Origin of the sequence: uncultured Eudoraea sp. (genome assembly GCF_947490415.1) — a bacterium.
Lineage (GTDB): Bacteria > Bacteroidota > Bacteroidia > Flavobacteriales > Flavobacteriaceae > Eudoraea.
The window spans coordinates 1-57,671 of the sequence record NZ_CANLGX010000005.1 but is presented as its reverse complement, the minus strand read 5'-3'; the positions used below and the strand labels follow the sequence as shown (position 1 = coordinate 57,671).

Here is a 57,671-nt window from a genome sequence, read left to right as displayed (position 1 = left end):
CAGGTATATTCCCAAGAGGGTAAATAGCATATTGGTTATCCCTATGCCAATACTACTCAAAAGTGCTGTACTGGCGCCCAGGCCAGCTTCTTCCAATATCCGGGGAGCATAATAAAGAAACGCATTGATCCCTGAGAGTTGATTAAAAAAGGCGATGCAAAAAGCCAGGATCAATGGAAATCTATATTTCATTAAGAAAATGTTTTCCCCTGGAATCGTACCTTCACTTTCCTTTTTTATCTCTTGCATCATGTGTTCTGCATCCAAGCCCGGATTTATAACTGCCAATACTTCTTTGGCCTCATCAACACGAAGTTTAGACAACAACCACCTGGGGCTTTTGGGAATTGTCAATGCGAATACGGTATAAATAGCTGCCGGGATGGCTTCAACGCCTACCATCCAACGCCAGGCATTTTCCCCAATTCCATTTAAAAGGTAGTTTGAAAAAAACGCAATCAGGATACCAAAGACAATATTAAACTGATATAAACCTACAAGTTTGCCTCGATCCTTAGCAGGAGCAATTTCTGAAATGTAGGCGGGTGCTGCGATAGTTGAAGCCCCTACGCCCAATCCACCAATAAATCTAAAAATGGCAAACGTTATGGGATCATTTGACAAAGCAGAGCCCAATGCCGAGATGGTATAAAATATACCTATCCATATAAGGGTTTTCTTTCTGCCGAGTTTATTCGTGGGGATACCGCCTAATAATGCACCAACAACAGTGCCCCAAAGGGCCATTCCTATTACTACTACTCCATGAAACACATCGGATGAATCCCATAATGCCTGAAGAGTTTTGTCAGCACCGGAAATAACAACGGTATCAAAGCCGAATAGAAATCCGGCTAAAGCAGCCGTAATTGACCAAATCCATATTTTTTTCATTTGATTAATACTTGAGAAAATCACAGGTTTCGCCCTGTGTTTTTAGTTATGATAGGCCATCTAATGAATAGGTGTTTAAAAACAGATCACGAATACCTTAAGTTAATTCGCCCTTCGCCTCCTGATCTTTTAAATGCTTTACAAGGTCCAATGCATCCGGAACCACATCACTACAAAGCACTATAAGGGATCCTTTTTCTGCATGAGCCACCGCATGGGTAATCGCATCTTTTTCTGAAGGAATAATGGTTGTTTTTTTGTTTGGATCCTGCTTTTTAATTCCGGCATCCAACATATTAATCAGATCAGTCTCTGATTTACCTCTCAAATTTTTATCCTGTCTGATAATAATCTCATCAAACATTTCTGCGGCTATACTTCCCATCTCATTATTATCTTCTTCCCTGCGGTCCCCTATACCAGCTATGATCCCTACTTTTACTGTAGCTTCTAGGTTATTTGTAAACTTTTGCAAAGCACGCATGCCTGCAGGATTGTGAGCATAGTCCAATAAAATGTCAAAGTTTTTAAACTTAAACAGATTTAAACGCCCTGGAGTACTCGAAGCCGATGGTATAAAGGTCTCTAAGGCCGCTTTCGTATCTTCAATACTAATACCCTGAACGTTGGCTGCGATAATAGCCGGTAGTATATTTTGAATCATAAAAAGAGCCTTCCCACCATAGGTCAATGGAATATTTTCTGCTTTCATTAACCGCATTTTCCACTCACCCCTGCAAAGGGTTACGTAGCCATTCTCATAAATGGCAGTTATTCCGCCTATTCTTTGTAAGGCCTGTATCCTGGGATTGTTTTCATCCATGGAGAACAGCGCAAGATTGCAATTTATGTTTCTGCGCATTTCGTAAACCAAATCGTCATCCGCATTTAGGATGGCATAACCATCGGGTAGCACGGTTTCCGGGATCACCGCCTTAACCCTGGCAAGTTGTTCTATAGTATGGATGCCTTTTAAACCCAAATGATCTGCCGAAACGTTGGTAACTATGGCAACATCACATTTTTTAAAACCCAGGCCGGCTCTTAATAAACCACCTCGTGCACATTCCAGTACAGCAAAATTGACGGTAGGATCCTTTAAAACAAACTCTGCACTTGCAGGGCCCGTACAATCACCTTTCATCAACATCCTATTTTGAATATAAACCCCATCACTTGTGGTATAGCCTACCCTTTGTCCATTCATTTTAGCTATATGGGCTATGAGCCTGCTGGTCGTCGTTTTACCATTAGTTCCGGTAATAGCCACAATGGGAATCCTTCCTGTATCACCTTTTTGAGGAAATAATTTATCTACTACAGGAGCAGCAACGTTTCTTGGTAACCCGCTGGTGGGAGCGAGGTGCATCCTGAAACCAGGCCCTGCATTTACTTCCAAAACTGCACCTCCTGTGTCTGAAAGAGGCTGGCTAATATCACTGGTCATTACGTCGATCCCACAGATATCAAGGTCTATAATCTTTGAAATCCTTTCCGCCATTGATACGTTGGCAGGATGAACGATATCGGTAACATCTTCGGCAGTACCTCCGGTACTTAAATTAGCGGTATCCTTTAAAATTAATCGCTCTCCCTCCTTTAATACTGAGTCTACAGTATAGCCGGCATCGGCGATAATCGTTTTTGTCAGATCGTTTATGGTTATTGCGGTAAGTACTTTCTCATGACCATATCCCCTTCGCGGATCTTTATTCACTTCCTCAACCAATTCCTCTATGGTAGATTTTCCATCACCTACAACATGAGCCGGGGTACGTTTTGCTGCGGCAACGAAATTGTTGTTAATAACTAAAAGACGGTAATCCTCGCCTGTAATATATTTCTCCACTATGACCCTTCTCGATACTTCTTTGGCAACCTTAAAGGCCTCAAGCGCATCCTTATAAGAATTGATATCTACCGTAATTCCTCTGCCGTGATTTCCATCGATTGGTTTAATAACAAGTGGGTATCCCACATAACGGCAAGCATCTTCCAAGCCACTTTCCCTGCTGATGATATCTCCTCTGGGGACTTCAACCTCGGCCTGTTCCAAAAGATATTTAGTGTCTTCCTTATCACATGCCAATTCAACTCCAATACTGCTGGTCTCACTGGTTACGGTGGCCTGTATCCTTTTCTGATTGGCTCCATAACCAAGTTGTACCAGGGAATACTTGTTTAACCGTATCCATGGTATTCCACGGCTTTGGGCTTCCAGAACAATAGACCCAGTACTAGGACCAAGTCGTTCAGATTCCCGAAGTTCGCGCATACGTTGTATGTCTTCTTCAAGATCATAAGGATCACCAGCAATTAATGCTTCACAAATACGAACAGCAGCTTTAGCAGCATATCTTCCTACCGACTCTTCAATGTAAGAGAAAACAACATTGTATACTCCTTTTTCCCCATATCCGCGTGTTCTTCCGAATCCGGTATCCATATCCGCCAGCGTTTGTATTTCCAGGGCAATATGCTCAATTACATGGCCCATCCATGTTCCTTCATCTACGCGCATAAAAAAACCTCCTTCACATCCTTCTGAACATCTGTGAGCGTACATACTTGGAAACATCTCTCGAATACGGTCGGCGAAACCTTCTATTTTGTTGGTTGGCAATTCTTCCATTTCTTCCAAATCCAAGACCATAACAATAAGTCTGTGGCGGCGTATAGACCAGTAATTTGGTCCCCTCATGGCATTTATTTCTCTTATTTTCATGACCTTAGATTTTATGGTTCTTAACCGTGGATTTATGAATCGGCAACTGCCTTAGAACACTATTTCTACCTGTTAATGTGAGTTTGATAAGTTCTTTGTAATTTCATAAATATATGACATTTTTTGTAACAATAGCTGTATTTTTGCAAGCTAGACAGCATAAATTATGGTGGTAAAAGGAACTTTAATTCCCATTGGAGGAAATGAGGATAAAGGGACAGAAACAGGCGAGTCGTTTCACCTGGAATTTATTCAGGAAAGTATCCTCTCCAGAGTGGTAAGTGAGAGTGGGGGTAATGAGGCACAAATTGTTGTTATTCCAACTGCCTCAAGTATTCCAAAAGAGGTAAGTGATAGTTACCTCAAGGCCTTTGACAAATTAGGATGTCGTAAGGTACATATTATGGATATTCGAGATAGGAAAGAGTCTGAAAATCCAAAAAACCTGGAATGGATTGTAAATGCACAATGCGTGATGTTCTCCGGAGGAAACCAATCTAAAATCACTGCAAAAATAGGCAACACTAGGTTACATGAAGTGCTTATAGAACGTTATAGAAAAGACTCGTTGGTGATAGCCGGAACCAGCGCAGGTGCAATGTGCATGTCCAGCGAAATGATTGCAGGTGGCAGCAGTACGGAATCATTTATAAAAGGAGCTGTAAAAATGGATACCGGAATGGGATTCATTTCTAATTTAATCATAGACTCCCATTTTATTCGTAGAGGCCGTTTTGGACGACTTGCGGAAGCCGTGGCTAAACATCCGGACATGATGGGTATTGGTCTAGCGGAAGATACTGGCCTGGTTATTAAAAACAGCAGCACTTTTGAGATCATAGGTTCTGGGATGGTTATTATGTTTGACCCAAGAAAACTAAAACACAATAACGAAAAGATCCTTGAGAAAGGTACACCTATGTCTCTGATAAATCTTAAAACACATGTACTGGCAAATGGGGACCGCTTTAACATGAAAAAAGGTAAAGTAAAGGTATTACCCCTTGACGCTCCTTTTCCAACTTCTTAATTCCTATAAATACTTATTTGATCTGCGCTGTCTGAGGATTTGCAGGCCCTATACATGCCTTCTGTGTTAAAAGGCATTGCAATATTGCCAAGGGCATCTACTGCAATTAAACCGCCATCTCCTCCTAACTTCAGCAAACGTTTTTGGATAAGCACCTCTGCGGCATCCTGAAGTGATAGGTTTTTGTATTCCATCAAGCAGGACAAATCATATGCAACAACCCCTCTGATAAAATATTCACCACTACCCGTACAGGAAACAGCACATGTTTTATTATTGGCATAATTTCCTGCTCCAATCATCGGACTATCACCAACTCTTCCAAATTGTTTGTTGGTCATGCCTCCGGTGGAAGTTGCAGCAGCCAGATTCCCGAAATTATCACAAGCTACAGCGCCAACAGTTCCAAATTTTGCATCCTTTTTCACTGAATGGTCCAGCTTAAAATCTTTGGTACCTTTAATTTCCTGCCATTGCTGGAAGCGAAGTTCATCATAGAAATATTTCTCGTCTTCAAGATGGTATTTCAGTTTCTCTGCAAATTGCATAGCACCTTTAGAAGCAAGGAAAACATGATCGCTTTTTTCCATAACATCCCGAGCCAGGCTAATAGGATTTTTTATACCACTTACCAAAGAAACGGCTCCTGCATTAAGGGTTTTTCCATCCATAATGGAAGCATCCATTTCATGTTTCCCTTCAGAAGTGAATACACTTCCCTTTCCGGCATTAAACAAATGTGAATCTTCAAGTTCTTTAACAGATGCCTCAACTGCTTCTACCGCAGATCTACCGGATTCTAAAAGCAGATACCCCTTGTGTAAGGCACTTTTTAAAACGGCTTTATATAAGCTTTCTTTTTCAGGAGTCATCATTCCCTTGACGAGGGTTCCGGCACCTCCATGGACAGCTAGGGCAATTTTTTTCATGCGCTTGAATAACTCTTAATTACCGATTTCCGATTCTTTTTTTTGCAAAATATTTTTAATAATAATCTTTGCGTGTACACGGGAATTTTCAATAAACCATTTATGAGTTTCCATGCCTCCGCAAATAACCCCTGCAAGGTAAATTCCTGTTATATTGGTTTCCATGGTTTCCGGATTGTAATTTGGAATTTTTTTCTCATCCTTTGATAATTCAATTCCTACAGCCTCCAGAAATTCAAAATTTGGAGTATAACCGGTTAAGGCAAGGACAAAATCATTTTCTAAAATAATTATCCCCTCCGGAGTTTTCAATTCAATTTCTTTTTCCCGTATCTTTTTCACTGAGGCGTTATAGTAGGCTTTAATACTTCCCTCCTCAATTCTGTTCATAATATCAGGGCGAACCCAGTATTTAACTCGCTTGCCTACTTCGGGCCCCCTTATAATAAGAGAGACTTCAGCACCTTTTCGCCAACACTCAAGGGCGGCGTCTATAGCTGAATTACTTGCTCCTATCACGGCCAGTTTTTGACCTGAATAGTAATGAGGGTCCTTGTAATAATGAGACACCTTAGGGAGTTCTTCCCCGGGAACCTCCAGGAGGTTAGGAAGATCATAAAATCCTGTAGCAATTGTAATATTACTGGCTGTATATGTATTTTTATTTGTTATGACTTTAAAATCTTTTATCCCTTTTTCTATGGTCTCAACTTTTTCGAAGAGGTGAATATTCAACTTATTGGAAGTAACAATTCTTCTGTAATATTCCAAAGATTCATTGCGTTTTGGCTTAGCCTCGTTACTTATAAAAGGAATGTCATCTATTTCCAGTCGTTCTGAAGAGGAGAAAAATTGCATGTTTACAGGATAGTTAAATAAGGAATTAACTATAGGACCCTTCTCTACAATCAGGTAGCTCAAACCGTTTTTTTGAGCCTCCAGTCCGCATGCTATTCCTATTGGTCCACCACCAACAATCAAAAGATCAAATCTATCCATATGTTTCCTTAAAGCAGAGGTAAAAATTAGTGAGAATTCAGGTAGGGGCAAAGCTATGTAATTTATTCTTAAACTTATCAAAGAAAGCATGCAAAGCCAATATGGCTAATAAATTATAGGGTATTATTTTAAAGAATCAGAATCTCAGAATTAACCAAAGCAAATAAATTTAAACCACCACTAACATGACTTTTATCATTCTTTTTGTTTTTGATAAAACTGATCTTTATTAAATAATATTTAAATTGAAAGTCATGAATGTCCAGATTCAACTCCCCGTTTCCAATATAATGACCACAAACCTTATAACACTTGATGTAAAAGAAAGTTTAGATAAGGCGGAACATTTATTTAAAAAATATAAAATACGGCATATACCGGTCATTGAAAATGAAAAGATTATTGGGATGATAAGTCTGAACGATATACTCCGAATAAGTTTTGCCGATGGCGCATACAGGGAAGAGGAAAATATTTCTTCATCTATTTATGAAATGTTTACAATAAGGCAATTAATGATAGGAAATCTGGAGACTGTTTCTCCCGATACAACAATTAAAGAAGTTGCAGAATTACTTGTGAAAAGGGAATTTCATTCCTTACCGGTCGTGGAAAAAGGTAAGCTAAAAGGCATGGTAACTACTACAGATTTGATTAAATACCTGCTAAAACAGTGCTAAGCATTGGCAATATTGGCAATATGTGAAATCGTGGCCATTGGATCCTGTGAGTTGAAAACAAAACTTCCCGCAACCAAAACATCTGCGCCAGCCTCTACCAGGGCTTTCGAATTGTCTGCATTTACTCCGCCATCAATTTCTATAAGCGTTTTGGCTTTTTTTTCATTAATTAACGCTTTTAATGCCCTGACTTTTCCATAGGTATTTTCAATAAACTTCTGACCTCCATATCCCGGATTAACGCTCATAACGCAAACCAGGTCTATCTCTGCTATGCTGTCTTCCAGAAGCTTTATATTGGTGTGCGGATTAAGAGCTACTCCTGCTTTCATACCTTCCGCTTTAATGGCTTGTATGGTTCTATTTAAATGTGGACAGGCCTCATAATGCACTGTCAGTATATTGGCTCCCAGGGAGGCAAAAGATTTGATATATCTATCCGGATCAATAATCATAAGATGAACATCGAGCGGCTTGGTTGCATTCCCGGCAATGCTTTTTATTACAGGCATTCCAAAGGAGATATTTGGAACAAAAACCCCGTCCATAACATCAATATGGTGCCAGTCTGCCTGACTTGAATTGACCATTTCAACGTCTCTTTGTAAATTCCCGAAATCGGCCGCAAGTAGTGAAGGTGCTATACGTATGTTGTTCATTGTTTAATGGCTGAAAATATTTGGATACAAAAATAAGTATTCATTATGGTTTTATGCTGAGCCATTATATATAACTTCTATTTTATTCCAGATTCTTATTATTATAAAGTTCATGTGATTCATCACCTCCGCTTAGCAGATAGGCAAAAAGATCCGTAATTTCCTTTTCGTTTAACCTGTTAAGTAAGCCGGAAGGCATTGGTGAAATTGGAGACAACTCCTGTTTTATTACGGAGGATTTGGCCAGTTGAACTGTATATGATGTATTTAAAGGATTTGGCATAATTTTAATAGAATCTTTGGTTTCTGAAAGAATTCTGCCGGCTATTTTTTTGTCATTGTCCAGATGAAAAAGGGTAAAGGCATATTGATCGGAAATGTCATCATTAGGGCTGTATATGGAATACAACAAATCATACCTTCCAAATTTTGTCCTTATCTGGGTTAAGTCTGGTCCGGTAGCCCCTCCTTCACCTCGCATACGATGACACAGGACGCATAGGGCTGCCTGATAAGCCCTTTCGCCATCAGCCAAACTTCCATTGTAATCACTCATTTTATCACCCCAAAGAAACTGGTTGATGGTACTACCGGAATAATTTGCCCCTGGACCAATTGGTTGGGGGAGATTTTCCACAACAGTGTTTGGAGAATAGACGCCGGAAAGTTCTTCAAAATATGCTTTTTCTTCTTTAGGGACATTTGACATGGCCTGAAGCCTTACATTTTCCATGTAAGCTTTAAAACTCATTCCACCTTTAGCACTCAAAACATCATAAAACCAAAGGAAATACTTCTCCCGAAGTTCTTTGTTCCAACCTTCGGTGGCATGGCTTAACAGCATCCCGTAATAGATGGCTTCACTAGGGGGCATTTTTGCAATTACTTCCCTAATTAATGGCCCGTATTGTTCACTTCTTAATGTAGTTTCCTCAGAAAGCATCTGACTGGAGATATTAGTCTTTTCAGCAGTATGTTTTTCTAATAAATCACTAAGAATTTTTACCGTGCCATCTGCATTTAAATAGAGCATAATTTGCGCAAGTTCTCTGTTTATGGCATTGTTTGAACCAGGAAAATAGGGTTTTAACTTATTGATAACCGCTTGTCGAGATTGACTATCCGGTTGCCCCATGCGGATAAAAACAAGGGCATAATTTCTCAAAAGATCTATTTGCCGCTGTTCATCTAGCCCTTCCCAATTGATTTGATTTAATTTTTTCAGAATCTTTCCTTGATCTTTTTTATCTCCCTGTCTTGCCAAGGCAATCCCGGCCTCAATCGTTTTTACTGGTGATTCTTCAGAATAGAACATTGCCTGCCAACTATCCGTAGGAAGATTTTCCAGGGCAATTCGAGATGCATATCTTATAAATCTGTCTTCGTGGTCAAGATTGTCCCATGCTTTGGATATGGCTTCTTCAGGATTAATAGCCGAATAATTTTCTAATTGGTGCCTAAGCTGCCTTAATTCTTTGCCACCGTCATTCGGTTTAATTTCTGATGCCGTAAGTTCTCCGTCATAACTCAATCGATATAAGTGAGAATCCAGGCCTCTCCCCCCGGTTGCGAAATAGAGATTGCCATCAGAACCTGCAATCATATCAGTTAATGGCAAGGGTGTGCCAGATAGAAATTCTTCTCTTGTTGCGGAGTAACTACTTCCCTTAGGTATTAGGTTTGCGTAATAGATGGTTCCAAAACTCCAATCCATAATAAAAAGTCCGTTGTAGTACTTTGAAGGGAATTTTAACTTGGCTCCAGACAATATGGCTGTTGGGGAGCCTTGTTCCAGGTTATGAACAGCCGGCAGATTATCCGGATAATATTCCGGCCATTTGCCAGATCCTGTCCGCCATCCATACTCACTTCCGGGAGTAACATGACATATTCTGGTTGGCCTGTACCAAGGCATTCCGATGTCCCATTCCATATCGGCATCATAAGTAAATAATTCACCGTCCTGGTTAAATGCCAAGTCAAAAGGATTTCTATAGCCGGCAGAAATTAGTTCCCAGTTTTCCCCGCTGGAATCAAATTCAGCTACCCATCCTCCGGGTGCTTTTATTTCATTGGCATGCCCTCGGGCGTCCAGATAGGGTGTAAACAGATTATCTTCGCCCCAGTTTATAGGTAGGCGACTATTTTTTTTGAGGCTTTCAGGGATGAGTACATGGTTCCCGGCTATAAAATAGATAGATTTTCCATCTGGGCTTAACACAAAACTGTGTGGCCCGTGCTCACCGGCCCCTTCTAATTTCAAGAGCATTCTTACATCATTAAGGCTGCCATCTCCGTTTGAATCTGTTATTCTATAAACACCGCTCCCTCTTTGGTTTTCATCTGCAATAGTATCATCCCAATTTTTATTGACAGCCACATACAGACTATTAAACGCCCACAACAAGCCATGTGCTTCGCCAATATCAAGATTTAGGCTGTCTACATTTGCTGTTTGGACCACCTCGCCTTTTTCCGGCATTTTAAAATAATAGATCTTACCGCGTTGATCACATGCATAGACCATTTTATCAGCGCCCTCGGCCAGAGCTACCCAAGAACCTTGTTTGTTAGCGCTGATGTGGTATAATTCTTCGAGTACAAAATTTTCCGGGATATCAAATTTTATTTCAGAAGTGTCATTTGTTTCTTCAGACGATTTACTCTGTTGGCAAGAAATCATAAAAACATAAAAGGCAACACAAATAAATTTAATGGAAATTATAGGTAGACCTTTCATAATAATTATTTTAAATGAGTGCTTCAGTTACGGATAGGGTTCCATAAATATACATAAATGAGTTGGCACAAATAGCTGAATAGGGAATCAAAAGTGAAAGTAGCCTAAAGAAATATTAGACTAAAGATAAGTTTGAACAGCCGAAACAGGCATTAGCCGGGCAAAAGAAATATTTTTTAAATAAAGGGCAATTATGGATAGAAATTAGGTAAAATGAAAAACTCCGGTAATCAGCCGGAGTTTATTCATCAATCAAAAAACGAACAGTCATGATAAACTGTTGTTACTATCACAAATTACAATTTTTATACCAAAATTCCAATTTATGGAATATTTAACATGTAATTCATGTCTCGAAATTATCCGAGATAAGTTTTTAAAATTTTGCTTCTGGAAGTATGTTTTAACCTTCTTATTGCCTTTTCTTTAATCTGACGTACTCTCTCCCTGGTAAGGTCAAAAGTTTCACCAATTTCCTCAAGGGTCATTGAATGTTGTCCGGCCAAACCAAAATACAATCTGATAACATCTGCCTCTCTGGGTGTAAGGGTTTCTAAAGCCCTTTCAATTTCCGTACGTAGAGATTCATGTAATAATTCTTTATCTGGATTGGGCGATTCTCCACTTCGAAGAACATCGTAAAGATTTGAATCCTCCCCGTCAATTAAAGGGGCGTCCATCGATACGTGACGACCAGAATTTTTCAAGGACTGTTTTACATCTTCAACAGTCATATCTAATTCCTTGGCGATTTCCTCTGCTGATGGGATTCGCTCATGAGCTTGCTCAAGAAATGCAAATGTTTTATTTATCTTATTTATTGAACCAATTTTATTTAGCGGTAATCTAACAATACGCGATTGTTCTGCCAAAGCCTGTAATATAGACTGACGAATCCACCATACCGCATAGGAGATAAATTTAAAACCCCTTGTTTCGTCAAAACGCTGAGCAGCCTTAATAAGGCCAAGATTTCCTTCATTAATTAAATCCGGAAGTGTAAGTCCCTGGTTCTGATACTGCTTCGCAACGGATACCACAAAACGAAGATTGGCTTTTGTAAGTTTTTCCAAAGCCAGCTGATCACCTGCTTTTATACGCTGTGCTAATTCTACTTCCTCCTCTGCAGTAATTAGATCTACCTTACCTATTTCCTGTAAGTATTTATCTAAGGATGCAGTTTCCCTATTCGTAACCTGTTTTGTAATCTTTAGCTGTCTCATCTAGGTTTTCCTTTATATATTAAGTTCAAAGTGCATGGGCTGCATATACTTATACGTAAAAAACCGGCAAATGTTACAATAAGGTTATAGAAATTTAACTTTTCGGTTAAATTATATTAAAAAACCCCTGTTTTAAAGGGGTTTTAATATATCTAAGGGTTAAAAATTAGTCTCTTCTGGGTTTACGATCCCGATTTCTATCGTTTCTTCCTCTATCGCGATCCCGATTTTCTCTTGGGGGTCTTTCCTTATAACCTTCCGGTTTTGGGAATAAAGCTTTACGGGATACTTTTTCCTTTCTCGTTCTTGGGTCTGTACCAAAATATTTAACATCAAAAACATCACCCATGTTTACAACATCAGTAACATTTTCAGTACGCTCCCATGCGAGTTCAGAAACATGAAGTAAAACTTCATTTCCCGGAGCTTCAACGTATTCGACTACAGCCCCAAAATCTAAAATCTTTATCACTTTAACCTCGTAAACACTGCCTACTACCGGTTTAAAAGTAATGGAGTCTATTTTAGCCAGTACGGCATCAATTCCTGCCTGATCTGTTCCTAAGATCTCCACTAGCCCTTCTTCTGTAACAGGATCTTCATTTATTACTATGGTAGTTCCTGTTGTTTTCTGAAGTTCCTGGATCACTTTTCCACCTGGTCCAATTAATGCACCTATATAATCTCCCGGAATCGTAGTTGTTACCATTTTTGGTGCATGAGCTTTTACACCTTCATTAGGTTGGGCGATTGTTTCGGTCAATTTCTCAAGAATATGAAGCCTTCCTTCTCTTGCCTGCATTAATGCCTTAACCAGGATTTCGTAAGATAAACCTTTAACTTTAATGTCCATCTGGCAGGCGGTAATCCCATCAGCTGTACCGGTAACTTTGAAGTCCATGTCTCCTAAATGGTCTTCATCACCCAGAATATCTGACAATACAGCATATTTTCCGGTTTCGGTATCTGTAATCAAGCCCATTGCAATTCCTGACACCGGTTTTTTAAGCTGCACCCCGGCATCCATTAGCGCCATTGTACCGGAGCAAACAGTTGCCATTGAGGAAGAACCATTACTTTCCAATACTTCCGAAACAATCCGGACTGTATAAGGGCAATCTTCAGGTATCATTCCTTTTAACGCTCTTTGTGCTAAATTTCCATGGCCAATCTCTCTACGTGAAGTTCCCCTAATGGGTCTTGCCTCACCTGTAGAAAAGGGCGGGAAGTTGTAATGAAGATAAAATGTCTCTTCGCCTTCAAATGACGGCATATCTATTTGATTGGCTTCTCTTGATGTTCCCAGAGTAACTGTCGCCAGTGCCTGTGTTTCTCCTCTTGTAAAAATTGCCGAACCATGTGTTGAGGGCAAATAATCAACTTCGCACCAGATAGGCCGTATTTCATCTGTCTTTCTTCCGTCGAGTCTTAATCCTTCATTTAAGGTGAGGTCTCTTACAGCAGCTTTTTCGGCTTTGTAGTAATACTTGCTGATTAAATCCCCAATTTCTTCTAGTTCTTCTTCGGAATGGAGTGCTTTAATTTCGTCTTTTATTTCTGCAAATGATGCACTTCGTTCATGTTTGGAAGAACCAGCCTTGGCTACTTTATATACTTTATCATATGCAAGGTCATGAATCTTTTTCATTAACGCTTCGTCCTCATCTTCGGTTTCGTATTCGCGCACTTCTTTTTGTCCAAAGGCCTTGGCTAATCTAATCTGTGCAGCGCACTGAACTTTTGCAGCTTCATGACCAAATTTGATTGCTTCAACCATTTCTTCTTCAGAAATTTCACCCATTTCACCTTCAACCATCATAACGGAATCCTCGGATGCCCCAATGACCATGTCAATATCAGATTCAAGTAATTGTGCCCTAGTAGGGTTAATGACAAATTCGCCATTCACTCTTCCGACACGAACTTCTGAAATTGCACATTCAAATGGAAAGTCTGAAAGTTGAATTGCAGCAGATGCTGCCAGACCTGCCATCGCATCAGGCATGACATTGTCATCATGAGACATTAGCTGTATCATCACCTGGGTTTCGGAATGGTAATCTTTTGGGAACAATGGTCTCAAAACGCGATCTACCAGTCGCATTGTCAATACTTCCCCGTCACTTGGTCTGGCCTCTCTTTTAAAAAAGCCTCCCGGATAACGTCCTGAAGCCGCAAATTTTTCCCTGTAATCTACTGTTAAAGGAAGAAAATCTACATCACTTTGTCTATAATTGGAAACTACGGTGCATAGTAACATGCAGTTTCCCGATTGTACAACAACAGCACCATGGGCCTGTTTTGCAAGTTTTCCGGTTTCGATAGAAATCTCTCTACCATCACCAAGGTCAATGACCTCTTTAAATGTTTTTGGAATCATAAATTTTAATTAGAACCTGAATCTTTGTCAGGCTGTTAAACAATGGTCAACCGTCGTACATAGACGGTCTGAGTTGTGTTGTTGTGTTGTCGACCAATGAAAAACTATGTGTAAGCTTTTTGTGTTTGCCTCAAATTTCGAGGCTTTTGTTAAAAAAAAGGGGAAGCAATGCCTCCCCCTTATATTATTTTCTAATATTCAATTCTTTAATAAGGGCACGATATTTTTCTATGTCCTTTTTCTTCAAATAATCCAGCAAACTTCTTCTTTTACCAACAAGTCTTACCAGAGATCTCTCCGTATTATAATCCTTTTGGTTGTTTTTTAAATGTCCTGTTAAATGATTAATCCGATGCGTGAATAACGCAACCTGACCTTCAGTGGAACCTGTGTTACCTTCCGAACCACCGTGTTTTTTAAAGATTTCTGCCTTAACTTCTTTTGTTAAATACATTCCAATATTATTTTAAATGATTTTTATGTATCTGATTGATTTTCAATCGAGCGCAAAGATAGTAATAAATTTATATAAAGCAGAGGTCATTTATCTTTTTTGATCTTCAATTAAACCATTATGAATACCTGGGGTCATAGGAGAGTAATATTAAAAAAATGATAATATGAAAAATTGTTTTAAAAAATTGAATTTTGAAGGATTATTGATTTTGACAATTGTGTTGATTGTTTCCTGTAACAATGAAGAATCTCCGGAAATTATTGAAACCGGCAAAACAGAAACTTTTGAGGTGGCACAACTTCAGGCCAGTGACGAATCTGAATTAATTTCTGAGGAAATTATAAACATTGGAGAGGATGTTTATACTACCGATGAAATCCAGGCTACCTCCAAGGGTTCTTACATTTCAGATTATTTACTAGAATGTGTTACAATTACTACTGTGGTGACTAGTACCAGTAAAGAAAAAACTATTGATTTTGGTGAGGGATGTGAATTACCCAACGGGAATTTTTTAAGTGGTATCATTAAACTGAGTTATCTGAAGGACATGGAGATGGCTATGAAAACGCTTAGTTTTTCACTTGAGAACTTTACATTTAATGGGGTGTCTGTTGAGGGAAATGCTACTGTTCAGCGAATGCGTTCCAATGAAAATGGAAATCCACAGTCAGATGCGGTTGCCAATTTTACGGGAGAATGGCCAGATGGTGGTACTGCCAGTTTCACTGGAAACAGGACCAGAGAATGGATTGAAGGTTTTGGAAGTGGATTCTGGGGCGATAATGTTTTTCTTATTTCAGGTAAAGGTACTTACACAGGGAAATTTGATAATGTATTCGTTAAAGAAACCATTAGCCCGCTGAGAAGAGAACTATCTTGCAGATTCCTGGTAAGCGGAATACTTGAAATTTCACGCAATGATACAACGGTGAGCCTTGATTTTGGAGATGGTAGTTGTGATTCCAAAGGGATTCTTACTTACCCTAATGGAGAAACTGAGGAAATATTTTTAAGAAGGTTTAAGAACTAAAGAGCCTGCAAATGATTAATTATTAGCCCTGACTTACTAAATTCAGGGCTTTTTTTATTCTCTTACAGCATTATTCTGAATAAGATCTATATAAAGGTTAATTTTCTTTTTTAGATCCCTTCTATGAGAAATAAAGTCTAAAAAGCCATTTTCCAAAACAAATTCTGCTGTTTGAAAACCCTTTGGGAGATCTTTTCCTGTAGCTTCTTTAACAACTCTGGGCCCTGCAAAACCAATCAGCGCACCAGGTTCAGAAATATTAATATCACCTAGCATAGCATAGGAAGCAGTCGTGCCGCCGGTAGTAGGATCTGTGCATAAAGAAATATATGGAATTTTAGCTTCAGCTAACTGGGCTAATTTTGCAGATGTTTTGGCAAGCTGCATTAATGACAAAGCCGCTTCCATCATTCTGGCCCCGCCAGATTTAGATATCATCACAAAAGGAATTCCCTTTTTAATGGAATGATCAATTCCACGTGCAATTTTTTCACCTACCACACTTCCCATAGATCCGCCAATAAAACTAAAATCCATACAGCAAACAACCAAATCCTTACCCAAGGATTTGCCTACAGCTGTTCTTACGGCATCTTTTAAACCCGTCTTTTTTTGGGCCGCCTTCAGTCTATCTGAATATTTCTTTGTGTCCTCAAATTTCAGGGAATCTTTGGAAGTTAATTTGGCATCTAATTCCTGAAATTTGTTGTTATCAAATAGAATCTCGAAATATTCTTTGCTCCCAATTCTAACATGATAATCATCTTCAGGACTAACATAAAAATTTTTAGCTAATTCGTCAGATTCAACAATCTTCCCCGTTGGGGATTTATACCATAAGCCTTTGGGTGTATCTTTTTTCTGCTCAGTTGCAGTTTGAATACCCTTTTCTGTTCTTTTGAACCAAGCAGTCATTGGAATATAATTTAAGTCTGAAAGTTACTTACAAGGTATTAATATTGTTTAGATCTTCAAAAGCTTTTTTCAATCTCTCAATAAAAGTCTTTTCTCCTTCCCGAAGCCAAACTCTTGGGTCGTAGTATTTTTTGTTAGGTTGGTCTGCACCATCCGGATTCCCTATCTGCGCTTGTAAATAAGCAGATTTGCCCTGGATGTAATCCCGAATACCTTCCATGAAAGCATACTGTAAATCCGTGTCAATATTCATCTTTATCACCCCATATCCGATCGCTTCACGTATTTCCTCAACGGTTGAGCCAGAGCCACCATGGAATACAAAATCTATATGATTATGTTCAACACCGTATTTTTTAGTTATATACTCCTGGGAATTCCTGAGAATTTTAGGGGTTAATTTTACATTGCCTGGTTTGTAAACGCCATGAACGTTTCCAAATGCCGCAGCTATCGTGAACCTGTGGCTTATTTTAGACAATTCTTCATATGCATAAGCCACCTCTTCAGGTTGGGTATATAATTTTGAATCATCAACATCTGAGTTATCTACACCATCTTCTTCACCTCCTGTAATTCCCAATTCTATTTCCAGAGTCATATCCATTTTGCTCATTCTTTCAAGATATCCTTTACAAATGGCAATATTTTCCTCAATAGGTTCTTCAGACAAATCTATCATATGAGAACTATAGAGTGATTTTCCTGTCTCTGCAAAATGTTTTTCACTTGCGTCAAGAAGTCCATCTATCCATGGTAATAATTTTTTTGCGCAATGATCTGTATGAAGAATAACGGTAGCTCCATAAGCCTCAGCTAACTGATGTATATGTTTTGCACCTGCAACAGCTCCCTGTATGGCGGCAAGTTGCCCTTCATTAGACAAACCTTTTCCCGCGTTAAACTGCGCTCCACCATTGGAAAATTGAATAATAACCGGAGAATTTAACGCCGCTGCAGTTTCCAGGACGCCATTAATCGTATCGGAGCCGATAACATTAACCGCGGGAAGAGCAAATCCTTTTTCCTTGGCATAATTAAAAATATGTTGAACTTGGTCACCTGTAGCAACTCCTGGTTTTATTGAATGCGACATAATTTTATGGTCTGTTAGTTTTTTATGAGATGTGGCAAATGTAGTAAAATAATTAAAGGACTAAAAAGGATAGTTTATGCCAATTTGCAATACCGCATTGGCAAAATTATAATCCCGAAACCATCTTTGGCCCGGTAATTCTGCCGGATTGTGGGTTTTAAAGCCCATATCCAGGCGGAACACGAAGTAGGTAAAGTCGTATCTAACACCCATTCCTGTGCCAAGGGCCAATTCTGATAAGGACTCAAAGCCTTGAAACACGGCGGCCGGATCTTGTACATTATCCCAAACATTCCAAATATTGCCGGCATCGGCAAAAATAGCACCTTTAAAATTTCCAACGATAGGAAAACGATATTCCAAATTAAGTGCTATTTTCATGTTAGCTTCATTAAAATCATTGATATTATCGGTAGATCCCGGCCCCAGGGAATAGGGGTACCAAGCTCTGTTATCATTAGATCCACCCCCAAAATAACTACGGACAAAGGGTACACTGTTAGAGTTTCCGTAGGGTATGGCTATGCCAAAAAAGCTTCTGAAGGCAAGCACGTTGGATCTGGATAGATCCCAATGTTTTATATAATCAAATTCCGTTTTTATATACTGTGAAAAGGGAACACCAAATACGGTGCGATCTCCATTTTCATTTTTATCAAATTCTATTAGGTTGGAAATTCCCGATAATAGACCTCCAGCGCTTTCAACTTTGAAACGGAAAGAATAAAAATCGTTATCATTTATATTAGTCCTGTTATTTTTATTAAAAGTATAGTTACTTGCAAAAATCAGATTGTTTTCGGTTAACCTAATTCTTCGCTCTTCAATGCTGGCCACATCTTCAAAATCCTCGGGAGTTGAAGGCACATCAACATTCAAAATGGCACTGGTGAAACCTGTAGTACCCTCAGGAATAATTAGTTCGGGGCCATCTGGTGGTTCGGGTATAATATAAAAATCTTGTAAAGTGGGATCATCCGCATAATCCACAGCAATATCATTCAATCGCTCAAAAGTGCTCCCATATACGTTATAAAAGCGATCGGGATTAAGATTATTGACAAATTGAATATTTAATAATTCTACGTTATTTTTATTAAATCTATCTGTAGCCCAGTTATATCCTAATATGGTATTAAAAGTCTGTTTATCAAGGCCAATATTTTTTTGAAAACTTGTACCTACTGAAACTCTGGACTGCGGAAGTTTATAGGACGGAATTATCTTCTTCCAGTTAAAAAATGGAAACCATATTCGCGGGAAAGTTATGTTAACATCGGCGCCAGTTTCTGAAAAGAAATTCTCTGTTGAAGTTTCATCACTTAACAAACCAAAAGTACCCCCAACCGACAAACTCAGAGTTTCCGCACCGCGGAAAATATTACGTGAGATAAGGGCAGTACTAAAACCGATGCCCAATGATTTAATATTAGAGTGAGTAATATCAAAGTCAAAAGCCCAAGAGAATTTTGGTCTTGTCGCTAAAAAAATGTCTGCTGTAAGTTTTGATTGAGTACTATCTTCTGTAAAAAGAATATTGGGATATTTAAATGTATTTAAATTGGTAATTCGTCTGTAAGTACGAATTTTATCAATGTCTCTGTAAAGACTATCCTTTTTCAGGAATATAGCATCTGCTAGTGCTTTAGGCTTATAACGGAGTTTATCTTTGTAATAAATAGTGTAATTGTCGTATTCAACGGATTTTAAATTGGATTTATCCTCAGAGAAACCATAATCCGGATAAATATTGATTTTGTCTAAGCGAAAGACTTTATATTCTGAAGTAGTTATAATACTATCCCCCCGTTTTCTAAGGTTGCCAATGTTAAGTTCTACGCTCATTTTCTGATCGTCGTTCACCCTCATAGTATCTCTTAGAATATTATAGGCTATGGAACTTTCCTGGAAATTATATACCCCTGTATTTCTAAAAAGTTCTGAAAGTCTTTTTCGCTCATTATTAAAATCTGCAAGATCAAACTGCTTGCTATTCTTAATTAAGGATTTATCCTCATTGCGAATGTAGATAGAATCAATGGCCGGTGAGGTGATGTTTCTGGTAATCGAATCTACTATAAAAGGTTTTCCAAGGGCTATCTTATAATTTATTTCAGCTCTCTGCTTTCTTTTGATACTATCTATTTCATAGGATGTTGTGTTATTAAAATATCCCTTGCTTCCATAATAGACGCTCAAACGTTGCAATGATTTCTTCGCTTTTAAGGTGTCTACAATGGAGGGAGGTTCACCAATCTTTTTGAGCCAATCACTATACCCCTTTACCAAAAAAGATTCACCTAATCTGTTAACTTGCTTCTGAGATAATATATTCACAAGTCTTTTCTCTCTGTTTTCTTTTCTATAAAGCCAGACCTGGAAAGATGAATCGGGATCTTTTTTAGCTAAATTGTACAGGTTAAGTCTTAAAGGATAGCCTAATAAAGTACTATTAGGTTCCTGCAAGACAAGACTCTGTATATCTTCACTTTTGATTTTTTCACTGTTTACGAAGATGTTAGTTTTAGTTAGTAAAAGTTCATCCTCCTCTACCCTTTTTAGTGTATTACAGGAAGTGAATGCAGCTATAAGCAAGAATAAACCTATTTTTGCAATATTCTTTTCGTAACTCCGAAGGGTCTTCATAGAAGCCAAAAATACATTATTTGAATGGTTGTTAAAAGTCAATTAAAATTTATAAAAAGCTTATATCAAAAAAAGTACCGAATTCAAAACGGACTTTTTGTGGCAGAGGGGAAAAAGGTCGTTTCAGAGCTTTTGAGTTCTAAATTTAAGACCCATAGTATCTACAGTGCCGATCCCGAATTTAGGACAAAAAACAAAGTAGAAGTTCATTATATTTCAGAAAAGGATTTATCAAGAATAAGTTCTCATAAAAGTCCAAATAAAATATTGGGAATTTTTGAAATTCCTGAACCAACAGCCATTAACTTTTCTGATTGGGTGGTTGTTTTAGATGCTGTACAGGACCCGGGAAATCTGGGAACCATCATAAGGTTATGCGACTGGTTTGGAGTAGCACATTTGGTTTGTTCTCCCGATACCGTAGATTGTTATAATCATAAAGTCTTACAAGCAACTATGGGTTCTATTGCCAGGGTTAATATTGTTTATACCGATATTACCGCACTACTTGAAGAAAACAATAGTGTTGCTTATGGCACATACATGAATGGGAATTCTGTATACTCGACAAATCTTCCTGAAAAGGGGTTATTAATATTGGGGAATGAAGGCAAGGGCATATCTCATAAAGCAGGCCTTCTGATAGATCATGAAAACAGAATAAGTATCCCTCAATATGGCAAAAAAACTACTGAAAGTTTAAATGTTGCAACTGCCACAGCCATTTTCTTAAGTGAAATTAGAAGAGACAAAAGTTCAACTATTTAATAGATAAGATTTGGAAGTAGAAAAACCCCCAGGCCTTTAATATACTTTTGTTTATTCAAAAGTAAAATTCACGAAAACCCCTCTGGTTTTCATTGCATCTATATTTCCGGTCCATGGACTGTTTGGATCATTGTCAGGGACTAATTCATTACTGAGAGCAAAGACCCCTCTTATAGAAGGGGAAAATTTAAAATATTCTGTGTAGAAATCAATTCCAAATCCAATTTCCCAGTTATAGAGTGTTTTTGTCATTCGAAAAGTACCACTGCTGTTATCGTCAAGACTAGCCTCATTACTACCCAAATTTAAAGAAGCAGACGCACCACCAATAATATATGGTTTCCAGTTGCCAAATCTTCTGGCACTTACTTTTAAAAGTAAGGGAAAATTGATATAGGTAGATTTTACATCTCTTAGTGCATCATTTGGATCGGCAAATCCTTTATATCCTAAAGTTCGTTTAGTGTAAAACAGTCCGGGTTCAAAGCGAAGGTCCAAAAATTCATTAAGCCTCAATTCACCGATCAGACCTACATTGAAACCAATAGATTTTTCTACCAAAACATCATCCAGGTCGTTTTTGTATTCAAATTTGAAGTCATATTGATTAAATCCTAGAAAATATCCCCAATTTAATAATGCTTTATCTTCATTTTCAAGATTTATGATGGGTTTTTCTTTAAATTGAGCATGCATTGGACTAGTGACCAGCAGTAAGATACCTATCAGAAAAAATAAGATATATTTCATTCTTCTATTTTGTAGCTATATATATAGATGCCACTCCAAAAGTCTGTGGCCTGTTCTCCATAGCTATAAACCCAATTTTCCCTAAAATATTGTTGAAGGCCTGGCCGTATGGAAAAACTGCAGCAGATTCCGAAAGATAGGCATAGGCAGAACGGTCTTTGGAGAAAAGTTTGCCAATTAAGGGAAGGATGTTTTTAGTATAAAACCAATACCCCTGCTTAAAAGGAGATTTGGTGGGTACGGAAGTCTCGAGGACTACGAACGTACCGGAAGGTTTTAAAACACGATATATTTCGGATAAGCCTTTTTCAAGATTTTCAAAATTCCGAACCCCAAAAGCCACGGTAACTGCATCGAAGCTGTCATCCTCAAAAGGAAGGTTTTCACTATCTCCAACAATCATTTTTATAGTGGTATTTAAATCTTTATCTGCCACTTTCTTTTTTCCCACCTCCAGCATTCCCCTGGAAATATCCAAACCTATAATTTGTTCTGCTCCAGTTTTAACCAAATTAATAGCTAAATCTCCTGTTCCAGTTGCAATGTCGAGGATATTTTTTGGGTTTTTCTTCTTTAAAATCTTTACTACCCTGTTTCTCCATTTGATATCAATTCCAAAAGAAATTACCCGATTTAAGCCGTCATAGCTACCGGAAATTGTGTCAAACATTTGTGTGACCTGTTCTTTTTTTCCAAGCGTAGATGTCTTATAAGGTTTTACTTTTTTGGGCATAAGGTAAATTTTCGGGCAAAGATAATATAAAGCCTGCTTCGAGAATGGGTATTAATAGAGATAATCTAAATTGATTTGATGTCCATTTTTGCATGCCAAGTTAGACATTAATCAAAATAAAATTGCGTAATTTTGACATTGCAAACTTTGCAAATACAACGTACATGAGCTTCGATGGCTTATATTATATAAAAATAGCTCCTTTACGCAACATTCGGACTCTTGATAATTAATAAAGACTAAAGATGAGAATTATTATTGCGGGGGCAGGTGAAGTAGGTTTTCATTTGGCAAAACTTTTATCTTATGAATCCCAGAACATTACTTTGATTGATTCCAACAAGGAAAGTTTAACCTACGCAGACAATCATTTGGACATAAAGGTTCTAAAAGGTGATGCAACTTCAATTTCTATATTAAGGGAGGCTAAAGTTGAAAGTTCTGACCTTGTAATTGGCGTAACTTCTTCTGAAACAACTAATATTACCCTTTGTTTATTAGCTAAACAAATGGGGTGTAAAAAAACGATTGCAAGAATTTCTAATATTGAATTCATCGATAACAAGGAACTGATTAGATTTTCTGAAATGGGCATTGATGAATTGATCTCGCCTGAAGAGCTTGCCGCCACAGAAATTCAGCTTTTACTGAATCAGTCCGCTTTTTTTGACACTTACGAATTTGAGGCAGGGGCGTTAATAATGGTTGGTGTTACCTTGCCTACGGGGGCCCCTTTCATTGGCAAATCTGTCAAAGATGCAGCAAATATATTTCCTGGATTACATTTTATGCCTATTGCGATGCAACGGGTTGGAACCCAGTTTACACTTATTCCCAGGGGCGATACAGTTTTTAAAGACAAGGACCAGGTGTATTTTGTAACTGACAAAGAAGGAGTGGATGAACTTTACAAGCTTACCGGTAAAACGAAGGAAGACATAAAAAATGTTATGATTTTAGGAGGAAGTAAAGTCGGTTTTAATACGGCCCGAGATCTTTGTGCTAAAAAATTTAATGTAAAATTAATAGAAAAAAACAAAGAAAAGGCTTTTGACATATCTGATAGTCTGCCTAATGTACTGGTAATAAATGGCGATGGTAGGAATGTTGAGTTATTGGATGAGGAAAGTCTGGAATCTATGGATGCATTTATTGCGGTTACCGGAAATTCTGAAACTAATATTATGTCTTGTCTGATGGCGAGATCCAAGAACATCAAAAAAACTATCGCTCTCGTTGAAAACATGGACTACTTTCAACTCTCACAGTCCATTGGTATTGATACTTTAATTAACAAGAAATTACTCGCTGCAAATAATATCTTTAGATATATAAGAAGGGGTGAGGTTGTGGCTCTAACCCGATTAAATAACTTAAATGCCGAAATCCTGGAATTTGAAGTAAAAGCTACCTCAAAGGTAAATGGAGAAATTATACGCGAACTGGAATTCCCAAGAGCAGCTATTATTGGTGGTGTTGTTAGAAATGGTAAAGGAAATATTGCCCTGGGAGATTTTAGGATTCAGGAAGGCGATAGGGTAGTGGTATGCTGTCTGCCAGATTCCATTTCAAAAATTGAAAGGCTCTTTATATAATGACAGGGTTAAATTATAGAATAATAATCCACCTCATGGGATTGCTGTTATTATTTAATGGCGGTTTCATGCTAATTGCTGCCTTGGTCAGCGGTGTTTATAATGATGGTGCTACTCTAGATATTACATTGGCCGCAATAATCACTTTATTATTGGGAATTCTGGCTATGTTTTATACCAGGGGTCATGATAAAGAAGTAAAAAAGAAAGAAGGTTATATTATAGTTACCCTTGGTTGGATTGTGATGTCTGCCTCTGGAGTAATGCCCTATATTTTTTCCGGAGCCATTCCCAGTATTACCAATGCATTTTTTGAAACTATTTCAGGATATACTACCACAGGGGCTTCAATTCTTGATGATATTGAATCTATTCCCAAGGGGATTCTCTTTTGGCGTAGTCTCACCCATTGGATAGGCGGTATGGGTATTATTGTTCTGGCCATTGCCATTCTTCCTTTATTGGGAATTGGGGGAATGCAATTATTTTCAGCCGAGGCGCCTGGCCCGAGTGCAGATAAGTTGCATCCAAGGATTACCGACACGGCCAAAAGGCTTTGGTTAATTTATGTGGGATTTACCGCGGCAGAAACACTTTTACTCAAAGTTGCCGGGATGTCTTTTTTTGATGCGCTAAACCATTCCATGGCTACATTATCCACGGGCGGATTTTCTACTAAAAATGCCAGTCTGGCGTATTGGAGCAACCAACCTCTTATTCAATATATTGTCATTGTCTTTATGTTTCTTGCAGGCAGCAATTTTGTGTTGAGTTATTTTGCATTTAAAGGGAAAATTCAAAGAGTACTCAGGGATGAAGAGTTTAAATTCTACGGTATTTTTATTATTATTTTCACATTGATCACCGCCGTAGTAGTATATTTTATGGCTAATGTTGAGGTGTCTGACTATTACCCTATGCCATTTGGCGAAGGGGAGAGCTCCTTCAGGCATGCTTTATTTCAGGTAATTGCAGTGATTACGACAACAGGATTTGTCACGGCGGATTTTACCGCCTGGACACCATTTTTAACCGTTTTCTTTTTTGGACTGATGTTTATGGGAGGCTCAGCTGGATCCACAGCAGGTGGTATTAAAGTAATGAGGCATTTGTTAATTATTAAGAATGGGCTTTTGGAATTTAAAAGAACCTTGCATCCAAGTGCAATTATTCCTGTAAGGTTTAATAATAAAACGGTTAGCGAACATATTGTATATAACGTTATTGCCTTCTTTGTCCTTTATATGTTATTATTTATAATTGGGGCCCTTGTTCTTAGTCTTTTAGGTCTGGATTTTATTTCTGCAATTGGAGGTGCAGCATCCTCACTTGGAAATGTTGGACCCGCATTTGGCAGTCTGAATCCCGTAAGCAATTACAATAGTTTACCGGCCCTGGGAAAATGGTGGTGTGGTTTTCTTATGCTAGCCGGAAGGCTGGAATTATTTACTGTTTTAATACTTTTTAATCCCTATTTCTGGAAAAAGATATGATATTTCAGAAATTCGATTAATACTAAAATAGGATTTAGACTACTGCTTTTATTCTTTTTACAGCTTCCCTTAATTCGTCTTCCGAAGCAGCATAGGAGATTCGGATACAGTTTGGATTGCCAAATGCCTCACCGGTAACGGTGGCCACGTTGGCGTTTTCCAACAGATATAAAGCAAAATCAGATGCGTTATTGATTGTAAAGCCGTTAAGGGTCTTTCCAAAGAAACTTGAAATATCAGGAAAAACATAAAAAGCACCTTCCGGGACATTTAAATTAAATCCGTTTATTTCTCCCAAAAGCTGTAATAAGAGATCTCGTCTTTTATGAAATTCATCAATCATGAATTTAATTTTACTAACGGGAGCATTTAAGGCCTCAATGGTAGCGCGTTGTGCAATAGCATTTGCACCGCTGGTGATTTGACCCTGAAATTTCGTACAGGCCTTAGCGATCCATTCAGGCGCTCCTATATAACCAATTCTCCATCCCGTCATAGCAAAGGCTTTAGACACACCATTTACAGTAATGGTTCTGTCATACATCCCATCAATTGTAGCAATACTTTCATGTTTACCCCTGAAATTAATATGTTCGTAAATTTCATCGGATACAACCAGGATCTCCGGGTATTTTTTTAATATGTGAGCAATACCTTCCAACTCCTCTTTATTATAAACAGATCCACTCGGATTACAAGGTGAACTAAACCAAATCATTTTTGTTTTGGTAGTGATGGACGCCTCTAATTGTTCAGGGGTCATTTTAAAATCTGTTTCTATGCTGGTTGGAACTTCAACAGGAACACCTTCTGCAAGCTTCACAATATCACTATAGCTTACCCAATAAGGAGCAGGTAATATTACTTCGTCTCCTTTATTGATTATCACCATTGCTACGTTAGCAAGAGATTGTTTTGCCCCTGTAGATACAACTATTTGGCTTAACCCGTAATCCAGATTATTATCCCTTTTAAATTTATTAGAGATGGCCTGTTTAAGATCTGCGTACCCATCTACCGGGGAGTAACTGCTATAGTTCTCATCAATAGCTTTTTTTGCTGCATCCTTGATAAACTCAGGGATATTGAAATCCGGTTCTCCTAAACTTAACCCTATGATATCTTTCCCCTGGGTTCTTAATTCTCTGGCTTTTGCGGCCATAGCTAAAGTGGCCGAAGTAGACATGTTTTTAATTCTATCGGATAAAAGGTTGCTCATTCTTGCGATAAATTTACTGGTACTGTAATGTAGGCTTTTTGCCTAATTCTTTTAAGTGTTTGAAATGCGAAATTATAGCTTTTCTTGTAGTTTTATACTCGTTATAAGGTAAATTAAATTCCTTAGCCGTCTGTTTAACAATTTTAGAGATTTTTGTGTAATGAATATGGCTGATATTTGGAAAGATATGATGCTCTACCTGATGATTTAACCCTCCGGTAAACCAATTTACAATTTTGTTTTTAGTTCCAAAGTTAACAGTTGTGAGCAATTGATGAATGGCCCAGGTATTTTTCATGGTGCCATCTTTTTCAGGTAAAGGTGTTTCTGCCTCATCCACAACGTGCGCTAATTGAAAAACAACGCTAAGAATTACACCCGCCACATAGTGCATAATAAAAAATCCAAGTAAAATTTTCCACCAAGCTATGTCTAAAACTAGCATAGGTAATACAATCCATATGGTTATATAAATCAATTTAGTAGCCACTAAAACACTCCAGTTTAGGAAAGGATTCGGAAACTTACCGTAAGACAACTTACGTTTCGTATAGCGGTACATTTGCATAAAATCTGTTGTTATTGCCCAATTAAAGGTTAACAACCCATAAAGGAATAAGGAATAATAATGCTGAAACTTATGAAACCTGTGCCATTTGGCATGTTCTGAAAAACGCAATATTCTTCCTGCTTCAAGATCTTCATCGTGAGAATGAATATTTGTGTAAGTATGATGTAAAACATTATGTTGTACCTGCCAGTTATAGACATTTCCAGCAAGTATATAAATACTACTCCCCATTAGTTTATTCACCCACTTTTTAGTTGAGTAAGATCCATGGTTTCCATCGTGCATCACATTCATGCCAACGCCTGCCATTCCAATTCCCATGGTAATGGTTAATAATAAATTTGCCCAATTAGGTAAATTCAAAGTCAAAATTATAAAATAAGGAGCCAAAAAAAGACCAAACATAATGGCAGTTTTAAAATACAACCGCCAGTTTCCGGTTTTCTTTATTTCATTTTCCTTAAAATAATCATTAACTCTTTTATTCAGGGTTTTGAAGAACTGTGCCGAATCTTTTCGAGAAAATTTAATCGTGGTTGAATCCATATGCAGAAATCATTTGTGTAAATATAACGTAATATCTTGCTTTTTAATACCCTTCCTGCTCCATAAATTAAAAGGGGGTTATTGGGGAATGTATTATTTTTGGCAAAATACAAAGGTACATATGCAAGCTGATATAATATTTAAATATTTTCCCAATTTATCTGAAATTCAAAAAGAGCAATTTATACGCCTTGAAGTTTTATATAAAGACTGGAATGAAAAAATAAATGTAGTATCCCGAAAAGACATAGAGGAACTCTATTTGCGTCATGTGCTTCATTCCCTGGGGATAGCTAAAATTCAACCTTATAAAAAAGGAGCCTCTATTCTAGACGTAGGAACCGGTGGTGGTTTCCCGGGAATTCCTCTCGCCATACTTTATCCAGAGTCCCATTTTACATTGGTGGACGCTATTGGTAAGAAAATAAAAGTTGTGGAAGAAGTGGTAGCCGGCCTTGAACTAAAAAATGTTACTACCTGTCACAGAAGGGTTGAGGAACTGGATGATCAGTATGATTTTATTGTTAGCAGGGCAGTAGCGGCCATGCCTACCTTTGTTAGATGGGTTCAGGGCCGTATCAGGAAAAAATCTATACATGAACTAAAAAACGGCATCCTATATTTAAAGGGAGGCGACCTGACTGAAGAGTTAAAAGACTATAAAAATGTACAGCTATTTGAGTTGTCCGAATTCTTTAAAGAGGACTTTTTTAGGACCAAAAAGGTGGTCTATTTGCCAATGAAGTATAAAGGCAAAAGTTAAAGCGTCAACATCATATTGAATGAATACCTGCAATTTTCCGCATAGGTTTTGACGTAGCTGACTATTTTTTTCAATCTTATTTTATTTGACTTTACATCGGCATTCGCTTTCATAATCTTGATTTAGAGTTAGGTACAACTTAATATTTTAAATTTAATTTACAATTAATTAACGTTAAATTTACATTAAAATTGTGAAATAATAAATATAAGGCCTGTAAAACATTGAAAATCAAGTATTAAATTAAAAAATGGAAGTAAATTATAATTTCAGTATAGAATCTGAAAAGTAGCTTTTTACTTTAAAAAACGAACATATTTCAGATTTGACAACATTGTAACGCAGAGATATATTTTTAAGTGAACTTACTTACTCAAATAAAATTCAGTGCTTACGGAGATAATAGACAGATTGCCTTAGAACTTCAATTTTAAACCGTTGGATGGAGAATTATTCATATTAGCCGCCTTAATAATGTCAGTTTTATATTTAGCCGGAACGACCTGCCATCCATCATAAACTTCTCCGTTTATATAATACCTTTCAGTACTTTCGGTCATAGCGGTTTCAGTCATTAATTTATAGTAAGAAGCGGGTGCTTCTCTGCCTGCACTATCTCCATGCATGACCAGTTCAAGAACTCCATCGCCGTCAACATCCGACTGAATCCAATTCAATTCCAGTATTTTATTATAAGTGCCATCAGACATCATTGTAATAATATTGCTATTAAAGTCCTCAATTATTTTTTGCGCATTCGGCATATTCTTTAAAACGGCAAGATGGAGGGGTTGAATCATAAAGGCCTCGCTGCCAATTTCTAGAAATCTGCTGATATCATTTAATTGATAGTTTAGTAAGTAGGATATAAGCAATTCATCTACCAGAATATAATCTGTCTTGAATGTTAATAATTTCTCCAGATTTTCCTGATCACTCTTACCGGGAATAAGTACAACATCTAGTGACGTATATACAGAAGCCCCATAGGCATAGCCAGAAATGATTGCAATTTTTTTATCTTTTAATTCTTTTAAGGATTTTGCACTTACATCACTTCCTTTTCGGCCCACTAAAATCAAACGGTTTTCAAGATATGGTTCAGAATAAAGCAAATAGTTTTCCCGGTCTTCCGTTTTCCATAAGGCGGCACTTCCGTGGTAAGTCCCTGTATTTATGCCGTCCAACACCTCGGTAAACCCTGTAATGGTCAGGTCTGTTTGAATGCCTCCGCGATTCAGGGCCTCCTTCACAATTTCTAGAGCGAAGCCTTTCTCACCTTCTACATCTGTAAATGGAGGATAGATATCAGAAGCCAACTTTATATTCTGATTCTGCGAATGCATAATTAAACTGGAAAAAGTGAGGAAAAGTAGCAGCAATTTTTTCATGGTAGTGTTTGGTTAACGGTAAAAAGCACCATAAGATAAATCAACCAACTCTGAAATTATGTTAAAAAAAGAAGCAAATATTATTTCTAACAGATTTTTTAAATATAGCAAACTTAGGCTCTTCAACTTTTCAGTATCAAAGCCTTATTTGTTCAAAAAACCAAGATTAATTGCTTTATCTTTTTTAACCCAAAAACGGATAGCGATAATCTTCAGGAGTCACAAAAGTTTCTTTAATCAACCTCGGTGAAACCCATCGAAGCAAATTTTGAGCAGAACCTGCTTTGTCATTTGTCCCTGAAGCCCTGGCACCACCAAAGGGTTGCTGCCCCACAACAGCTCCTGTTGGTTTGTCATTTATATAGAAATTACCAGCACAGTTTTGGAGTGCTTTCGTGGCTTCATCTATTGCATATCTATCTTTTGCCAAAACAGCCCCTGTAAGAGCATATTCAGAGGTAGTATCAACCAATTTTAGAGTTTTGGACCAATCTTTATCCTCATAGACGTAAATTGTAACTACAGGTCCAAATAATTCGGTTTCCATAGTTGAATAATGAGGATCTGTGGTTAGTATTACTGTAGGTTCTATAAAATAACCCTTGGACTTATCATAATTGCCTCCAGCAAAAATACTAGCAGTCTTATCTTTTTTAGCCTGATCGATATAGGAAGCTAATTTGTCAAATGATCCTTCATGTATTACAGCAGTAATATAGTTACTCATATTTTCAGGAGATCCGGGAGGATTGAATGATTCGACATCCTGCTTTACCAATTCCAAAATTTCCACCGAAGTAGACTTTGGCAAATATACACGTGAAGCAGCACTGCACTTCTGGCCCTGGAATTCAAAGGCACCGCGTGTAATTGCAGTAGCTACCTGTTGAGGTTTTGCTGTTGGGTGTGCAATTATAAAATCCTTACCGCCGGTTTCACCAACAATTCTTGGATAGGTTTTATAGCGGTCTATGTTATTCCCTATCTGTTTCCATAAGGATTTAAAAACATGGGTGCTTCCTGTAAAATGAATTCCCGAAAAGTCGGCACTGGCTAAAATGGTGTCTGTAATCATTACCGGATCACCGTAAACCACATTGATTACACCATCTGGCAGTCCAGCTTCCTTAAAAATGTCCACAATAACTTTGGCCGAAAAAATTTGGCTGTCACTGGGTTTCCATACTACTACATTACCCATCATAGCCGCACTTGCCGGAAGATTACCCGCTATTGCCGTAAAGTTAAAAGGAGTAATTGCATAAACAAACCCCTCCAGAGGTCTGTATTCCACCCTATTCCAGATCCCTTCAGATGATTCAGGTTGTTCTGCATATATCTGAGCCATATAGGATACATTAAACCGGAGGAAGTCGATAAATTCACACGCGGCATCAATTTCCGCCTGATGAATTGTTTTTGACTGTGCCAACATGGTAGCTGCATTAATTTTAGCCCTGTAAGGCCCGGCAATAAGATCTGCAGCTTTTAAGAAGATACTGGCTCTTTGTTCCCAAGGTAAAGAGGCCCATGCGACTCTGGATTTGAGGGCATTATCAATTGCCAAACTAACATGACTTTTTTCGGCAAGATGATACTTGCCCAAAATGTGTTTATGATCATGCGGAGGTGACATTGTTCGCGTATTCGATGTTGTTATTTCATCACTTCCAATATATAAAGGAACTTCAATACTTCCATTGAAATATTCTTTATATTGCTTTAAAACCTCGTCTCTTTCCGGAGTGCCCGGAGCATAACTTTTTATTGGTTCATTAATAGCCAGCGGGACTTCAAAAAAACCTTTACCCATAATCACTTTTTGTTAGTTAAAATTTCATGTCAAAGGTACTAAAACCCCAAACGTTTATAAAATTTAAAGAAGGTAAAAGGAATCATTAATTCAGAGCGAAGGGTGCACTGAATTTAAAAGAAGGAATGTAAACTCTGAACTTTTCATTAGTGGTGAAATTTACCATATTATAATGGCCTTTCATTGCTCCAATAGGAGAAGCAAGAAGGCATCCGGAGCTGTAAGTGTGAGATTCTCCCGGTTTAATAACCGGTTTTTTTCCAATAACTCCTTCACCGTCTAAAACTTCAAAGTCATTTAAAGCATCATATATTTGCCAGTGTCTGGAAGTTAATTGAACAGAATCCTTACTTTGATTTTCTATACTAATTGTATAACCAAAAGCAAAATGCATTTTATAGTTTTTAAAGAACGTGCCTTCAAAACTAGTATTTACTGAAATTTTTATGCCTTTGGTTACTTGAGTAATCATCTTTTTCATGCTAAAAAATAACGGTATTTCTCAACATGAGTAGCATATCCGTTATATCTGCTAAAATAAAAAAAATCGCATTAGGCCAGCTTTATTTAACAATAGTTTTAAATATAAGCTTAACGTAAAAACTTTCTTAAAATCATTTTTCAAGTAGGAAGAAAAACCAAATTTCCATCAACCCTCCTAAAATAAAAAATATAGTTCTAAGTAAACTTAGGTGCCCAAGATAGATAATAGGAACTGATTATGAAAACTTAAGATTAGATTATCGGTGTATGTATATTTTTTTCTGATGAATTTCTTCCTTATATACCCTGAAATATAGGTAATTGATGGGTTTTACTGATTAATAACGATCTAAATTATAATTCAAACATGATGGAAGATCATATTAAAAATGATAAAATAGAATTTAAAGAAGATAACGGACTCCAACTTTAATTTAAGCTTCGTCGTAAAGTTTGCGATGATAATTACAGGTGTTCATATAAAATATCATTAAAGATTGGCTGCTAATCTAAGAGATTTGAGTTCCTTTATGTTTTCAAATTTTAATTTCTGACGATTCTTCTTAGCAAAATCGGTATGAAATTTATGGTTTTCCAAAAACCAAATTTGTAGGTCTAACCACTCAATTTTATTAGAAACGATGTCGAAATGCAAATATTCGTTGAATAGTTTAGTGCTAATTTCATCATAGTCTTTTCTTCCTAAATAGTCTAAATCGGCATCCGCCAAAATTTCTTCATAGAAAGTCTTTGGTTCTTGAGGTACCTTTGTAGCCCTTATCATTCCATTTACAATTTCCACCTCTTTGCTGTTAAGAATAGGGCTTAAAAATGGTTTTATGGCAACAATGCTCCGTTCTTCATGATCTATTGAAGATTCTATATAACCATAATCATGGCAGATAGCGGCAATCCGCAGAAGTTTAGCCATTTCTTCCGGAATATCGTAATATTCAATATAGTCATTACAGACGTTGGCAACATCTATAATATGATCCATAGAATGGTAAGAAAGATAATTGGGAAGCTTTTCTTTTAACTGCTCAATGATCTTAAAACATATTTTTGGATATGAATTTTTGTTACGAAGAACCATTTATCCCTAACTTCAGAATTATAAGTGTATAGATTTAAACCCAATGTTATGAAAATTATTGTAATTACTCGGTTTTTATATTAGGAAATTTTAATAAAGCACCTAACTAAATAATTAAAAAACAACATTTTACAAAAAAATTTCTCACTATATAAGCAGGATCCATAAATTAAATTGTAAGTACATTTTTTACCTTTACAAAAGACAATTTTAAGTTTTACGAGTTATTCGTTTTCAATAATTGTTTAAGCTTATCAACCTCATGTTTGCCAGGATTAATAAAAAGTGACTAATTGGTAATGTTTTCAGAGTTTGTTGAGCCTATTCCAATTATGCTGTCATATAAATCGCCGAAATTTCTGTAATAAACAAGTATTAAATAATTGTTTTCCGTAAAATTAAAATTACCACAAATTTTGTTGAGGTCTATCGTGCCATCCTCACTTTTAAGGACATATTTATAGTTGTAAAACCCCTGTTTAATTTTTATTATTGCTTCCATATTTCCAGTTTCGGAATTGTAAGTCATTTTGTTCTCTTCCTCAAGGGCATAGTTGTTGAATTTACCATAGACATAAACCTCATTTAATCCAATATCCATAGTATATGGAAGGCTAAAATGAATCATTGTGTATTCTGATTCTCTGGATGGATCATCGCCTTGTAAGGTGCGAATTACAAAATCGCCATTAATATCAGGATAATAGGTGTATGCCTTGTCATATCTATAGTCGTCTGTAAAAAGGTAATGATGGTAAAGTTCTTTGTATTCAATACGGGAAATAGCAGAGGTAGGAGCACGTAAATCACTGGTATCAAAATTGAGGAATTCATTCCCTCCAAAAAAACTGGTTTCAGTATCATATTTATAAGCCAGCGCATTGCCCAGTGTAAATTGAGGGGGTACATCTGTAATTGCGTTAGACCATTGATAATTTTGAAGTATAACAATTTTCACTTCTTTTACGGGATTGACAAGTTGAAGATTGAATGGGGTAATAGTAAATTGTACAGATTGCTTTTGATTTAGAAAATCAAAATTTCTTGAATTCCTGGTCGTGGCTGCAACTTTGGCCAAATCCGCGTAAACCACGAATCGTCTTGAAAATTGAAGTTCGTAACTGGAATTATAAATTTCGAGTACATAATTACCGCTGACTTTTAAACTCACGACTTTATTGGGAATGGTCAAACGATAATTGGAATAGGCCTCGAGAGTATTGAAACTGTTGCTGTAATTAATAATCCTTTGGTTGTCTGTGCCTCTAAGGTATTGAGACTTTAGTAGTTCAGATGGCGTCCAATCATAATTACAATAAACAATTTTATAATAATAGTCTTGTTCACTTGCGGTCAGATCATCAAACTCGAGATAAATTGGATCTCCTAATTTAATAACGGGGAACTGATCATCAGTTGGTCCCTTAAAAATAATAGTCTTTATATTTTCAGGCGGGTGCACCTCTTCCTGAGTCTGCGAAAATAACTGGGTTGTAAGGAAAAAGAAGAATAACTGTTTAAGAAATAAACGCATTTTTAGCCTGTTTTTGAGATAAAGGTAAACAAAATGCATACCCAAAAAAGTCATATCGGTATAATGCCCAAAATTATAGTTAATAATTATGAAAACAGTGTCATAAGTACTATTTTTGGTCGAAATTTTGATAAACTAAATGTTTACAATTTATGTCTAAAGACATTAGGATCAAGAAAGGCTTGAACATAAATCTTGTCGGTGCTGCCGAACAAAATACATCTAAAGCAGTTTTAAGTAATGTTTACGCCATCAATCTCCTAGATTTTCATGGAATAATGCCCAAAATGTTAGTGAAACAAGGGGCAGAGGTAAAGGCAGGTGAGCCATTATTTTATAGCAAAGATAACCAGGACATGCTTTTCGCTTCTCCAGTAAGTGGAGAATTAATCGATATAACCAGAGGTGCGCGCAGAAAAATTCTGACCATAAAAATTCTTGCCGATAAGACCCAGGACTATCTGGAACATCCCAAAATGAGTCCAGAGGCTGATTCGGAAGAAATCAAGTCTCTACTTCTTAAATCCGGGTGCTGGCCATTTATCAGGCAACGTCCTTATGATCATATTGCAGATCCGGCAGCTACTCCCAAGGCAATTTTCATATCGGCCTATGTTACCGCCCCTTTGGCGGCAGACGTGGATTATACCCTAAAAGGAAAAGAAGAAGAATTACAGGCTGCTTTAACTGCTTTGTCAAAACTTACCCCGGGAAAGGTTCATGTTTCCGTTGGGAAAGGATCCAATTCTCCGTTTGCTAAACTAGATCATATAGAATTACATAAAGTGTCTGGACCACATCCAGCCGGATTGGTGGGCACCCAAATAAATAAATTAGATCCTATTAATAAAGGTGAAGTAGTCTGGACCATTACACCTCAAGATCTTGTTATAATTGGCGAGTTACTTTTAACGGGTAGATTTAATGCCCAGCGCACTGTTGCTCTTGCCGGTTCAGCGGTAAAATCTCCTAAATATTTTACGACAAAAATCGGAGCAGAGATAGCAACATTTTTATATGCCAGTGGCGTGAAAGATGAAAAATTTCGCGTGATTAATGGCGATGTTCTCACCGGGAAAAAAACGAGCCCGGATGGATATCTTGGTTTTTATAACAATACGGTAAGTGTAATTCCTGAGGGGGATGATTACGAATTTTTTGGATGGAACAAACCGGTATTTGATAAAATATCTGCTACAAGAGCGTTAACATTTTCATGGTTACAACCCAACAAAAAATATGATCTTGATACAAATACAAATGGAGAACACAGGGCATTTGTAGTCACGGGCATGTATGAGGAAGTATTTCCGTTAGACATATATCCACTTCAGCTATTAAAGGCATGTATGGTTAAAGATTTGGATGAAATGGAACAACTTGGTTTGTATGAGGTTATTCCTGAAGATTTTTCATTGACTGAATTTATTTGTATTTCGAAACAACCACATCAACAGATAATTCGTGAAGGATTGGATTTATTACAAAAAGAAATAGGATAAAAATGAGCAATAAACGATTGACCTTTAAGAAAAGATTGCATATTTTAAAACACAGGTTTAGGGGTAAAAAGATGGCTCCGGCCTTTAATGCCTTTCATACATTTTTGTTTTCTCCTGATGAAACTACACATACAGGTTCTCACATAAGAGCTGCTGACGATTTAAAGCGTACGATGAATACGGTAATCATGGCGCTGATTCCTGTGCTGTTATTTTCATTTTTTAATACGGGATATCAACATTATTCCGCGATTAATGGTTTCCCGGATAATTTTGCGGTTATGGATCATTTTCTTACCTGGGATAATTTCTGGTTAGGATTTGTATTGGTTATGCCGCTTGTTATTGTCTCATATGGTGTAGGATTGCTAATTGAATTCATTTTTGCAGTTATTAAAGGTCATGAGGTAGAGGAAGGTTATCTGGTAACAGGTATGCTGGTTCCACTAATTGTGCCTGTTGATACGCCCCTGTGGATGTTAGCCGTTGCAGTTGTGTTTGGTGTAATTATAGGGAAAGAGGTTTTTGGAGGTACAGGAATGAATATACTGAATCCGGCTCTAACAATAAGGGCTTTTTTGTTTTTTGCTTACCCCACCTGGATGAGCGGAGATAAAGTATGGGTGCACGGTGCTGTTGAACGCGCGGGTACTGCGGATGCCATTTCAGGTGAAACTGTCCTTGGATATCTGGCTCAGAACAATACCAGTGATTTTTCTTATTCAGTATCTGATATGTTTTTTGGTTTTATTCCTGGTTCAGTAGGGGAGACCTCTGCTTTTTTAATATTACTTGGTGGTCTTTTTCTGGTTTTCAGTAAAATAGCCAGCTGGAGAATCATGGTAAGTGCAGTTGCTGGTGCTCTGGTTATGGGACTTATCTTTAATGGGGTAGTAGATGCAGGTTGGATTGGTGAAGGAAGCACTTTTTATGGATTGATGAGCTTTGATTTTTGGAAACACTTGATAGTAGGTGGCCTTGCATTTGGTATAGTTTATATGGCTACAGATCCGGTAACAGGATCCCAAACCAATAGGGGTAAATGGATTTACGGTTTCCTGATAGGATTTATCTCGGTAATGATACGCGTATTTAACCCGGCATACCCTGAAGGCGTATTCCTTGCAATTCTCTTAATGAATGTTTTTGCGCCAACTATTGATCACTATGTAGTTAGGGGTAATATCAGACGAAGGATGAAGCGCTTGAAGCAAGCAACTATTTTTCCGAAAAGTACAGAAGGAAAAGCAAAAGAACTTAAGGTTGAAACATTATAATTATGGCATTTAATAAGGAAAATAATAGTTATACCATAATCTTTGCTGCTATAATGGTTATTGTTGTTGGATCAATCCTGGCATATCTTGCCTCGGCACTAAGTGGCAAAATTAAGGAGAATGAAAGATTCGAAAAGCAGCAGAATATTCTCTATGCCATGGGGGTGAATGAAAATAAGGATGAGGGCAGTGTAAATTTCGTACCCACGGATAAAGTAGAAGCCGAGTTTTCAAAGTATATCACAGAACAACTTTTAATAAGTGGAGATCAAATAACGAAGAATGATGAGGCGTATCTTATTGACCTTAAAAAACAAATTGCGGCCATAAAGAAAGGTGAATCTGCGGAGCTTCCGCTTTTTATAGGTGAAAAAGAAGGAAAGAAATATTATATCATTCCCATGTATGGTAAAGGGCTTTGGGATGCTATTTGGGGCTTTATAGCGCTCAATGAAAATATGGTGGTCCAGGGGGTTTACTTTGATCATAAAGGAGAAACACCGGGACTCGGGGCGAATATAAAACAGCGTTATTTTATGGACGATTTTACCGGAGAGTCAGTATTAGACAATGGTCAGTTTAAAGGTATCGCTGTGGCTAAAGGCAATAATGATCCGGTAAACAATACAAAGGATGACAATGAGGTGGATGCCCTGGCAGGAGCAACTATAACAGGGAACGGTGTTTCAGCCATGATTAGGGAAAGCGTAAATTTATATAAGGACTATTTAGAAACTATTAGAGTTAAATAAAAATGGCACTACTTTCAAAGAAGGATACAAACCTCATTTTAGATCCACTTGCGGATAACAACCCAATTACCATTCAGGTGCTTGGTATTTGTTCTGCCCTTGCTATTACGGCAGAATTGCAGGCTTCTGTAGTTATGGCCATTTCTGTTCTTTTTGTTTTAGGAGTTGGGAATGTTGTTATTTCTCTATTGCGAAATATCATTCCTACTAAAATCCGGATTATTGTTCAGCTAATAGTTGTTGCCACATTGGTTATTATTGTTGATCAGGTTCTGAAGGCTTTTGCATATGAATTGAGTAAGACACTTTCCGTTTTTGTCGGTTTAATTATTACAAACTGTATCATCATGGGTAGGTTTGAAGCCTTTGCCTTAGGCAACGGACCCTGGAAGGCTTTTTTAGACGGTATTGGAAATGCCTTAGGTTATGGAATAATTCTGATAATTGTAGGCTTTTTTAGAGAGTTATTGGGATCAGGAACTTTATTTGGATTTAAGGTTTTTGGAGATCCGGTATCTAAAACAGGATTGTACGCCACCGGCTACGAGAACAATGGATTTATGATTATTCCCCCGGCAGCGCTGATAGTTGTTGGAATAATTATCTGGGTACAACGATCCAGGAATAGGGCACTTATAGAGGAAAACTAATTTACTTTTTAAGAGAAGATTATGTTAGAACATATTGAATTATTTTTTAAATCCATCTTTATAGACAACATGGTCTTCGCCGTGTTTTTAGGGATGTGTTCATATTTGGCTGTGTCCAAAAAAGTAGCCACTGCTGTTGGATTGGGAGCTGCAGTAATTTTTGTACTGGCAGTAACGGTACCCCTTAATTGGTTATTAGACCAATACCTCTTAAGAGATGGTGCCTTAGGATGGCTTGGCCCTGAATATGCTGATTACAATTTAAGTTTTTTGTCATTCATTCTTTTTATTGCAACCATAGCCACTATGGTACAGTTGGTAGAAATTGTGGTTGAAAAATTCTCGCCTGCCTTATACAATTCCCTGGGTATATTTTTGCCATTGATTGCAGTTAACTGTGCTATTTTGGGGGGATCTCTTTTTATGCAATCAAGAGAGATTGAGACCTTAGGTTTGGCTTTCAATTATGGGGTTAGTTCGGGAATAGGTTGGTTTTTGGCTATTTTGGCAATTGCGGCTATTCGTGAAAAGATAAGATACTCAAATGTTCCGGCACCTTTAAGAGGCCTTGGAATTACCTTTATTATTACAGGATTAATGGGGATAGGTTTTCAAAGTTTTGGTGGTATGCTTACCGGTGGAGATGAAGCTCCAGCTGCGGTAGAGGAAACTACAGCGGAAAAGATTGAAGAGAATAAAGTAATAGTTGATGAAGAACTGGATGAGAAAGAGATTTCTTATAACGACCTAATAAAAGAAGAGGAATGATATTAGCTACAAGCACCTTAGGGACTATAACAATTACGGTTATTGCTTTTATGATATTGTTGTTACTACTGGTGACACTTTTACTTTTTACTAAAGAAAAGCTTTCTCCATCAGGTCCTGTAACAATAACTATTAATGGAGAAAAAAAGGTACAAGTTGCCTCCGGGAGTTCTTTACTTTCTACTTTAGGTAATCAAAAGATATTTCTTCCTTCAGCTTGCGGTGGAGGTGGTACCTGCATTCAATGCGAGTGTCATGTCTTGTCTGGTGGTGGCGAGGCACTTCCTACAGAAACACCTCATTTTTCAAAAAGAGAATTGACTGAAGGTGCAAGATTGGCATGCCAGGTTAAGGTTAAACAGGATATGGATATTACTATTCCTGAAGAAGTATTTGGTATTAAAAAATGGGAAGGGACCGTTGTGCGTAATTATAATGTGGCATCATTCATTAAAGAATTTGTGGTAGAAATACCTGAGGATATGGGTTATAAAGCCGGAGGGTATATTCAAATTGAGATTCCACCCTGCGAGATAAAGTATTCCGATATAGATATTACGGCCCACCCTGAAGAGCATGAGACACCTGATAAGTTTCAAAATGAATGGGATAAATTCAACCTTTGGCCTTTGACAATGAGAAATAACGAGGTGGTTGAGCGAGCGTATTCAATGGCGTCTTATCCTGCAGAAGGCAGGGAAATAATGTTAAATGTTCGAATTGCCACCCCACCATGGGACAGGTCTAAGAACGGTTGGATGGATGTAAACCCTGGGGTTGCTTCTTCTTATATTTTTGCTCAAAAACCGGGTGATAAAGTTACCATCTCCGGACCATATGGTGAATTTTTTATCAATGAGTCAGATTCGGAAATGCTATATGTTGGAGGGGGTGCCGGGATGGCACCGATGAGGTCTCATTTATATCACCTTTTTAAAACCTTAAAAACTAACCGTAAGGTTACGTACTGGTATGGAGGTCGTTCAAAAAGGGAACTATTTTATATTGAACATTTTAAAGAATTAGAAAAAGAGTTCCCGAATTTTAAATTTTATATGGCACTCTCAGAACCGTTGGAAGAGGATAACTGGAAAGTTAAGGAGAGCCTGGATGCCCCCGGTGATGGATTTGTTGGGTTTATTCATAATTGTGTCATAGACAATTATTTAAATAATCATGAATCCCCTGAAGATATTGAACTCTATTTTTGCGGGCCGCCACTTATGAACAAGGCCGTTCAAAAAATGGGAGAAGATTTTGGTATTCCGGATGAACATATACGTTTTGATGACTTTGGAGGCTAATTATTTTAACAGCATATAATTTAAAACCGATATTGATCAATATCGGTTTTTTTGATAAATGAATAATAAGTTGCAGGCGCTAACCGAACAAGAATTGCATAACCTGGCAATGAATATTGTAGGGAGACAGCTGGAATCTGAAGGATATGAATTCATGGGTGTCAACAGTAAACCTCTAAAGAACCCTCAATTTGTGTGCCTTAAGGATAAACAGCTGTATTTTATTGTTGTGAGGAATGTTGTTTATCCCAATGACCCTGCAATATATGACAAGGGCCTTTTGATGAAAATTAAAAAACAAGCATCCAAATTTGAGGCTAAAACCTATTATGCAGGGGTAGGTTTGTTTAATGCTGAAGATCAAAATCTTCCTGTTTATCTTAATGAAGCTTATCTTGTACAATATGATGGTCTTCTCGAAATTTAGAATCAGGGTGCTTTATCTTTTTCTGCTTGGGGCAGTTATAGCTTCCTGTGGACTTGATTCTGGTACCTATGTTAAAAGCACACACTTTGGAGGTGCGCTGGGTACTTCATATAGTATTACGATCCTATATCCGGAAGAACTCAATCTTGAAAGGGAAATAGATTCTGTATTCAGAGTTATAAATCATTCCATGTCTACCTATTTGCCCGATTCAGATATTTCTAAGATTAACCGGGGAGATTCAGTCATTGTTGTGGATAAGATGTTTCGGGATGTGTTTGAACTTTCAAAAGAAGTTTATTCCAATACCAATGGTTATTTTGATCCCACGGTTGGCGCTCTTGTAAACGCATGGGGATTTGGCCCGGGAAAACAGCTGGCATTGGATAGTACCAAAGTGGATAGTATTCTGCAATTCGTGGGCTTTGATAAAGTCCGTATAACCGAAGAGGGAAGAGTGATTAAGAATGATTCCAGAATTTTCTTCGACTTCAATGCAATTGCCAAGGGATATGCAATAGACCGCTTGGCTAAACTTTTAGATCAAAAAGATATTGAAAATTATTTAATTGAAGTTGGAGGCGAGATCATTGCCAAAGGCGAGAATAAATTGAAACAAAAGTCCTGGATTGTTGGTATTGATGATCCTCAGATTGAAGAGGGAAGAAGGTTAAAACTCACACTACAGCTTAGAGATAATGCCATGGCGTCATCTGGGAATTATAGAAAATTCCGTGTGGATTCTATCACAGGCAAAAAATTTGTTCATACAATTGATCCTAAAACTGGTTATACCAGGGATGCTAATGTTCTTGCTGTCAGTGTTATTGCAAAAAATTGCGCAAAAGCCGATGCGTATGCAACCGCATTTATGGCAATGGAGTTATCAGAATCGATAAAACTTTTGGACTCCCACAAAGAATTAGATGCTTATATCATTTATATTGATGAAATTGGAGAGGTAAAAGAATTTATGACACCGGAATTCAAAAAGCTGGTAGTATACTGATCATTTGCTTACAACGGGTATGATTTCCCCTTTCGCCAATCTGTATTTTTCTATATCTGAAACTGGCATATCCGATGTGTAATCTACCTCTTTAACTTTAAATCCTGCTTCTTTAAGCCTGTCAAAATAATCACGTCCATAAATACGAACGTGATCGTATTGTCCAAAAATTTTAGTCCGCTCCTTCTTATCGGTAATAGAATCATCTTCATAAGTGACTTCTCTATTAAGATCCTGAGGTATTTGAAAAATACCCCAACCTGAAGGTTTAAGAACACGATAGAGTTCGCTTATTGCTTTTCTGTCGTTCGGGATATGTTCCAATACATGATTGCATAAAATAATATCAAATGAATTATCCTTAAAAGGTAACGCACATATATCTGCTTTCACATCGGCTAGGGGAGAGTTCAGATCTGTAGTCGTATACTCCAGTTGTTTTAGCTTCTTAAATTTTCTATAGAAGGCCTGCTCCGGTGCAAAATGTAAAACCTTGTGCGGTGCGGTAAAAAAATCGGTTTCATTCTTCAGGTATAACCACAAAAGCCGATGTCTTTCAAGGGATAAAGTAGAAGGGGAAAGCACATTTTCCCTGGGGTTTTCATATCCATAGGGAAGGAAACTTTTAAATTGTTTACCATCAATTGGATCTGTATACTTATCCCCTTTAAGTAGCACAGACAGGATGGGTCTTGCCAGATAGCTCAGTTGAATTAATAAAGGCCTGGGTATTTTATTTAGGACATATTTGAATAGTTTTTTCAAAATCCTTTTGGAGATTAGAGTTGAAGCTTCTTTGCCCTAAATTCTTCTTCTTCATCATTTTTTATACCAAGCGATTCATAAATATATTGGAAGGTTGAAAGTAATTCCGGTTTCCCCTGAATAAGAGCCACATTATGCTCAAAATGAGCACTTGGCTTGCCATCGGCAGTTAGGATGGTCCATCCATCACGGAGCTGTTTTATGCGCTTTGTACCCATGTTAATCATAGGTTCAATGGCAACTACCATCCCGTCTACGAATTTTTTTCCTCTTCCACGCTTACCATAATTTGGCATCTCGGGTCCTTCATGGAGCTTTTTTCCAAGACCATGACCTACAAGTTCCCGTACTACGCCATACCCATGGCTTTCACAGTAATTTTGAATTGCAAAACCAACATCTCCAACGCGGTTTCCAGCCCTGAATTCTTTGATTCCTATATAAAGAGATTCCTTAGTAATCCGGAGAAGCTTTTTGGTCTCTTCATCAACATTTCCAACTTCAAACGTATATGCATGGTCTCCGTAAAATCCGTTTTTTAAGGCACCACAATCTACGGATATGATATCCCCATCCTTCAATGGTTCTTTGTTTGGAATGCCATGGACCACCTGTGCATTCGGACTCAGGTTTAATGTATTTGGAAAATCGTACATGCCAAGAAAACCTGGTTCAGCACCTTGATCACGAATATATTCTTCTGCCAATTTATCCAGGTAAAGTCCGTCAACCCCCGGCTTAATTTCAGCGGCCAGCATACCTAAAGTTTTGGAAACTACTAATGCACTCTCTCTAAGAAGTTCAATCTCTTCTAACGTCTTAATAACTACCATTATGCAAATTTAATACATTCCACCTATATCAAAGAGTGTTGCGTCATTAATGCCGGCTGTGGAATTCCCATTAGTTCAAGAATTGTAGGAGCAATATCACCAAGGACACCATCATTTATTTTTTTTATATCCTTATCAACCAGGATTAAGGGTACCGGATTTGTGGTATGTGCAGTATTAGGCGTGCCATCCGGGTTAATCATAGTATCACAATTACCGTGATCTGCTATAACCAATGTGGTATAACCGTTTTTCAATCCTGCGGTGATAACCGCTTGTGCACATGAATCAACTGTCTCACAGGCTTTTATGGCAGCCTTCATATCCCCGGTATGTCCTACCATATCCGGATTTGCAAAGTTGAGGCACACAAAGTCAACTTCTCCTTTGTTCAACTCGGGAATTATAGAATCTCTAATTTCATAAGCACTCATTTCCGGTTTCAGGTCATAAGTTGCCACCTTTGGTGAAGGGCATAATATCCGTTCTTCACCCTCAAAAGGAATTTCTCTGCCACCGTTAAAGAAAAAGGTTACATGAGGATATTTCTCCGTTTCAGCAATACGAATCTGTTTTTTGCCTTTAAGGGCAAGGACCTCACCTAAGGTGTCCTTAAGATTGTCTTTGTCATAAACTACATGTACACCGATAAATGAATCGTCATAGTTAGTAAGGGTTACATAGTAGAGATCCAGTTTATGCATATTTTGTTCATGAAAATCTTTTTGACTTAATACCTGAGTAAGTTCTCTGCCTCGGTCTGTCCTAAAATTGAAAAATATGACCACATCTCCGTCTTTTATTTTAGTCAGTGGTACCCCGGCTGCATTAACCATGGAAATTGGTTTGATGAATTCATCAGTGATACCTTCACTATAGCTTTTTTGCATCGCTTCAGATATATTGTTAAAAGGATCGCCTTTCCCATTAACCAATAAATCGTAAGCTATTTTAACACGTTCCCATCGTTTATCCCTATCCATGGCATAATACCTGCCAACAACAGAAGCCAGTTTAGCATTTTTATCTGAGCAGAAGGTGGTCAGGTCCTCCAAAAATGTGATTCCACTTTTTGGATCTACGTCTCTTCCGTCTGTAAAAGCATGAATGAATGCATTTTTAACACCATAATTTTCACTCACCTCAATAAGTCCTTTTAAGTGGTCAATATGGCTGTGGACTCCTCCATTACTAAGTAAACCCAGAAAATGCACATCCTTGTTATGGTCTTTGGCATAGGTGAAGGCTTCTTTTAGTTCTTTTTCTTCCTTTAGGGTACCTTCTTTAACCGCAAGATTAATTTTTGCCAAATCCTGATATACAATTCGGCCGGCTCCTAAATTCATATGTCCTACTTCACTATTGCCCATTTGTCCTGTTGGCAGGCCAACATTCAATCCATCCGTCAGAAGATTAGCATTAGCGTAATTTTTATAAAGCGAATCTACAAAGGGTGTATGGGCATTATCAATAGCCGAAACTTTAGGGTCTGGAGATTTCCCCCATCCATCCAAGATCATCAAGATTACCTTTTTATTCATGGTCCTTTATTTATTGAGTTAGCAAAAATACAGTGATTTACCAAGGTTTACCAGTATTCTTCCAGGCTTTTTATAAAATTTTCAGGAAGATAAAATCATCTTATATATTCAACTGCAACGAAAGGTTAAGTGTTAAAATTACGTTATTATTATGTTAATGGTGAAACAATTATCAATAAGAGGCGTCTATTCTAGTATAATCAAAATCTATTCATCAATTAAAAACAATTCATCATGAGAAAAACAATCTTAATTGCGGCCACAGCATGTCTGCTTATGGTTTCTGGCGTTTATGCCGAGAACAGAACAACTAATGAATCTACCGAAACAATTTTGAATGTGAAGGACCTTGCTATCAGTTCCTTTTGCAAAGCAATTCTTCAGGGAGATATTGATACGGTAAAATCATTAATCGAACTTGGAGAAGACGTTAATCAAAAATCTTTAGACATGACTCCTGCAATGTTCGCCGCCAGGTATAACAAAGCTGACATATTACAATTGCTTATTGAAAACGGAGCGGATTTATCTATTAAAAATGATAAGGGGTATACGGCTAAGAAGTTGGCAAAACTTTCTCACGCCACTGAAGCCCTTGCAGTTTTAGAAGGGCACAATATCTAGAAATAAAAGTTTATTCATCAATCAAAAAAAACCCTGACAGTAATGTCAGGGTTTTTTGTTTGGATTGGTTTAAAATAATTAGTGTTCTTGTAAAAGAGTTAATGAAAAATAAAAGTTAACTAAAATTCAAATCCTGTAAAAGCCCTATACAAAAAAGCATAGATGGCCATGGATAACATTAATACGCAGAAAAATGAATAAATTTTTAGTAGGACTACAATAAACTCCGGTTTACAGTCGTCAAATGCCTCTAAATAAAGACTTTTAAAATGCAATAGCGTTCCCATATAGTTTCGTTTAAAATGTAAATCAAAGCTATAAGGGTTAAATTAGGGGTATAAACAGATTGGGAGGTAAAGTCAAATATACAAAAAAAAGATGTATGACCTAGAATAACCAAAAAAATCTTATCTGGTTTAGTTCTTGTATTTCTCGATAGATTTCTTAATTCTTTCAATTCTATTATCCGGATCCGGATGTGTACTGTGAAATTCTGGAACTCTATTTGGCCCGGCAGAAGCTTTTAAAATTTCCATTACTCGGATCATTTCTTCCGGCTCATAATCACTTTGCATCATGAATAAAACTCCCAGATCATCGCTTTCCAGTTCGTCTTCACGGCCATTTGTTAAAAGTGTATTTTGGCCAATACTACCAACCAGGCTGCCAGCGTCAGCCCCTACACTGGCGCCCATGGATACAGTTTTCCAAAAATTACTCTCTGCAATGCGTTCAGCAGAATGTCTGCCTATCACATGCCCAATTTCATGTCCAAGTACGCCAGCCAGTTGTGATTCATTAAGTTGATTGAATAGTGCATAAGTTATAAAAACCTGTCCGCCCGGTAATGCAAAGGCATTAACAGTTTGGTCATCTGCCAGTAAATGAAATTCATATTTATATGGAGTTTCCCTTGCAATACTGTTTTGTATTAGCCGGTTTCCTACGACATCCACCAAGGTTTGAAGACGCTCATCGGGATATAAACCTCCGTATTGTTGAGCCACTTCGGGAGCACTTTGAAGACCAATAGCAATTTCTTGTTCAGAGGTCATATTGATATTTTGAACTCTTCCGGTATAAGGATTCTCTTCCTTATTGTTCCAGCGTTGGATGAGTGCAAATACGACTATTATTAAACCAATAACTATTCGAATCTTCCAACTACCTCTTCTCATAGTATAGTATTTATCTCTGTCGTTTTATAACAAAAAAATGCCTACAAAAGTTCTGGATTAATATCGAGTATATTATCCTCGATATATGTCTTTACAAATTCTGTAGTCAAATGATCACTGCCCAAAAAGTCTTCCTGCTCCAATTGTTTCATAATATTTTTAAGTCTGAAAGATTTAAGCATAGGTATGGATAGGGGGGCGTAACTGTAGTGCCATGGTTCATATTTAAAGCCTTTCCTCTTGGAATCATCTGTATAAACCAGGTAATAATCAAACTTTTTAGAGTTTTCGTCCATCCAAAGTTTGAATTTTTCAAATGGTCCTCCTGTACTGAATTTACTGGCGTCAAGCACATCGCCATCTACCTTGGGGGCCCCATCAATAAGATCCATATCAGTTCCCCAATGGTGCCTGCTTGTACCAGGAATGGTAGAATACTCAATTATCTTATCAATTGCATCCAGTGGTTCCATCCCATCATCCGTATATTTTAAATATTTACGTTCAAAAATTACTGCCTGCCTATCAAAACTCCGATAACTTGAGACGATTTTTATGTCTATACCATCAGCTAAGGCTGCCTTTTTCATTTCAACAAATGCATCATGTGCTTCCTTCCTTAAATTAATACCATCACCGTATAACTCAATATCTTCTTTGCCCATTAATTCCTCAATGGAATATTTGGTATCCTGAATTAAAAGGGTACTTGGGACAATAGTTAGGGCCAGACCACAAAACCCACTTCTTTTAATAAATAACCTTCTTTCCATAATTTTTCGGTTTAATCAGGGACATTATATGATTTGTATCTTCCAATCAAATAAGATACCATTTATTTAAATAGGATTCTTAAATATAATTATTTTGCCATGTAAGGATGTAAAGTATGATTTACATCTAAACAGCTTACTTCAAAGTTAATAAGTATTTTGACAAAAAAATATACACTGTAGAGGGTTTATCTGTTGATAAGGCAAAATGAATCCCTGAAGGCTGGTAGAATGATGAGAGGATTTAATTGGAATAACGGACTAGTTGGAAATATAGAGATAGCCCTGGTGTTTTCTTCGCAAATCATTAAGTGTAATGATATAAAAGTAGATGCCGGTTTCTAATCCAGAATCCTTTTGAATTGCATTTTCCATGTTGGAATACCCATTAAAATCGCCTCTGTAGTTATCTTTAGTATAGACCAAAACACCGTATCGGTTAAAAATCTGAAGGGAATTGCTAGGAGAATTTTCGAGGCCTTCAATGGTTAGCACGTCATTTTGACCGTCACCATTGGGGGTCATATAATAGTTATCCAACTCAATGGTATCAAAGGTTTCAAGCATGTCATCATTTCCTCCTATGGTAATAATCTCATAATCATTGGGGACAAAAAGATCTGAAGTAATGGTGCCGTAGGCCATACCACCTTCTACAGCGGTGTTACCCAAACTAACCCATTGGCTTTCAGATTTGCTCCAGCCGACCACTTTGAGATCGCTCATAAATTCACCTAAGGCTGCAACATTGCTGTAACCATCCCAACTTAGAGTTACATGGGAAGGAACATCTCCTTCCAGTCTCCAAAATTCTTTATCACTGACAGACATATATTCTGAGGCCCTTTTATTTGTGTTGAAAAAGGCGTTTAAAGTTTTTGAATTATTGGGATCTTCAAAAAAGTAGGCACATTTTGCCAAAGAATTTGTGGCCATAGATCTTATGGTTAAAGGTCTTAGCCTTTGGTCATCACCAACTGGAAATATAAAAGTATCTTTATTGGTCATCGCCGCATAGCCATATACTTTTGAAACACTGCTTTCACCGGTATAAAAAGAGTTGTCAAAGAAATTTGAATAAACTCCTGATTGCGTCCTGGGCGTGATAATATCACCTGTAATTAAATTTCCATTATTGTTTACACCCAAAGAAGTTTGCAGTACCAAACCGTCTTCAACGGCTATTTCAGCATCAAAAAAGATGGGCGTAAAAGCCCCAGAGACTGTTAGCTGACCAAAATCACTGTAAAAACCGACCAGGCCCATATTCTGGTCAAAACTACCGTCATTGATGAGATCCAAATGTAATCCAACCATTGCGGTTTCATGGATCTGTATAGTGCCATAATTGTGCAGTGCTTCCTGACTCATTAGCTGAAAGCACCACGCCAAGAATAGTAATATGGCAATAAGGTATCTCATTTACTATCGTAGTTTGTTTATTACAAAACTGGATTCTCCGGAGCCACTAAATTGAACGGTACCTGAATTTGCTTCTCTGTAGGTTATTATCGTTACAACATCATTAGCGTTAAGTTGTAATATTTCGTTAAGGTGTATGCTGGAATGATCATTATCATAATTATATCTGATAAAGCCTGAGGCTCCAATGGCTCCAATAGGAATACTATTTACAGCAATTCGGGCATTTACGTTCGTTCCTTCTTCTGTTTTTTGGTTAGAATCAATTCCTATTAAAGACAAATTCGCCCTAATATCATATCTCCCGGCTATCTTTACGGTGAGGGATGTACTTGTAGCGATATATAAATTTGAACTATCATCATTATAATCCTGTATCCCAAAAATTGGTGCAATTGTATTATCAACGTTAAGATTGGTAGAAGTATTGCTGTTTATCCATCTGGCACCGTAGTTAATTTGAGATCTTTGCAATACCCCAGAAGCATCTGCTGCCAGAATATCATCAGTATTATCGGCGCTACTCAATGTTCTAAACCTCGCACTCCCGTTAACATCAATTTTTTCAGTTGGGCCATTGGTTGCAATTCCCAATCGATTATTGGTATTGTCCCAAAATACCTGACTATTATTTTCGGTTATTTTTCCATCGGAACCTGCAAAAAAGATTGAGCCCGAAGTTCCCGAAATTTCTGTACCATCTAAGCCATCAACACCATCAGCTCCTGCCGGACCAGTCAGGTCCATAGTGGTAAAACTTGATCCATCGGTAAAGTTCAGGGTGAAAGTTCCGTTACCGTTATCTGTTGTAGAGGCAATCCCGTTGCCATCAGCACCATCAATACCATCTGTACCATCGACACCCGGTATTCCCTGCAGTCCCTGTGGTCCTGTTAAATCTGAAGTAGTAAAGCTCGATCCGTCGGTAAAATTCAGTGTAAAAGTACCGTTGCCGTTATCTGTTGTAGAGGCAATCCCATTACCATCAGTACCATCAATACCATTTGTTCCATCAACGCCATCTGCACCCGGTAATCCCTGCAGTCCCTGTGGCCCTGTTAAATCTGAAGTAGTAAAGCTCGATCCGTCGGTAAAATTCAGGGTGAAAGTTCCGTTGCCGTTATCACTTGTAGAAGCAATCCCATTACCATCGGCACCGTCCGATCCGTCAACACCGTCTGTTCCATTAAGACCGTCCACGCCATTAGTTCCGTCAGCGCCATCTGCACCATCGATACCCGGTAATCCCTGTGGTCCTGTTAAATCTGAAGAAGTAAAGCTTGATCCATCGGTGAAGTTCAGGGTAAAAGTTCCGTTACCGTTATCTGATGTAGAAGCAATCCCATTGCCATCGGCACCATCTGTTCCGTCAGCACCATTTATGCCATCTGTACCATCGATACCTGGTAATCCCTGCAGTCCCTGTGGCCCTGTTAAATCTGAAGTAGTAAAGCTCGTTCCGTCTGTAAAATTCAGGGTGAAAGTTCCGTTGCCGTTATCACTTGTAGAAGCAATCCCATTACCATCGGCACCGTCCGATCCGTCAACACCGTCTGTTCCATTAAGACCGTCCACGCCATTAGTTCCGTCAGCGCCATCTGCACCATCGATACCCGGTAATCCCTGTGGTCCTGTTAAATCTGAAGTGGTAAAACTTGATCCGTCGGTAAAGCTCAAGGTAAAAGTTCCGTTGCCGTTATCTGTTGTAGAGGCTATTCCGTTGCCATCAGCACCGTCTGTTCCGTCATCACCATTAGTACCATTTGTTCCATCAGTGCCATTAGCTCCTGCCGGACCAGTAAGGTCCATAGTGGTAAAACTTGACCCATCGTTAAAATTCAGGGTAAAAGTTCCGTTGCCGTTATCTGTTGTAGAAGCAATCCCGTTGCCATCGGCACCATCTGTTCCGTCAGCACCATTTATGCCATCTGTACCATCGATACCTGGTAATCCCTGCAGTCCCTGTGGCCCTGTTAAATCTGAAGTAGTAAAACTCGATCCGTCGGTAAAATTCAGGGTAAAAGTTCCATTGCCATTATTTGTTGTAGAAGCAATCCCATTGCCATCTGCACCGTCTGTTCCGTCAGCACCATCAACACCATTTGTTCCGTCTGAGCCATCGACACCCGGTATTCCCTGTGGCCCTGTTAAATCTGAAGTAGTAAAGCTCGATCCGTCGGTAAAGCTCAAGGTAAAAGTTCCGTTGCCGTTATCTGTTGTAGAGGCTATTCCGTTGCCATCAGCACCGTCTGTTCCGTCAGCACCATTTATGCCATCTGTACCATCGATACCTGGTAATCCCTGCAGTCCCTGTGGCCCTGTTAAATCTGAAGTAGTAAAGCTCGATCCGTCGGTAAAGTTCAGGGTAAAAGTTCCATTGCCGTTATCTGATGTAGAAGCAATCCCGTTGCCATCCGCGCCGTCTGTTCCGTCAGCACCATCAATACCATTTGTTCCATCAGCGCCATTAGCTCCTGCCGGACCAGTAAGGTCCATAGTGGTAAAACTTGATCCGTCTGTAAAATTCAGGGTGAAAGTTCCGTTGCCGTTATCTGTTGTAGAAGCAATCCCATTACCATCTGTACCATCAATACCATTTGTTCCGTCAACACCATCAATACCATTTGTGCCGTCTGCACCATCTATACCAGGTATTCCTTGCAGTCCCTGTGGTCCTGTTAAATCTGAAGAAGTAAAGCTCGATCCGTCGGTAAAGTTCAGGGTAATAGTTCCATTGCCGTTATCTGATGTAGAAGCAATCCCGTTGCCATCGGCACCATCTGTTCCGTCAGCACCATTTATGCCATCTGTACCATCGATACCTGGTAATCCCTGCAGTCCCTGTGGCCCTGTTAAATCTGAAGTAGTAAAGCTCGATCCGTCTGTAAAATTCAGGGTAAAAGTTCCGTTACCGTTATCTGTTGAAGAGGCAATCCCGTTACCATCCGTGCCGTCTGTTCCGTCAGCACCATTTATGCCATCTGTACCATCGACACCCGGTAATCCCTGCAGTCCCTGTGGCCCTGTTAAATCTGAAGTAGTAAAGCTCGATCCGTCGGTAAAGCTCAAGGTAAAAGTTCCGTTGCCGTTATCACTTGTAGAAGCAATCCCATTACCATCGGCACCGTCTGTTCCGTCAGCACCATTTATGCCATCTGTACCATCGACACCCGGTATTCCCTGCAGTCCCTGTGGCCCTGTTAAATCTGAAGTAGTAAAGCTTGACCCGTCGGTAAAGTTCAGGGTAAAAGTTCCGTTACCGTTATCTGATGTAGAAGCAATCCCGTTGCCATCAGCACCATTTGTTCCGTCAACACCATCAATACCATTTGTGCCGTCTGCACCATCTATACCAGGTATTCCTTGCAGTCCCTGTGGTCCTGTTAAATCTGAAGTAGTAAAACTTGATCCGTCAGTAAAATTCAGGGTGAAAGTTCCGTTGCCGTTATCTGTTGTAGAAGCAATCCCATTACCATCTGTACCATCAATACCATTTGTTCCGTCAACACCATCAATACCATTTGTGCCGTCTGCACCATCTATACCAGGTATTCCCTGCAGTCCCTGTGGCCCTGTTAAATCTGAAGTAGTAAAGCTCGATCCGTCGGTAAAGTTCAGGGTAAAGGTTCCGTTCCCGTTATCTGTTGTAGAAGCAATCCCATTACCATCTGTACCATCAATACCATTTGTTCCATCAATGCCATTAGCTCCTGCCGGACCAGTAAGGTCCATAGTAGTAAAGCTGGATCCATCGGTAAAGTTCAGGGTAAAAGTACCGTTACCGTTATCTGTTGTAGAAGCAATCCCATTACCATCGGCACCGTCTGTTCCGTCAGCGCCATTAGCTCCTGCCGGACCAGTAAGGTCCATAGTGGTAAAACTTGATCCGTCTGTAAAATTCAGGGTAAAGGTTCCGTTACCGTTATCTGTTGTAGAGGCAATTCCGTTGCCATCAGCACCGTCCGTTCCATCAATACCATCAGCGCCATTAACTCCTGCCGGACCAGTGAGATCTGAAGTAGTAAAGCTGGATCCATCGGAAAAGTTCAGGGTAAAAGTTCCGTTGCCGTTATCTGATGTAGAAGCAATCCCGTTGCCATCGGCACCATCTGTTCCGTCAGCACCATTTATGCCATCTGTACCATCGATACCTGGTAATCCCTGCAGTCCCTGTGGCCCTGTTAAATCTGAAGTAGTAAAGCTCGATCCGTCGGTAAAATTCAGGGTGAAAGTTCCGTTGCCGTTATCACTTGTAGAAGCAATCCCGTTGCCATCAGCACCGTCTGTTCCGTTAGCACCATCAACACCATTTGTTCCGTCTGAGCCATCGACACCCGGTATTCCCTGCAGTCCCTGTGGCCCTGTTAAATCTGAAGTAGTAAAGCTCGATCCGTCTGTAAAATTCAGGGTGAAAGTTCCGTTGCCGTTATCTGTTGTAGAGGCAATCCCATTACCATCGGCACCATCCGTTCCGTCAGCACCATCAATACCATTTGTTCCATCAGCGCCATTAGCTCCTGCCGGACCAGTAAGGTCCATAGTGGTAAAACTTGATCCGTCTGTAAAATTCAGGGTAAAAGTTCCATTGCCGTTATCTGATGTAGAAGCAATCCCGTTGCCATCGGCACCATCTGTTCCGTCAGCACCATTTATGCCATCGATACCCGGTATTCCCTGCAGTCCCTGTGGTCCTGTTAAATCTGAAGTGGTAAAACTTGACCCGTCGGTAAAGTTCAGGGTAAAAGTTCCGTTACCGTTATCTGTTGTAGAAGCAATCCCGTTGCCATCGGCACCATCTGTTCCGTCAGCACCATTAGTACCATTTGTTCCATCAGCGCCATTAGCTCCTGCCGGACCAGTAAGGTCCATAGTGGTAAAACTTGATCCGTCTGTAAAATTCAGGGTAAAAGTTCCGTTGCCGTTATCTGTTGTAGAAGCAATCCCATTGCCATCAGCACCGTCTGTTCCGTCAGCACCATCAATACCATTTGTTCCATCAACACCATCAGTGCCATTAGCTCCTGCCGGACCAGTAAGGTCCGTAGTGGTAAAACTTGATCCGTCTGTAAAATTCAGGGTAAAAGTTCCATTGCCATTATCTGTTGTAGAAGCAATCCCGTTGCCATCAGCACCGTCCGTTCCGTCAACACCGTCTGTTCCATTAAGACCGTCCAAACCATTAGTTCCATCAGCGCCATCAGCACCATCAATACCATTTGTTCCATCAGCGCCATTAGCTCCTGCCGGACCAGTAAGGTCCATAGTGGTAAAACTTGATCCATCGGTAAAGTTCAGGGTAAAAGTGCCGTTGCCGTTATCTGTTGTAGAGGCAATCCCATTACCATCAGTACCATCAATACCATTTGTTCCATCAACGCCATCTGCACCATCGATACCCGGTAATCCCTGTGGTCCTGTTAAATCTGAAGAAGTAAAAGAGGTTCCGTCCGAATAATTTATGGTAAAAGTTCCATTTCCATTATCAACAAAAGTAAAAGTACCTGGAGTTGAGCCTGACCCGCTACAGAGGTCATTCCATTGTGTTCCATTGTACATGAAGACGCATTGGGCTTCAATATTATAAACCAAAGCGCCACGCAATGGGGTAATGCTTTGCATTTGAGCTGTAGTAAGCCGGGTAAGAACTAAAGCTTTGTTACTGCTTTCCAATTCTAAAATAGAAGCAGAATTAATGTTATTGGGGTTTTCACCAATTTTTACCTGTGCTGTCGCTAGGGTTGAAGACACGACTAACAGTGCAAAAAGCAATTTTTTTAGGTTCATTTTATAAAGATTTGGGCCAAATCATTAATTGAACGTAAAAATACCCCTAAGATGAGGACCTGTATAGAAAATGTTGTGTAGCTCTAAAAATGTGTGGTGAAAAGAAGAATAGCTTTTAATTACCGTAGAATATGGCACTTTATCGACCTGTTCAGTGCCCTGAATTATCGATCCAAAAACAAAAAGCCCTGATAATTTAAACCCAGGTCATCCAGCGAAATAACATAGAAATATACTCCTTCAGGCAGGCCTTGTTCCCGGTTAATTACCAGATTATCTATGTTGGAAATACCTCCAAATTCATTGGTATAATTCGTCATTTCAAAGACCTTCAAACCATAGCGGTCAAAAATCCGGATGCTGTTGTTGGGGCTTAGTTCCATTTCTTCAATGACCAAAACATCATTTATGCCGTCTCCGTTAGGGGAAACAAAATAGTTGTCCAGGGTTAAAATATCCTCTGGTTCGGCCAGGCTTCCAAAGGTAATCACCTCAAAGTCATCCGGGACAAAGGTTTCAGAACTTACAAATCCGGTGGTAAGGTCGCCCCCTATAGCGGCACTCCCAAGAGGAATCCAACTGTTTGACTGCTTATTCCAGCCCATAAGGGTTACTGCATTAATATCTGTAGCCAGAGAGGCTATGTCGCTTCTGGCATTCCAGCTGAGCGTTATGGTGGAAGGGACAGTTCCTTCCAGACGCCAAAATTCCCGGTTGCTTATCGCATCTATGGATCTGGGTTTTAGATCTGTATTAAAACCTGGAAAAGTGGAAGGATTATTGGGATCTTCAAAAAAGTACGCGCATCTGGCAAAGGCATTAGCGCTATCTGAATTTAGAATCAAAGGCCTTAACTGTTGTGAATCTCCTACCGGAAATGTAAAGCTTTGTTGCCCTGTCAGGGAGGCATAACCGTCTATTTTAGAACCGTCTCCGGAGCCTACATAAAAGGCATCGCGGATAAAATTGTAATAGATGTCTACTGAATTACGTGGGGTTATAAAGTCGCCCACCACAAAGTTGGTGTTGTTGGTCACATTTAGGGAGGTATTGAGTTGCACCCCCAGGTCATTCGCAATTTCGGTATCGAAAAATACGGGGGCAAAGGCTCCGGTTACGGAGATCAGGGAGCTGCCGTAAAAGCCTGCCAGGCCCAGGTTTTCATCAAAAGAGGCATTGTTGATAAGGTCCGTATGAAAACCCAGCTGCCCGTCCTGGTGAATACGAATGTTCCCGCTGTTGTACAGGGCGGTTTGGGCAAGTATCACCTGACCTAATAAAAGCGATATGATAGTTAACCTAATTTTCATCTAATTATTCCGAAATTGTAAAATACCAATCAGCATTTACTAGTGCGTTAGTTTGACCGGTCTTTATTTGAATGGTAAAACTATTGGTGCCCTGTCCCGTTGCATAAATTCTATAATCACCAAGAACACTTAGTTGCAATATAAAATTGGTTGTAGTAACAAATCCTGCATTTAAGTTAACTGTATATTCCCCAGTAATATTAGAAACAACGCTATTAATTAAACCAGAAGTTGCTTGTGCAATTGTTCCTATACTATTGATCTTTGCAATACCTTTTACAGGACTAGGAACAGTAGCCCATTGTGCATTGCCTGCTACGGTAGTAAGAACCTGACCGTCTGTGGCTGATGGGTTTATTTTGTTCTCGGTCACGTTAGCATCGGCTATGTCTGCCGTCTGTACTTGTCCATCGGCTATTTTTGCTGTTGTTACTGCATTGTCAGCGAGATCCAAAGGGTTTCCCGCTAGTCCATCACCGTCTATTGCTGCGGTTGTTTGCACTGCCCCGGCTGTTGGTGCAGCCCATTGCGCATTGCCTGCTACGGTAGTAAGAACCTGACCGTCTGTGGCAGATGGGTTTATTTTGTTCT

At 38.5% G+C, this 57,671-nt stretch carries 47 protein-coding genes (1 of these 47 running past the window's edge); 16 read left to right on the top strand and 31 right to left on the bottom strand.

The window, feature by feature from the left end; translation table 11 throughout:
* A protein-coding gene (locus Q0874_RS13920; RefSeq protein WP_299164059.1) for a sugar porter family MFS transporter crosses the window boundary here: on the bottom strand, positions 1–894 show its 5' portion. It extends 450 nt beyond the left edge of the window; only the first 894 of its 1,344 coding nucleotides appear in the window; its start codon is at positions 892–894; its stop codon lies off the left edge, out of view.
* A 97-nt stretch (positions 895–991) separates the two neighbouring features.
* Entirely contained in the window at positions 992–3,619 is a 2,628-nt protein-coding gene (gene cphA, locus Q0874_RS13915) for a cyanophycin synthetase (RefSeq protein WP_299164058.1), read from the bottom strand.
* Positions 3,620–3,785: 166 nt separating this feature from the next.
* Between cphA and Q0874_RS13910 the strand changes: the two genes are divergently transcribed.
* Positions 3,786–4,649: a cyanophycinase gene (locus tag Q0874_RS13910; protein ID WP_299164057.1), complete on the top strand. Its 864-nt coding sequence runs from the start codon at positions 3,786–3,788 to the stop codon at positions 4,647–4,649.
* Here Q0874_RS13910 and Q0874_RS13905 read toward each other — a convergent pair.
* Positions 4,646–5,578 (bottom strand): isoaspartyl peptidase/L-asparaginase family protein, encoded by a 933-nt coding sequence (locus Q0874_RS13905; RefSeq protein ID WP_299164056.1) that lies wholly within the window; start codon positions 5,576–5,578, stop codon positions 4,646–4,648. The genes Q0874_RS13910 and Q0874_RS13905 overlap by 4 nt on opposite strands.
* Before the next feature lie 15 nt (positions 5,579–5,593).
* A complete protein-coding gene (locus Q0874_RS13900; protein WP_299164055.1) occupies positions 5,594–6,577 on the bottom strand; it encodes a YpdA family putative bacillithiol disulfide reductase in 984 nt (327 codons plus the stop codon).
* Between the two features lie 254 nt (positions 6,578–6,831).
* Between Q0874_RS13900 and Q0874_RS13895 the strand changes: the two genes are divergently transcribed.
* Positions 6,832–7,257: an HPP family protein gene (locus Q0874_RS13895; protein ID WP_299164054.1), complete on the top strand. Its 426-nt coding sequence runs from the start codon at positions 6,832–6,834 to the stop codon at positions 7,255–7,257.
* Here the strand turns inward: Q0874_RS13895 and rpe are convergent.
* From rpe to rpsO, 5 genes are all read right to left on the bottom strand, one after another.
* Positions 7,254–7,916, bottom strand: coding sequence for a ribulose-phosphate 3-epimerase (rpe, locus tag Q0874_RS13890; RefSeq protein ID WP_299164053.1), 663 nt, complete (start codon positions 7,914–7,916; stop codon positions 7,254–7,256). The two genes, Q0874_RS13895 and rpe, sit on opposite strands and share 4 nt — an antisense overlap.
* Before the next feature lie 82 nt (positions 7,917–7,998).
* The gene (locus tag Q0874_RS13885) at positions 7,999–10,656 is read right to left on the bottom strand and encodes a c-type cytochrome (RefSeq protein ID WP_299164052.1); all 2,658 of its coding nucleotides are present in this window, start codon (positions 10,654–10,656) and stop codon (positions 7,999–8,001) included.
* A 359-nt stretch (positions 10,657–11,015) separates the two neighbouring features.
* On the bottom strand, positions 11,016–11,879 hold the full coding sequence (locus Q0874_RS13880) for a sigma-70 family RNA polymerase sigma factor (protein ID WP_299164051.1): 864 nt from the start codon (positions 11,877–11,879) through the stop codon (positions 11,016–11,018).
* 166 nt (positions 11,880–12,045) lie between these two features.
* The gene (locus Q0874_RS13875; protein ID WP_299164050.1) at positions 12,046–14,259 is read right to left on the bottom strand and encodes a polyribonucleotide nucleotidyltransferase; all 2,214 of its coding nucleotides are present in this window, start codon (positions 14,257–14,259) and stop codon (positions 12,046–12,048) included.
* A 184-nt stretch (positions 14,260–14,443) separates the two neighbouring features.
* On the bottom strand, positions 14,444–14,713 hold the full coding sequence (rpsO, locus tag Q0874_RS13870) for a 30S ribosomal protein S15 (protein WP_299164049.1): 270 nt from the start codon (positions 14,711–14,713) through the stop codon (positions 14,444–14,446).
* A gap of 166 nt (positions 14,714–14,879) precedes the next feature.
* Here rpsO and Q0874_RS13865 point away from each other — a divergent pair, with 166 nt between their 5' ends.
* On the top strand, positions 14,880–15,749 hold the full coding sequence (locus Q0874_RS13865) for a hypothetical protein (protein WP_299164048.1): 870 nt from the start codon (positions 14,880–14,882) through the stop codon (positions 15,747–15,749).
* A 54-nt stretch (positions 15,750–15,803) separates the two neighbouring features.
* Here Q0874_RS13865 and accD read toward each other — a convergent pair whose 3' ends face one another.
* Genes accD through Q0874_RS13850 form a run of 3 tightly spaced genes read right to left on the bottom strand, consistent with a single transcriptional unit; the run spans position 15,804 to position 20,406 of the window.
* Complete coding sequence (accD, locus tag Q0874_RS13860; protein ID WP_299164047.1) at positions 15,804–16,664, bottom strand: acetyl-CoA carboxylase, carboxyltransferase subunit beta; 861 nt, start codon at positions 16,662–16,664, stop codon at positions 15,804–15,806.
* A 28-nt stretch (positions 16,665–16,692) separates the two neighbouring features.
* Entirely contained in the window at positions 16,693–17,760 is a 1,068-nt protein-coding gene (fbaA, locus tag Q0874_RS13855) for a class II fructose-bisphosphate aldolase (protein WP_299164046.1), read from the bottom strand.
* Positions 17,761–17,820: 60 nt separating this feature from the next.
* On the bottom strand, positions 17,821–20,406 hold the full coding sequence (locus tag Q0874_RS13850; protein WP_299164045.1) for a BamA/TamA family outer membrane protein: 2,586 nt from the start codon (positions 20,404–20,406) through the stop codon (positions 17,821–17,823).
* Positions 20,407–20,430: 24 nt separating this feature from the next.
* Here Q0874_RS13850 and Q0874_RS13845 point away from each other — a divergent pair, with 24 nt between their 5' ends.
* Positions 20,431–21,174 (top strand): RNA methyltransferase, encoded by a 744-nt coding sequence (locus Q0874_RS13845; protein WP_299164044.1) that lies wholly within the window; start codon positions 20,431–20,433, stop codon positions 21,172–21,174.
* Between the two features lie 51 nt (positions 21,175–21,225).
* Here the strand turns inward: Q0874_RS13845 and Q0874_RS13840 are convergent, their stop codons facing one another.
* Both Q0874_RS13840 and ubiE read right to left on the bottom strand, forming a co-directional pair.
* Positions 21,226–21,924 carry a porin family protein gene (locus tag Q0874_RS13840; RefSeq protein ID WP_299164043.1) on the bottom strand — a complete coding sequence of 233 codons (699 nt, stop codon included), beginning with the start codon at positions 21,922–21,924 and terminating at the stop codon, positions 21,226–21,228.
* 4 nt (positions 21,925–21,928) lie between these two features.
* Complete coding sequence (gene ubiE / locus Q0874_RS13835) at positions 21,929–22,657, bottom strand: bifunctional demethylmenaquinone methyltransferase/2-methoxy-6-polyprenyl-1,4-benzoquinol methylase UbiE (RefSeq protein WP_299164041.1); 729 nt, start codon at positions 22,655–22,657, stop codon at positions 21,929–21,931.
* A 245-nt stretch (positions 22,658–22,902) separates the two neighbouring features.
* Here ubiE and trkA point away from each other — a divergent pair, with 245 nt between their 5' ends.
* Both trkA and Q0874_RS13825 read left to right on the top strand, forming a co-directional pair.
* Complete coding sequence (trkA, locus tag Q0874_RS13830; protein WP_299164039.1) at positions 22,903–24,252, top strand: Trk system potassium transporter TrkA; 1,350 nt, start codon at positions 22,903–22,905, stop codon at positions 24,250–24,252.
* 35 nt (positions 24,253–24,287) lie between these two features.
* Entirely contained in the window at positions 24,288–25,745 is a 1,458-nt protein-coding gene (locus Q0874_RS13825) for a TrkH family potassium uptake protein (protein ID WP_299164037.1), read from the top strand.
* 34 nt (positions 25,746–25,779) lie between these two features.
* Here the strand turns inward: Q0874_RS13825 and Q0874_RS13820 are convergent, their stop codons facing one another.
* The gene (locus Q0874_RS13820) at positions 25,780–26,964 is read right to left on the bottom strand and encodes a pyridoxal phosphate-dependent aminotransferase (protein WP_299164036.1); all 1,185 of its coding nucleotides are present in this window, start codon (positions 26,962–26,964) and stop codon (positions 25,780–25,782) included.
* Between the two features lie 13 nt (positions 26,965–26,977).
* Positions 26,978–28,081 (bottom strand): acyl-CoA desaturase, encoded by a 1,104-nt coding sequence (locus Q0874_RS13815; protein ID WP_299164035.1) that lies wholly within the window; start codon positions 28,079–28,081, stop codon positions 26,978–26,980.
* Positions 28,082–28,202: 121 nt separating this feature from the next.
* Between Q0874_RS13815 and rsmG the strand changes: the two genes are divergently transcribed.
* Complete coding sequence (gene rsmG, locus Q0874_RS13810) at positions 28,203–28,844, top strand: 16S rRNA (guanine(527)-N(7))-methyltransferase RsmG (RefSeq protein WP_299164034.1); 642 nt, start codon at positions 28,203–28,205, stop codon at positions 28,842–28,844.
* A gap of 416 nt (positions 28,845–29,260) precedes the next feature.
* On the opposite strand, the gene Q0874_RS13805 is transcribed toward rsmG, so the two are convergent.
* The 5 genes from Q0874_RS13805 to Q0874_RS13785 all read right to left on the bottom strand — a co-directional run bounded on the left by Q0874_RS13805 (position 29,261) and on the right by Q0874_RS13785 (position 35,161).
* A complete protein-coding gene (locus Q0874_RS13805) occupies positions 29,261–30,235 on the bottom strand; it encodes an ABC transporter substrate-binding protein (protein WP_299164033.1) in 975 nt (324 codons plus the stop codon).
* Positions 30,236–30,419: 184 nt separating this feature from the next.
* On the bottom strand, positions 30,420–32,048 hold the full coding sequence (pruA, locus tag Q0874_RS13800; protein WP_299164032.1) for an L-glutamate gamma-semialdehyde dehydrogenase: 1,629 nt from the start codon (positions 32,046–32,048) through the stop codon (positions 30,420–30,422).
* Between the two features lie 85 nt (positions 32,049–32,133).
* On the bottom strand, positions 32,134–32,520 hold the full coding sequence (gene apaG, locus Q0874_RS13795; protein ID WP_299164030.1) for a Co2+/Mg2+ efflux protein ApaG: 387 nt from the start codon (positions 32,518–32,520) through the stop codon (positions 32,134–32,136).
* Between the two features lie 501 nt (positions 32,521–33,021).
* Positions 33,022–33,627, bottom strand: coding sequence for an HD domain-containing protein (locus Q0874_RS13790; RefSeq protein WP_299164028.1), 606 nt, complete (start codon positions 33,625–33,627; stop codon positions 33,022–33,024).
* Positions 33,628–33,916: 289 nt separating this feature from the next.
* The gene (locus Q0874_RS13785; RefSeq protein WP_299164026.1) at positions 33,917–35,161 is read right to left on the bottom strand and encodes a DUF5103 domain-containing protein; all 1,245 of its coding nucleotides are present in this window, start codon (positions 35,159–35,161) and stop codon (positions 33,917–33,919) included.
* 152 nt (positions 35,162–35,313) lie between these two features.
* On the opposite strand from Q0874_RS13785, the gene Q0874_RS13780 reads away from it, so the two are divergent.
* From Q0874_RS13780 to Q0874_RS13745, 8 genes are read left to right on the top strand one after another with little or no spacing between them, the layout of a single operon-like run.
* Entirely contained in the window at positions 35,314–36,663 is a 1,350-nt protein-coding gene (locus tag Q0874_RS13780) for a Na(+)-translocating NADH-quinone reductase subunit A (RefSeq protein ID WP_299164024.1), read from the top strand.
* A gap of 2 nt (positions 36,664–36,665) precedes the next feature.
* Positions 36,666–37,940 (top strand): NADH:ubiquinone reductase (Na(+)-transporting) subunit B, encoded by a 1,275-nt coding sequence (locus Q0874_RS13775; RefSeq protein WP_299164023.1) that lies wholly within the window; start codon positions 36,666–36,668, stop codon positions 37,938–37,940.
* Between the two features lie 2 nt (positions 37,941–37,942).
* Complete coding sequence (locus tag Q0874_RS13770; RefSeq protein ID WP_299164021.1) at positions 37,943–38,692, top strand: Na(+)-translocating NADH-quinone reductase subunit C; 750 nt, start codon at positions 37,943–37,945, stop codon at positions 38,690–38,692.
* Between the two features lie 2 nt (positions 38,693–38,694).
* Complete coding sequence (locus tag Q0874_RS13765) at positions 38,695–39,342, top strand: NADH:ubiquinone reductase (Na(+)-transporting) subunit D (RefSeq protein WP_299164020.1); 648 nt, start codon at positions 38,695–38,697, stop codon at positions 39,340–39,342.
* Between the two features lie 21 nt (positions 39,343–39,363).
* Complete coding sequence (gene nqrE, locus Q0874_RS13760; RefSeq protein ID WP_299164019.1) at positions 39,364–40,110, top strand: NADH:ubiquinone reductase (Na(+)-transporting) subunit E; 747 nt, start codon at positions 39,364–39,366, stop codon at positions 40,108–40,110.
* Positions 40,107–41,414, top strand: a complete 1,308-nt coding sequence (gene nqrF / locus Q0874_RS13755; RefSeq protein WP_299164018.1) for an NADH:ubiquinone reductase (Na(+)-transporting) subunit F — start codon at positions 40,107–40,109, stop codon at positions 41,412–41,414. The genes nqrE and nqrF overlap by 4 nt, the downstream gene beginning before the upstream one ends.
* A 58-nt stretch (positions 41,415–41,472) precedes the next feature.
* On the top strand, positions 41,473–41,841 hold the full coding sequence (locus Q0874_RS13750; RefSeq protein WP_299164017.1) for a Na(+)-translocating NADH-quinone reductase subunit F: 369 nt from the start codon (positions 41,473–41,475) through the stop codon (positions 41,839–41,841).
* Positions 41,819–42,850: an FAD:protein FMN transferase gene (locus tag Q0874_RS13745; RefSeq protein ID WP_299164016.1), complete on the top strand. Its 1,032-nt coding sequence runs from the start codon at positions 41,819–41,821 to the stop codon at positions 42,848–42,850. Before Q0874_RS13750 ends, Q0874_RS13745 begins: the two co-directional genes overlap by 23 nt.
* On the opposite strand, the gene Q0874_RS13740 is transcribed toward Q0874_RS13745, so the two are convergent.
* From Q0874_RS13740 to gpmI, 3 genes are read right to left on the bottom strand one after another with little or no spacing between them, the layout of a single operon-like run.
* Entirely contained in the window at positions 42,851–43,615 is a 765-nt protein-coding gene (locus tag Q0874_RS13740) for a class I SAM-dependent methyltransferase (protein ID WP_299164015.1), read from the bottom strand.
* 14 nt (positions 43,616–43,629) lie between these two features.
* The gene (map, locus tag Q0874_RS13735) at positions 43,630–44,448 is read right to left on the bottom strand and encodes a type I methionyl aminopeptidase (protein ID WP_299164014.1); all 819 of its coding nucleotides are present in this window, start codon (positions 44,446–44,448) and stop codon (positions 43,630–43,632) included.
* A 23-nt stretch (positions 44,449–44,471) separates the two neighbouring features.
* The gene (gene gpmI, locus Q0874_RS13730; RefSeq protein WP_299164012.1) at positions 44,472–45,989 is read right to left on the bottom strand and encodes a 2,3-bisphosphoglycerate-independent phosphoglycerate mutase; all 1,518 of its coding nucleotides are present in this window, start codon (positions 45,987–45,989) and stop codon (positions 44,472–44,474) included.
* A 234-nt stretch (positions 45,990–46,223) separates the two neighbouring features.
* On the opposite strand from gpmI, the gene Q0874_RS13725 reads away from it, so the two are divergent.
* Positions 46,224–46,613 (top strand): ankyrin repeat domain-containing protein, encoded by a 390-nt coding sequence (locus tag Q0874_RS13725; protein ID WP_299164010.1) that lies wholly within the window; start codon positions 46,224–46,226, stop codon positions 46,611–46,613.
* Positions 46,614–46,732: 119 nt separating this feature from the next.
* Here the strand turns inward: Q0874_RS13725 and Q0874_RS17375 are convergent, their stop codons facing one another.
* The 7 genes from Q0874_RS17375 to Q0874_RS13695 all read right to left on the bottom strand — a co-directional run.
* A complete protein-coding gene (locus Q0874_RS17375) occupies positions 46,733–46,900 on the bottom strand; it encodes a DUF6747 family protein (RefSeq protein ID WP_367275444.1) in 168 nt (55 codons plus the stop codon).
* A gap of 129 nt (positions 46,901–47,029) precedes the next feature.
* Positions 47,030–47,791 (bottom strand): M48 family metalloprotease, encoded by a 762-nt coding sequence (locus Q0874_RS13720; RefSeq protein ID WP_299164008.1) that lies wholly within the window; start codon positions 47,789–47,791, stop codon positions 47,030–47,032.
* Between the two features lie 41 nt (positions 47,792–47,832).
* The gene (locus Q0874_RS13715) at positions 47,833–48,564 is read right to left on the bottom strand and encodes a M15 family metallopeptidase (protein WP_299164006.1); all 732 of its coding nucleotides are present in this window, start codon (positions 48,562–48,564) and stop codon (positions 47,833–47,835) included.
* A 261-nt stretch (positions 48,565–48,825) separates the two neighbouring features.
* On the bottom strand, positions 48,826–49,986 hold the full coding sequence (locus tag Q0874_RS13710) for a gliding motility-associated C-terminal domain-containing protein (RefSeq protein WP_299164004.1): 1,161 nt from the start codon (positions 49,984–49,986) through the stop codon (positions 48,826–48,828).
* 3 nt (positions 49,987–49,989) lie between these two features.
* Positions 49,990–55,770, bottom strand: coding sequence for a hypothetical protein (locus Q0874_RS13705; RefSeq protein ID WP_299164002.1), 5,781 nt, complete (start codon positions 55,768–55,770; stop codon positions 49,990–49,992).
* 164 nt (positions 55,771–55,934) lie between these two features.
* On the bottom strand, positions 55,935–57,080 hold the full coding sequence (locus Q0874_RS13700; protein WP_299164000.1) for a gliding motility-associated C-terminal domain-containing protein: 1,146 nt from the start codon (positions 57,078–57,080) through the stop codon (positions 55,935–55,937).
* Positions 57,081–57,084: 4 nt separating this feature from the next.
* Positions 57,085–57,671: hypothetical protein (locus Q0874_RS13695; RefSeq protein ID WP_299163998.1), on the bottom strand; the 587-nt coding region annotated here is incomplete at its 5' end.

Excerpts from the sequence above, each read along its gene's own strand:
- cphA (WP_299164058.1), bottom strand. The coding sequence starts at position 3,619 with ATGAAAATAAGAGAAATAAATGCCATGAGGGGACCAAATTACTGGTCT.
- Q0874_RS13910 (WP_299164057.1), top strand. The coding sequence starts at position 3,786 with ATGGTGGTAAAAGGAACTTTAATTCCCATTGGAGGAAATGAGGATAAA.
- Q0874_RS13905 (WP_299164056.1), bottom strand. The coding sequence starts at position 5,578 with ATGAAAAAAATTGCCCTAGCTGTCCATGGAGGTGCCGGAACCCTCGTC.
- Q0874_RS13900 (WP_299164055.1), bottom strand. The coding sequence starts at position 6,577 with ATGGATAGATTTGATCTTTTGATTGTTGGTGGTGGACCAATAGGAATA.
- Q0874_RS13895 (WP_299164054.1), top strand. The coding sequence starts at position 6,832 with ATGAATGTCCAGATTCAACTCCCCGTTTCCAATATAATGACCACAAAC.
- rpe (WP_299164053.1), bottom strand. The coding sequence starts at position 7,916 with ATGAACAACATACGTATAGCACCTTCACTACTTGCGGCCGATTTCGGG.
- Q0874_RS13885 (WP_299164052.1), bottom strand. The coding sequence starts at position 10,656 with ATGAAAGGTCTACCTATAATTTCCATTAAATTTATTTGTGTTGCCTTT.
- Q0874_RS13880 (WP_299164051.1), bottom strand. The coding sequence starts at position 11,879 with ATGAGACAGCTAAAGATTACAAAACAGGTTACGAATAGGGAAACTGCA.
- Q0874_RS13875 (WP_299164050.1), bottom strand. The coding sequence starts at position 14,259 with ATGATTCCAAAAACATTTAAAGAGGTCATTGACCTTGGTGATGGTAGA.
- rpsO (WP_299164049.1), bottom strand. The coding sequence starts at position 14,713 with ATGTATTTAACAAAAGAAGTTAAGGCAGAAATCTTTAAAAAACACGGT.
- Q0874_RS13865 (WP_299164048.1), top strand. The coding sequence starts at position 14,880 with ATGAAAAATTGTTTTAAAAAATTGAATTTTGAAGGATTATTGATTTTG.
- accD (WP_299164047.1), bottom strand. The coding sequence starts at position 16,664 with ATGACTGCTTGGTTCAAAAGAACAGAAAAGGGTATTCAAACTGCAACT.
- fbaA (WP_299164046.1), bottom strand. The coding sequence starts at position 17,760 with ATGTCGCATTCAATAAAACCAGGAGTTGCTACAGGTGACCAAGTTCAA.
- Q0874_RS13850 (WP_299164045.1), bottom strand. The coding sequence starts at position 20,406 with ATGAAGACCCTTCGGAGTTACGAAAAGAATATTGCAAAAATAGGTTTA.
- Q0874_RS13845 (WP_299164044.1), top strand. The coding sequence starts at position 20,431 with ATGGTTGTTAAAAGTCAATTAAAATTTATAAAAAGCTTATATCAAAAA.
- Q0874_RS13840 (WP_299164043.1), bottom strand. The coding sequence starts at position 21,924 with ATGAAATATATCTTATTTTTTCTGATAGGTATCTTACTGCTGGTCACT.
- ubiE (WP_299164041.1), bottom strand. The coding sequence starts at position 22,657 with ATGCCCAAAAAAGTAAAACCTTATAAGACATCTACGCTTGGAAAAAAA.
- trkA (WP_299164039.1), top strand. The coding sequence starts at position 22,903 with ATGAGAATTATTATTGCGGGGGCAGGTGAAGTAGGTTTTCATTTGGCA.
- Q0874_RS13825 (WP_299164037.1), top strand. The coding sequence starts at position 24,288 with ATGGGATTGCTGTTATTATTTAATGGCGGTTTCATGCTAATTGCTGCC.
- Q0874_RS13820 (WP_299164036.1), bottom strand. The coding sequence starts at position 26,964 with ATGAGCAACCTTTTATCCGATAGAATTAAAAACATGTCTACTTCGGCC.
- Q0874_RS13815 (WP_299164035.1), bottom strand. The coding sequence starts at position 28,081 with ATGGATTCAACCACGATTAAATTTTCTCGAAAAGATTCGGCACAGTTC.
- rsmG (WP_299164034.1), top strand. The coding sequence starts at position 28,203 with ATGCAAGCTGATATAATATTTAAATATTTTCCCAATTTATCTGAAATT.
- Q0874_RS13805 (WP_299164033.1), bottom strand. The coding sequence starts at position 30,235 with ATGAAAAAATTGCTGCTACTTTTCCTCACTTTTTCCAGTTTAATTATG.
- pruA (WP_299164032.1), bottom strand. The coding sequence starts at position 32,048 with ATGGGTAAAGGTTTTTTTGAAGTCCCGCTGGCTATTAATGAACCAATA.
- apaG (WP_299164030.1), bottom strand. The coding sequence starts at position 32,520 with ATGATTACTCAAGTAACCAAAGGCATAAAAATTTCAGTAAATACTAGT.
- Q0874_RS13790 (WP_299164028.1), bottom strand. The coding sequence starts at position 33,627 with ATGGTTCTTCGTAACAAAAATTCATATCCAAAAATATGTTTTAAGATC.
- Q0874_RS13785 (WP_299164026.1), bottom strand. The coding sequence starts at position 35,161 with ATGCGTTTATTTCTTAAACAGTTATTCTTCTTTTTCCTTACAACCCAG.
- Q0874_RS13780 (WP_299164024.1), top strand. The coding sequence starts at position 35,314 with ATGTCTAAAGACATTAGGATCAAGAAAGGCTTGAACATAAATCTTGTC.
- Q0874_RS13775 (WP_299164023.1), top strand. The coding sequence starts at position 36,666 with ATGAGCAATAAACGATTGACCTTTAAGAAAAGATTGCATATTTTAAAA.
- Q0874_RS13770 (WP_299164021.1), top strand. The coding sequence starts at position 37,943 with ATGGCATTTAATAAGGAAAATAATAGTTATACCATAATCTTTGCTGCT.
- Q0874_RS13765 (WP_299164020.1), top strand. The coding sequence starts at position 38,695 with ATGGCACTACTTTCAAAGAAGGATACAAACCTCATTTTAGATCCACTT.
- nqrE (WP_299164019.1), top strand. The coding sequence starts at position 39,364 with ATGTTAGAACATATTGAATTATTTTTTAAATCCATCTTTATAGACAAC.
- nqrF (WP_299164018.1), top strand. The coding sequence starts at position 40,107 with ATGATATTAGCTACAAGCACCTTAGGGACTATAACAATTACGGTTATT.
- Q0874_RS13750 (WP_299164017.1), top strand. The coding sequence starts at position 41,473 with ATGAATAATAAGTTGCAGGCGCTAACCGAACAAGAATTGCATAACCTG.
- Q0874_RS13745 (WP_299164016.1), top strand. The coding sequence starts at position 41,819 with ATGATGGTCTTCTCGAAATTTAGAATCAGGGTGCTTTATCTTTTTCTG.
- map (WP_299164014.1), bottom strand. The coding sequence starts at position 44,448 with ATGGTAGTTATTAAGACGTTAGAAGAGATTGAACTTCTTAGAGAGAGT.
- gpmI (WP_299164012.1), bottom strand. The coding sequence starts at position 45,989 with ATGAATAAAAAGGTAATCTTGATGATCTTGGATGGATGGGGGAAATCT.
- Q0874_RS13725 (WP_299164010.1), top strand. The coding sequence starts at position 46,224 with ATGAGAAAAACAATCTTAATTGCGGCCACAGCATGTCTGCTTATGGTT.
- Q0874_RS17375 (WP_367275444.1), bottom strand. The coding sequence starts at position 46,900 with ATGGGAACGCTATTGCATTTTAAAAGTCTTTATTTAGAGGCATTTGAC.
- Q0874_RS13720 (WP_299164008.1), bottom strand. The coding sequence starts at position 47,791 with ATGAGAAGAGGTAGTTGGAAGATTCGAATAGTTATTGGTTTAATAATA.
- Q0874_RS13715 (WP_299164006.1), bottom strand. The coding sequence starts at position 48,564 with ATGGAAAGAAGGTTATTTATTAAAAGAAGTGGGTTTTGTGGTCTGGCC.
- Q0874_RS13710 (WP_299164004.1), bottom strand. The coding sequence starts at position 49,986 with ATGAGATACCTTATTGCCATATTACTATTCTTGGCGTGGTGCTTTCAG.
- Q0874_RS13705 (WP_299164002.1), bottom strand. The coding sequence starts at position 55,770 with ATGAACCTAAAAAAATTGCTTTTTGCACTGTTAGTCGTGTCTTCAACC.
- Q0874_RS13700 (WP_299164000.1), bottom strand. The coding sequence starts at position 57,080 with ATGAAAATTAGGTTAACTATCATATCGCTTTTATTAGGTCAGGTGATA.